This window comes from Lentzea sp. NPDC102401 (assembly GCF_044765805.1).
GTDB classification, from domain to species: Bacteria; Actinomycetota; Actinomycetes; order Mycobacteriales; family Pseudonocardiaceae; genus Lentzea; species Lentzea sokolovensis.
Genome location: NZ_JBIWKS010000018.1, coordinates 51,452 through 108,169 on the forward strand (window position 1 = coordinate 51,452; position 56,718 = coordinate 108,169).

54 protein-coding genes (2 of these 54 only partly in view) are annotated in these 56,718 nt (G+C 69.0%); 38 read left to right on the plus strand and 16 right to left on the minus strand.

What is annotated here, in order from left to right:
* Both ACIRG5_RS42600 and ACIRG5_RS42605 read right to left on the minus strand, forming a co-directional pair.
* Positions 1-42, minus strand: the 5' end (the start) of a protein-coding gene (locus tag ACIRG5_RS42600) for an NAD(P)-dependent oxidoreductase (RefSeq protein WP_402916158.1). 534 nt of this gene lie to the left of the window's left edge; only the first 42 of its 576 coding nucleotides appear in the window; it begins with the start codon at positions 40-42; the stop codon falls past the left edge of the window.
* Positions 39-962: an EamA family transporter gene (locus ACIRG5_RS42605; protein ID WP_402916376.1), complete on the minus strand. Its 924-nt coding sequence runs from the start codon at positions 960-962 to the stop codon at positions 39-41. The genes ACIRG5_RS42600 and ACIRG5_RS42605 overlap by 4 nt, the downstream gene beginning before the upstream one ends.
* A 37-nt stretch (positions 963-999) precedes the next feature.
* Here ACIRG5_RS42605 and ACIRG5_RS42610 point away from each other — a divergent pair, with 37 nt between their 5' ends.
* Positions 1,000-1,875: a LysR family transcriptional regulator gene (locus ACIRG5_RS42610; protein WP_402916160.1), complete on the plus strand. Its 876-nt coding sequence runs from the start codon at positions 1,000-1,002 to the stop codon at positions 1,873-1,875.
* On the opposite strand, the gene ACIRG5_RS42615 is transcribed toward ACIRG5_RS42610, so the two are convergent.
* Entirely contained in the window at positions 1,872-2,636 is a 765-nt protein-coding gene (locus ACIRG5_RS42615; protein WP_402916162.1) for an SDR family oxidoreductase, read from the minus strand. The two genes, ACIRG5_RS42610 and ACIRG5_RS42615, sit on opposite strands and share 4 nt — an antisense overlap.
* Positions 2,637-2,783: 147 nt before the next feature.
* Between ACIRG5_RS42615 and ACIRG5_RS42620 the strand changes: the two genes are divergently transcribed.
* The 5 genes from ACIRG5_RS42620 to ACIRG5_RS42640 all read left to right on the plus strand — a co-directional run bounded on the left by ACIRG5_RS42620 (position 2,784) and on the right by ACIRG5_RS42640 (position 8,289).
* Entirely contained in the window at positions 2,784-4,412 is a 1,629-nt protein-coding gene (locus ACIRG5_RS42620; RefSeq protein WP_402916164.1) for an ABC-F family ATP-binding cassette domain-containing protein, read from the plus strand.
* A 174-nt stretch (positions 4,413-4,586) separates the two neighbouring features.
* Positions 4,587-4,796: a helix-turn-helix domain-containing protein gene (locus ACIRG5_RS42625; protein WP_030473247.1), complete on the plus strand. Its 210-nt coding sequence runs from the start codon at positions 4,587-4,589 to the stop codon at positions 4,794-4,796.
* 58 nt (positions 4,797-4,854) lie between these two features.
* Positions 4,855-5,667: an enoyl-CoA hydratase/isomerase family protein gene (locus ACIRG5_RS42630; protein WP_402916166.1), complete on the plus strand. Its 813-nt coding sequence runs from the start codon at positions 4,855-4,857 to the stop codon at positions 5,665-5,667.
* A gap of 93 nt (positions 5,668-5,760) precedes the next feature.
* Positions 5,761-7,647, plus strand: a complete 1,887-nt coding sequence (locus ACIRG5_RS42635; protein ID WP_402916168.1) for an ABC transporter ATP-binding protein — start codon at positions 5,761-5,763, stop codon at positions 7,645-7,647.
* 420 nt (positions 7,648-8,067) lie between these two features.
* The gene (locus tag ACIRG5_RS42640) at positions 8,068-8,289 is read left to right on the plus strand and encodes a response regulator transcription factor (RefSeq protein WP_402916170.1); all 222 of its coding nucleotides are present in this window, start codon (positions 8,068-8,070) and stop codon (positions 8,287-8,289) included.
* Between the two features lie 241 nt (positions 8,290-8,530).
* Here ACIRG5_RS42640 and ACIRG5_RS42645 read toward each other — a convergent pair whose 3' ends face one another.
* Positions 8,531-10,087, minus strand: coding sequence for a penicillin-binding transpeptidase domain-containing protein (locus ACIRG5_RS42645; protein ID WP_402916172.1), 1,557 nt, complete (start codon positions 10,085-10,087; stop codon positions 8,531-8,533).
* Positions 10,088-10,168: 81 nt separating this feature from the next.
* Positions 10,169-10,909 (minus strand): SIS domain-containing protein, encoded by a 741-nt coding sequence (locus ACIRG5_RS42650; RefSeq protein WP_402916174.1) that lies wholly within the window; start codon positions 10,907-10,909, stop codon positions 10,169-10,171.
* Positions 10,910-11,012: 103 nt separating this feature from the next.
* Between ACIRG5_RS42650 and ACIRG5_RS42655 the strand changes: the two genes are divergently transcribed.
* Positions 11,013-11,195 (plus strand): hypothetical protein, encoded by a 183-nt coding sequence (locus tag ACIRG5_RS42655; RefSeq protein ID WP_360048952.1) that lies wholly within the window; start codon positions 11,013-11,015, stop codon positions 11,193-11,195.
* 34 nt (positions 11,196-11,229) lie between these two features.
* Here ACIRG5_RS42655 and ACIRG5_RS42660 read toward each other — a convergent pair whose 3' ends face one another.
* Positions 11,230-12,180, minus strand: coding sequence for an ArsR family transcriptional regulator (locus ACIRG5_RS42660; RefSeq protein ID WP_402916176.1), 951 nt, complete (start codon positions 12,178-12,180; stop codon positions 11,230-11,232).
* Positions 12,181-12,404: 224 nt separating this feature from the next.
* Here ACIRG5_RS42660 and ACIRG5_RS42665 point away from each other — a divergent pair, with 224 nt between their 5' ends.
* Positions 12,405-13,013, plus strand: a complete 609-nt coding sequence (locus ACIRG5_RS42665; protein ID WP_402916178.1) for a C39 family peptidase — start codon at positions 12,405-12,407, stop codon at positions 13,011-13,013.
* On the opposite strand, the gene ACIRG5_RS42670 is transcribed toward ACIRG5_RS42665, so the two are convergent.
* From ACIRG5_RS42670 to ACIRG5_RS42680, 3 genes are read right to left on the minus strand one after another with little or no spacing between them, the layout of a single operon-like run.
* Positions 12,988-13,563 (minus strand): NTP transferase domain-containing protein, encoded by a 576-nt coding sequence (locus ACIRG5_RS42670; RefSeq protein ID WP_402916180.1) that lies wholly within the window; start codon positions 13,561-13,563, stop codon positions 12,988-12,990. The two genes, ACIRG5_RS42665 and ACIRG5_RS42670, sit on opposite strands and share 26 nt — an antisense overlap.
* 28 nt (positions 13,564-13,591) lie before the next feature.
* Complete coding sequence (locus ACIRG5_RS42675; protein ID WP_402916182.1) at positions 13,592-14,248, minus strand: response regulator transcription factor; 657 nt, start codon at positions 14,246-14,248, stop codon at positions 13,592-13,594.
* Complete coding sequence (locus ACIRG5_RS42680) at positions 14,245-15,333, minus strand: sensor histidine kinase (RefSeq protein WP_402916183.1); 1,089 nt, start codon at positions 15,331-15,333, stop codon at positions 14,245-14,247. Before ACIRG5_RS42680 ends, ACIRG5_RS42675 begins: the two co-directional genes overlap by 4 nt.
* An 86-nt stretch (positions 15,334-15,419) precedes the next feature.
* On the opposite strand from ACIRG5_RS42680, the gene ACIRG5_RS42685 reads away from it, so the two are divergent.
* Positions 15,420-16,802 (plus strand): hypothetical protein, encoded by a 1,383-nt coding sequence (locus ACIRG5_RS42685; protein WP_402916185.1) that lies wholly within the window; start codon positions 15,420-15,422, stop codon positions 16,800-16,802.
* Here the strand turns inward: ACIRG5_RS42685 and ACIRG5_RS42690 are convergent.
* Positions 16,735-17,559 (minus strand): alpha/beta fold hydrolase, encoded by an 825-nt coding sequence (locus ACIRG5_RS42690; RefSeq protein WP_402916187.1) that lies wholly within the window; start codon positions 17,557-17,559, stop codon positions 16,735-16,737. The two genes, ACIRG5_RS42685 and ACIRG5_RS42690, sit on opposite strands and share 68 nt — an antisense overlap.
* 90 nt (positions 17,560-17,649) lie before the next feature.
* On the opposite strand from ACIRG5_RS42690, the gene ACIRG5_RS42695 reads away from it, so the two are divergent.
* Genes ACIRG5_RS42695 through ACIRG5_RS42705 form a run of 3 tightly spaced genes read left to right on the plus strand, consistent with a single transcriptional unit; the run spans position 17,650 to position 20,229 of the window.
* A complete protein-coding gene (locus tag ACIRG5_RS42695) occupies positions 17,650-18,321 on the plus strand; it encodes an alpha/beta hydrolase (RefSeq protein ID WP_402916189.1) in 672 nt (223 codons plus the stop codon).
* A complete protein-coding gene (locus tag ACIRG5_RS42700; protein ID WP_402916191.1) occupies positions 18,314-19,552 on the plus strand; it encodes an NAD(P)/FAD-dependent oxidoreductase in 1,239 nt (412 codons plus the stop codon). Before ACIRG5_RS42695 ends, ACIRG5_RS42700 begins: the two co-directional genes overlap by 8 nt.
* On the plus strand, positions 19,549-20,229 hold the full coding sequence (locus ACIRG5_RS42705) for a DUF1365 domain-containing protein (protein WP_402916193.1): 681 nt from the start codon (positions 19,549-19,551) through the stop codon (positions 20,227-20,229). The genes ACIRG5_RS42700 and ACIRG5_RS42705 overlap by 4 nt, the downstream gene beginning before the upstream one ends.
* Here ACIRG5_RS42705 and ACIRG5_RS42710 read toward each other — a convergent pair.
* A complete protein-coding gene (locus tag ACIRG5_RS42710) occupies positions 20,207-21,451 on the minus strand; it encodes an RNA-guided endonuclease InsQ/TnpB family protein (protein WP_402916195.1) in 1,245 nt (414 codons plus the stop codon). The genes ACIRG5_RS42705 and ACIRG5_RS42710 overlap by 23 nt on opposite strands.
* A gap of 74 nt (positions 21,452-21,525) precedes the next feature.
* Here ACIRG5_RS42710 and ACIRG5_RS42715 point away from each other — a divergent pair, with 74 nt between their 5' ends.
* Both ACIRG5_RS42715 and shbA read left to right on the plus strand, forming a co-directional pair.
* Positions 21,526-22,752: a class I SAM-dependent methyltransferase gene (locus ACIRG5_RS42715; protein ID WP_402916197.1), complete on the plus strand. Its 1,227-nt coding sequence runs from the start codon at positions 21,526-21,528 to the stop codon at positions 22,750-22,752.
* 147 nt (positions 22,753-22,899) lie between these two features.
* The gene (gene shbA, locus ACIRG5_RS42720) at positions 22,900-23,586 is read left to right on the plus strand and encodes an RNA polymerase sigma factor ShbA (protein ID WP_402916199.1); all 687 of its coding nucleotides are present in this window, start codon (positions 22,900-22,902) and stop codon (positions 23,584-23,586) included.
* On the opposite strand, the gene ACIRG5_RS42725 is transcribed toward shbA, so the two are convergent.
* Positions 23,549-24,235, minus strand: a complete 687-nt coding sequence (locus tag ACIRG5_RS42725; RefSeq protein ID WP_402916201.1) for an alpha/beta hydrolase — start codon at positions 24,233-24,235, stop codon at positions 23,549-23,551. The two genes, shbA and ACIRG5_RS42725, sit on opposite strands and share 38 nt — an antisense overlap.
* A 25-nt stretch (positions 24,236-24,260) precedes the next feature.
* Complete coding sequence (locus ACIRG5_RS42730; protein WP_402916203.1) at positions 24,261-25,478, minus strand: MFS transporter; 1,218 nt, start codon at positions 25,476-25,478, stop codon at positions 24,261-24,263.
* 51 nt (positions 25,479-25,529) lie between these two features.
* Here ACIRG5_RS42730 and ACIRG5_RS42735 point away from each other — a divergent pair, with 51 nt between their 5' ends.
* From ACIRG5_RS42735 to ACIRG5_RS42790, 12 genes are all read left to right on the plus strand, one after another.
* Positions 25,530-26,558, plus strand: coding sequence for a PfkB family carbohydrate kinase (locus ACIRG5_RS42735; RefSeq protein ID WP_319981402.1), 1,029 nt, complete (start codon positions 25,530-25,532; stop codon positions 26,556-26,558).
* A gap of 159 nt (positions 26,559-26,717) precedes the next feature.
* The gene (locus ACIRG5_RS42740; protein WP_402916205.1) at positions 26,718-28,775 is read left to right on the plus strand and encodes a transglycosylase domain-containing protein; all 2,058 of its coding nucleotides are present in this window, start codon (positions 26,718-26,720) and stop codon (positions 28,773-28,775) included.
* A 398-nt stretch (positions 28,776-29,173) separates the two neighbouring features.
* The gene (locus ACIRG5_RS42745; RefSeq protein ID WP_402916207.1) at positions 29,174-29,971 is read left to right on the plus strand and encodes a M23 family metallopeptidase; all 798 of its coding nucleotides are present in this window, start codon (positions 29,174-29,176) and stop codon (positions 29,969-29,971) included.
* A gap of 162 nt (positions 29,972-30,133) precedes the next feature.
* Positions 30,134-31,513 carry an AMP-binding protein gene (locus tag ACIRG5_RS42750; RefSeq protein ID WP_402916378.1) on the plus strand — a complete coding sequence of 460 codons (1,380 nt, stop codon included), beginning with the start codon at positions 30,134-30,136 and terminating at the stop codon, positions 31,511-31,513.
* On the plus strand, positions 31,510-32,235 hold the full coding sequence (locus ACIRG5_RS42755) for an SDR family NAD(P)-dependent oxidoreductase (protein ID WP_402916209.1): 726 nt from the start codon (positions 31,510-31,512) through the stop codon (positions 32,233-32,235). Before ACIRG5_RS42750 ends, ACIRG5_RS42755 begins: the two co-directional genes overlap by 4 nt.
* A 95-nt stretch (positions 32,236-32,330) precedes the next feature.
* Positions 32,331-33,842 carry a histidine ammonia-lyase gene (gene hutH / locus ACIRG5_RS42760; RefSeq protein ID WP_402916211.1) on the plus strand — a complete coding sequence of 504 codons (1,512 nt, stop codon included), beginning with the start codon at positions 32,331-32,333 and terminating at the stop codon, positions 33,840-33,842.
* Complete coding sequence (locus ACIRG5_RS42765) at positions 33,839-34,597, plus strand: L-tyrosine 3-hydroxylase (protein ID WP_402916213.1); 759 nt, start codon at positions 33,839-33,841, stop codon at positions 34,595-34,597. The genes hutH and ACIRG5_RS42765 overlap by 4 nt, the downstream gene beginning before the upstream one ends.
* Positions 34,598-34,610: 13 nt before the next feature.
* Positions 34,611-35,267 carry an O-methyltransferase gene (locus ACIRG5_RS42770; RefSeq protein ID WP_402916214.1) on the plus strand — a complete coding sequence of 219 codons (657 nt, stop codon included), beginning with the start codon at positions 34,611-34,613 and terminating at the stop codon, positions 35,265-35,267.
* A gap of 58 nt (positions 35,268-35,325) precedes the next feature.
* Positions 35,326-36,276 (plus strand): LLM class F420-dependent oxidoreductase, encoded by a 951-nt coding sequence (locus ACIRG5_RS42775; RefSeq protein ID WP_402916216.1) that lies wholly within the window; start codon positions 35,326-35,328, stop codon positions 36,274-36,276.
* A 2-nt stretch (positions 36,277-36,278) separates the two neighbouring features.
* Complete coding sequence (locus ACIRG5_RS42780) at positions 36,279-36,848, plus strand: TetR/AcrR family transcriptional regulator (RefSeq protein WP_402916217.1); 570 nt, start codon at positions 36,279-36,281, stop codon at positions 36,846-36,848.
* A gap of 41 nt (positions 36,849-36,889) precedes the next feature.
* Positions 36,890-38,173 (plus strand): glycosyltransferase, encoded by a 1,284-nt coding sequence (locus ACIRG5_RS42785; RefSeq protein ID WP_402916219.1) that lies wholly within the window; start codon positions 36,890-36,892, stop codon positions 38,171-38,173.
* 84 nt (positions 38,174-38,257) lie between these two features.
* A complete protein-coding gene (locus tag ACIRG5_RS42790; protein WP_402916221.1) occupies positions 38,258-38,749 on the plus strand; it encodes an MmpS family transport accessory protein in 492 nt (163 codons plus the stop codon).
* On the opposite strand, the gene ACIRG5_RS42795 is transcribed toward ACIRG5_RS42790, so the two are convergent.
* Positions 38,736-39,185: a peroxiredoxin gene (locus ACIRG5_RS42795; RefSeq protein ID WP_402916223.1), complete on the minus strand. Its 450-nt coding sequence runs from the start codon at positions 39,183-39,185 to the stop codon at positions 38,736-38,738. The genes ACIRG5_RS42790 and ACIRG5_RS42795 overlap by 14 nt on opposite strands.
* Before the next feature lie 31 nt (positions 39,186-39,216).
* Between ACIRG5_RS42795 and ACIRG5_RS42800 the strand changes: the two genes are divergently transcribed.
* The 7 genes from ACIRG5_RS42800 (at position 39,217) to treZ (ending at position 48,801) form a co-directional block, all read left to right on the plus strand.
* The gene (locus tag ACIRG5_RS42800) at positions 39,217-40,128 is read left to right on the plus strand and encodes a LacI family DNA-binding transcriptional regulator (RefSeq protein ID WP_319981446.1); all 912 of its coding nucleotides are present in this window, start codon (positions 39,217-39,219) and stop codon (positions 40,126-40,128) included.
* 13 nt (positions 40,129-40,141) lie between these two features.
* A complete protein-coding gene (locus ACIRG5_RS42805; RefSeq protein WP_402916225.1) occupies positions 40,142-40,567 on the plus strand; it encodes a RidA family protein in 426 nt (141 codons plus the stop codon).
* Positions 40,568-40,672: 105 nt separating this feature from the next.
* Positions 40,673-42,487, plus strand: coding sequence for a 4-alpha-glucanotransferase (locus ACIRG5_RS42810; RefSeq protein ID WP_402916227.1), 1,815 nt, complete (start codon positions 40,673-40,675; stop codon positions 42,485-42,487).
* 94 nt (positions 42,488-42,581) lie between these two features.
* Positions 42,582-42,884 carry a hypothetical protein gene (locus ACIRG5_RS42815; protein ID WP_319981386.1) on the plus strand — a complete coding sequence of 101 codons (303 nt, stop codon included), beginning with the start codon at positions 42,582-42,584 and terminating at the stop codon, positions 42,882-42,884.
* A 63-nt stretch (positions 42,885-42,947) separates the two neighbouring features.
* Complete coding sequence (glgX, locus tag ACIRG5_RS42820) at positions 42,948-45,053, plus strand: glycogen debranching protein GlgX (RefSeq protein ID WP_402916229.1); 2,106 nt, start codon at positions 42,948-42,950, stop codon at positions 45,051-45,053.
* Positions 45,053-47,131, plus strand: a complete 2,079-nt coding sequence (gene treY, locus ACIRG5_RS42825) for a malto-oligosyltrehalose synthase (RefSeq protein ID WP_402916231.1) — start codon at positions 45,053-45,055, stop codon at positions 47,129-47,131. Before glgX ends, treY begins: the two co-directional genes overlap by 1 nt.
* Positions 47,128-48,801: a malto-oligosyltrehalose trehalohydrolase gene (treZ, locus tag ACIRG5_RS42830; protein WP_402916233.1), complete on the plus strand. Its 1,674-nt coding sequence runs from the start codon at positions 47,128-47,130 to the stop codon at positions 48,799-48,801. The genes treY and treZ overlap by 4 nt, the downstream gene beginning before the upstream one ends.
* Here the strand turns inward: treZ and ACIRG5_RS42835 are convergent.
* Positions 48,720-49,064, minus strand: coding sequence for an ANTAR domain-containing protein (locus ACIRG5_RS42835; RefSeq protein WP_402916235.1), 345 nt, complete (start codon positions 49,062-49,064; stop codon positions 48,720-48,722). The two genes, treZ and ACIRG5_RS42835, sit on opposite strands and share 82 nt — an antisense overlap.
* Positions 49,065-49,250: 186 nt before the next feature.
* Between ACIRG5_RS42835 and ACIRG5_RS42840 the strand changes: the two genes are divergently transcribed.
* The 3 genes from ACIRG5_RS42840 to ACIRG5_RS42850 all read left to right on the plus strand — a co-directional run bounded on the left by ACIRG5_RS42840 (position 49,251) and on the right by ACIRG5_RS42850 (position 50,569).
* Entirely contained in the window at positions 49,251-49,430 is a 180-nt protein-coding gene (locus ACIRG5_RS42840) for a CsbD family protein (RefSeq protein WP_330274177.1), read from the plus strand.
* Positions 49,408-50,043 carry a UdgX family uracil-DNA binding protein gene (locus ACIRG5_RS42845; protein WP_402916237.1) on the plus strand — a complete coding sequence of 212 codons (636 nt, stop codon included), beginning with the start codon at positions 49,408-49,410 and terminating at the stop codon, positions 50,041-50,043. Before ACIRG5_RS42840 ends, ACIRG5_RS42845 begins: the two co-directional genes overlap by 23 nt.
* Positions 50,044-50,311: 268 nt before the next feature.
* Positions 50,312-50,569, plus strand: coding sequence for a helix-turn-helix domain-containing protein (locus tag ACIRG5_RS42850; protein ID WP_401041549.1), 258 nt, complete (start codon positions 50,312-50,314; stop codon positions 50,567-50,569).
* A gap of 328 nt (positions 50,570-50,897) precedes the next feature.
* Here ACIRG5_RS42850 and ACIRG5_RS42855 read toward each other — a convergent pair whose 3' ends face one another.
* Positions 50,898-52,076 (minus strand): cytochrome P450, encoded by a 1,179-nt coding sequence (locus ACIRG5_RS42855; RefSeq protein WP_402916240.1) that lies wholly within the window; start codon positions 52,074-52,076, stop codon positions 50,898-50,900.
* A gap of 164 nt (positions 52,077-52,240) precedes the next feature.
* On the opposite strand from ACIRG5_RS42855, the gene ACIRG5_RS42860 reads away from it, so the two are divergent.
* Positions 52,241-55,042, plus strand: a complete 2,802-nt coding sequence (locus ACIRG5_RS42860) for a glycosyl hydrolase family 95 catalytic domain-containing protein (protein ID WP_402916242.1) — start codon at positions 52,241-52,243, stop codon at positions 55,040-55,042.
* Positions 55,039-56,718, plus strand: partial view of an NPCBM/NEW2 domain-containing protein gene (locus ACIRG5_RS42865; protein WP_402916244.1) — the 5' portion only. The gene runs 309 nt beyond the window's last position; 1,680 of the gene's 1,989 nt are visible here — the first part of the coding sequence; the start codon lies at positions 55,039-55,041; its stop codon lies beyond the right edge, outside the window. The genes ACIRG5_RS42860 and ACIRG5_RS42865 overlap by 4 nt, the downstream gene beginning before the upstream one ends.

A 56,718-nucleotide genomic window follows, 5' to 3' on the forward strand; every position in this document is an offset into this window, starting at 1 on the left:
CGATCCGACCATGCCGGAGGCGCCGACGACCGCGATCTTCACTGGAGAACTCCTTTGCTGAGAACGGGTGCCGGTCGCTGGCCGGCCACGATCGCGGCGAGGGCGAGGGCGAAACCGGTGAGCTGCACCGGGTCGAGCGTCTGGCCGAGCACGACGACGCCGAGCAGCGCGGCGACCATCGGGGACAGCAGGCCGAGCATCGAGACGGACGTGACCGGCAGCGTGCCGATCGCGCGGAACCACAGGACGTAGGCGAGCAGGCCGCCGACACCGCCCAGCCACAGGTAGCCGAGCAGTGCGGTCAGGCCGATCGCGGGCGGCGGTCCCTCGAACAGGAACGTCACCGGCACCAGGAACAGCCCGCCCGCCGTGAGTTGCCAGCCCGCGAACGCCGTCGGGGTCGCCCCCGCGGGCCTGCCCCACTTCTTCGTCAGCGTCACGCCGAGCGCCATCGTCGCGGCGCCGCCCAGCCCGGCCAGCACGCCGACCAGGTCGAAGCCCGCCGCCGGTCCGAGCACCACGAGTCCGACACCCAGCATGCCGATCACGCCCCAGGCGAGGCGCCACGCGGACGCGTTCTCCTTGAGCACGCCGATCGCCAGCAACGCCACCACGAGCGGCTGTGCGGCGCCCAGGGTGGCCGCCACGCCGCCGGGCAGGCGTTCGGCCGCGATGAACAGGAACGGGAAGAACAGGCCGATGTTGAGCACGCCCAGAGCGGCCGCCTTCGCCCACCACGAACCGCGCGGCAGCGTCCTGGTCAGCGCCAGCGCGATCAGGCCGGCGGGAAGCGCGCGGAGCAGGCCGGCGAACAGCGGGTGTCCCACCGGCAGCAGTTCGGTCGTGACCACGTAGGTCGAGCCCCAGACCACCGGCGCGAACGCCGCCAGCGCGGTGCGGGAGAGGTCGCTGTTCTTCACGTCCTCCAGTGTTGGCCGGTGCGATCGATGAGTCCAACGCATGCTTTTCATCCGATCCATCGTGATTCAAGATGGATGGGTGGAGCTTCAGCAGATGCGGTACGTGGTGGCGGTCGCCGAGACGGGCAGCTTCACGCAGGCGGCCCGGCGGTGCCACGTCGTGCAGTCGGCGTTGAGCCATCAGGTCGCGCGCCTTGAACGGTCGCTGGGTGCGCGGCTGTTCGAGCGGACCAGTCGCAGCGTCCGGCTGACCCCGGCCGGTGCGGCGTTCCTGCCGTCCGCGCGGCAGTGCCTCGACTTCGCCGAACGGGCGGTGGCCGAGGTCGCCGCGGCGGTGGGGGAGGTGCGCGGACGGGTCGTCGTCGGCGTGATCCCGACCGTCGCGGCCGTAGACCTGCCGGCCGCGCTGAAGGTGTTCCGCGAGCGGTATCCGCAGGTGCGGGTCGCGTTGCGGATGCTGTCGAGCCTCGACATGGTCGAGCAGGTGCGGCAGGGAACGCTCGATCTGGCGTTCCTCGGGTTGCCGCTCGGCGTGCGGCCGGACGGCGTGCGAGGGCGTGAGCTGGCGCGCGACGAGCACGTGGCCGTGGTGGCACCTGAACATCCGCTGGCGCGTCAGGAGTCGACGAACCTGCGGGCGCTCGCCGAGGAGCTGTTCGCGGATTTTCCGGCGGGATCACCGGGACGCATGCAGTCGGATCAGGCCTTCTCGATCGCGGGACTGCATCGCGAGGTCGCGTTCGAGGTGACCACCGCCGAGTTGATGGCCGGGCTGATCCGGGAGGGGCTCGCGGTCGCCGTGCTGCCGTCGCGGTACACGCCCCAGCTCAGTGGTGTCGCGACGGTGCCGATCGTGGGCGGGCCGTCACGCGTCGAGCACCTCGTGTGGAGCGCGGCCGGGCTGACACCGGCCACGGCCGCGTTCCTCGACGTGCTGGGGGTGGAGCCCGATTAACCCGCCGTGCCGGTCGACAGCAGACCGCCGTCCACGCGCACGGTCTCACCGGTGATCCAGGAAGCCTTGTCGGAGCAGAGGAACGCCACGAGAGAGGCGACGTCCTCCGGCGTGCCGAGGCGCTTCATCGGGTACTGCTGCGAGGCTTCCTCCTCGCGCCCGACGTAGAGGGCCTCCGCGAACTTCGTCTTCACCACGGCGGGCGCGACGGCGTTCACGCGCACCTTCGGGCCGAGCTGCCACGCGAGTTCCTCGGTCAGGCGGATCAGCGCCGCCTTCGACGCGCCGTACGCGCCGATCACGCCCGTGGACCGGATGCCGCCGATCGACGCGACGTTCACGACCGCGCCGCCGTGCTCGCTCATCCACGCCTTCCATGCGAGCTGGATGAAACCGAGCGTGGCCACCACGTTGACGTCGAAGATCTTCCGGACGGCGTTCAGGTCGGCGTCCATCAGGAACCCGTACTGCGGGTTGATGCCGGTGTTGTTGACGAGCACGTCGAGGCTGCCGAACTCCTCGACCGTGCGCGTGACGACCTCTTCGCGGGACGCGTCGTCGCCGGCGTTGCCCTGGATCGTGAGGACCTTGCCGCCGGTGTCGGCCTCCAGCTGCTTCGCCGCCTCGGCCAGCTGGTCGGCCTTGCGGCCCGTGATCGTGACGGAGGCGCCGCGAGAGAGGAGCTCGCGTGCGATGCCGTAGCCGATGCCGCGGGACGCGCCGGTGACCAGCGCGGCCTTGCCCGAGAAGTCTTCGCTCATGGCCGCAATCTATGCGCCTGGCCACAGGTGGGAAATTCGATGGTCGTGATCCCGTAGAATGGGTTGCGTGATCCTCCTCGAGTAGGCCGAACCGGACGTGCCATCCCTTGTCATGCCCGGAGTTTTTGCAACTACTCGGAGTTTCTCTTGATCACCGCAACTGACATGGAGTTGCGCGCGGGCTCACGCATTCTCGTGAGCGGCGCCAACCTGCGCGTTCAGCCCGGCGACCGCATCGGCCTCGTGGGCCGCAACGGTGCCGGCAAGACCACCTCCCTGCGCGTTCTCGCCGGTGAGGGAGAGCCGTACGCCGGCGCCATCATGCGCAAGGGCGCGCTCGGCTACCTGCCGCAGGACCCGCGCGAGGGCGACCTGTCCGTCATCGCCAAGGACCGGGTGCTGTCCGCGCGCGGCCTCGACCAGCTGCTCCGCGACATGGAGAAGGCCCAGTCGAAGATGTCCGAGCTGGTCGACCCCGACGAGCTCGACAAGGCCGTCACCAAGTACGGCAGGCTCGAGGAGCGCTTCTCGTCGCTGGGCGGGTACGCCGCCGAGTCCGAGGCCGCCCGCATCTGCTCGAACCTCGGTCTGCCCGACCGCGTCCTCGCTCAGCCGCTCAGCACGCTCTCGGGTGGCCAGCGCCGCCGCGTCGAGCTGGCGCGCATCCTGTTCGCCGCCTCCGAGGCCGGTGTCGGCGCGAAGTCGAGCACGATCCTGCTGATCGACGAGCCCACGAACCACCTCGACGCCGACTCGATCACGTGGCTGCGCGGCTTCCTCAAGTCGCACGACGGCGGTCTCGTCGTGATCTCCCACGACGTCGAGCTGCTCGACGACGTCGTGAACAAGGTGTGGTTCCTCGACGCCATGCGCGGCGAGGTCGACATCTACAACCTGGGCTGGAAGAAGTACCTCGAAGCCCGTGCGACGGACGAGAAGCGTCGTCGTCGTGAGCGCGCCAACGCCGAGAAGAAGGCCGGCGCGTTGATGACGCAGGCCGCCAAGATGGGCGCGAAGGCCACGAAGGCCGTTGCGGCGCAGAACATGGCGAAGCGCGCCCAGAAGCTGCTCGACGGTCTCGACGACGTGCGCCAGAGCGACAAGGTCGCGCGGATCACCTTCCCGGCGCCCGCCCCGTGCGGCAAGACCCCTTTGATGGCAGAGGGTCTGAGCAAGTCCTACGGCTCGCTGGAGATCTTCACCGGCGTGGACCTCGCGATCGACAAGGGTTCCCGCGTCGTCGTGCTCGGCTTCAACGGCGCCGGCAAGACCACGCTGCTGCGGTTGCTGGGCGGCAGCGAGAAGGCGGACGCCGGTGGCGTCGTGCCCGGTCACGGCCTGAAGATCGGCTACTTCGCGCAGGAGCACGAGACGCTCGACCACAACGCGTCGGTGTGGGAGAACATCCGGCACATGGCGCCGGACGAGCAGGAACAGAAGCTGCGGTCGTTGCTCGGCACGTTCCTGTTCAGCGGCGAGCAGCTGGAGCAGCCCGCCGGCACGTTGTCCGGTGGAGAGAAGACGCGACTGGCGCTGGCCGGTCTGGTGTCGTCGGCGGCGAACGTGCTGCTGCTGGACGAGCCGACGAACAACCTCGACCCTGCCTCGCGCGAGCAGGTTCTCGACGCGTTGCGGCGGTACGAGGGCGCGGTCGTCCTGGTGACGCATGACCCCGGCGCGGTCGAGGCGCTGGAGCCTGAAAGGGTCATCCTGCTGCCCGACGGCACCGAGGATCACTGGTCCGAGGACTACCTGGACCTCGTTCAGCTGGCGTGATCTCCACGCGTCAAAGGACTACCGAGCGCGTTCTGTGATCAACTCAGTGTGATCGAATCGACCGTTCGGCGATCTCTTTGCTTGATCACCTGGCGTTCTGCCGGTTCCTGTTCGATCATTGCGACGACAGGGGCCGTAGAACGGCCCACCTGCTCGTACGGAAGGCGGGACAAGGTGGCTGACCTGAAGAAGGGTGCCCGGATCACCGGCGCCACACGGGACAAGCTGGCCGCTGACCTGAAGAAGAAGTACGAAAAGGGCGCGAGCATCCGGGCTTTGGCCGAGAGCACCGGACGTTCCTACGGCTTCGTGCACCGGGTTCTGTCGGAATCCGGGGTCACGCTGCGCGGTCGCGGTGGCGCCACCCGGACGAAGAAGAAGTAGTCCCGACTCAGACTGCTACTCTCCGGTAACTAGCTTCTAGTTCGCCGGAGGTAACGACATGCCAGTGCCTGCTATCGACGCTGGCTTGCTCGAGCGCGGTGGTGTGCGGCTCGCGATCTCCGGGCCGCGCGCGACCATCACGCTCGATCGCCCCGACGTGCTCAACGCGCAGACGCCGGCTACCTGGCAGGCGTTGCGGCACATCGGCGAACAGCTGGACCCGGACGTCCGAGTCGTGGTCGTCCGGGGCTCCGGCCGTGCCTTCTCGGCAGGGCTGGACCGGCGCATGTTCACCGGTGAGCCCGTCGACGGTGAGCCCGGTGGTCTTGGCGCGATCCTGGCGCTGTCTCCCGAGGAGGCGGACGCCCGCATCGCGTCGTACCAGGCCGGGTTCGCCTGGCTGCGCGATCCCGCACGCGTGACGATCGCCGCGGTGCAAGGGCATGCCATCGGCGCCGGTTTCCAGTTGGCGCTGGCGTGCGACTTCCGCGTGCTCGCCGAGGACGCGCAGTTCTGCATGGCCGAAACCGGGCTGGGTCTGGTGCCCGATCTCGGCGGCACGCTGCCGTTGGTGCGACTCGTGGGGTACTCGCGCGCGGCCGAGATGTGCGTGACCTCCCGCCGGGTCAAGGCGGAGGAGTCGCTGCGGATCGGCCTCGCGAACTCCGTCGTGCCCGCTGACGGGCTGGACGGCGCCGTCGACGAGCTGGTGGCCGCCGTGCTGAAGCCTCTCACCGGTGCGGTGACGGAGACGTTGGCGCTGATCGCGTCGGCGGCTTCCGGGATCGACGCGGAGTTGCAGCTCGCGGTGGAGCGCGCCGCCCAGCTGCGCCGGCTGCAGTCCTTCGCGGCCCTGTCCGCTCAAAGCTGAAACTTTCCGCGTTCCTAGTCGCGCGCGACGGAATTGTCAGACCGCTGTGCTGTTCTAGTCAGCGTGGACGGATACAGCTCTTGGCGATTCATGATGGGGGCGACCTCGGACGCCCCCTCCAAAGTGCGCCGGGGGACGTTCCGGCGCGTACTGGCCTTCGCCCGGCCTCATCGGGCGAAGCTGGTGGTGTTCCTGCTGCTGACGGTGGTCTCGTCGGTGCTGGCGGTGTCGACGCCGCTGCTGGCCGGCCGGGTGGTCGACGCGATCGTCGGCGGCTCCGCGCCGTCCGTCGTCGTGTGGCTGGCCGTGGCGATCGCGCTGATCGCCGTGGTCGACGCCGGTCTGGGCGTGGTCGAGCGCTGGCAGTCGACGCGCATCGGTGAAGGCCTGATCTACGACCTGCGTCGTGCCGTGTTCGGTCACGTGCAGAAGATGCCCGTCGCGTTCTTCACGCGCACGCGCACCGGCGCGCTCGTCTCGCGCCTGAACAACGACGTGATCGGCGCTCAGCGCGCCTTCACCTCCACGCTGTCCGGGTTCGTCACGAACATCATCCAGCTGCTGCTGTCGCTGGGTGTCATGTTCACGCTGTCGTGGCAGGTCACGGCGCTGGCCCTGGTCTTGTTACCCGTCTTCGTGCTGCCTGCCAAGCGGATGGGCCGCCGGATGGCGGACATGCAGCGGGAGGCGTCCACCCTGAACGCCTCGATGGTCACGCAGTCGACCGAGCGCTTCTCGGCGCCCGGAGCGACGCTGGTGAAGCTCTTCGGCCGCCCCGACCGCGAGGAGCAGGAGTTCAGCGAGAAGGCCGCGCAGGTCCGCGATATCGGCATCCGGACCGCGATGGCCACCCGCTGGTTCATGACCGGGCTGACGCTCGTGTCGGCCCTCGCGCAGGCGCTGGTCTACGGCCTGGGTGGCTACCTGGCGCTGACCGGGCACCTGGCGGCAGGCGCCGTCGTGTCGCTCGCCCTGCTGCTGACCCGCCTGTACGCACCGCTGACCGCGCTCGCGAACGCCCGCGTCGACCTGATGACCGCGCTGGTGTCGTTCGAGCGCGTCTTCGAGGTGCTGGACCTGGACCCGATGATCAAGGAACGCCCGGACGCCCGTTCGGTGCCCGACGGCCCCGTGTCGGTGGAGTTCTCCGACGTCCGCTTCGCCTATCCGTCCGCGGACAAGGTGTCGCTGGCCTCGCTGGAGTCCGTGGCCACTTTGGACACTCGCGGCGGCGAGGAAGTGCTGCACGGCATCAGCTTCAAGGCCGAAGCAGGCCAGCTGGTGGCCCTCGTCGGTTCGTCCGGTGCGGGCAAGTCCACGCTCGCCTCCCTGGTGCCCCGCCTCTACGACGTCGACTCCGGTGCCGTGCGTCTGTCCGGTGTGGACGTTCGCGACCTGACCTTCGACGCGCTGCGCTCCTCCGTCGGCGTCGTGACGCAGGACGGCCACCTGTTCCACGACACGATCAGGGCGAACCTGGAGTACGCGTCGCCCGGTGCCTCCGACGACGACCTGTGGGACTCGTTGCGCCGCGCCCGCCTGCTGGAGTTGGTGACGTCGCTGCCGGACCAGCTCGACACCGTGGTCGGCGAACGCGGCTACCGCCTGTCCGGCGGCGAGCGCCAACGCCTCACGATCGCGCGCCTGCTGCTCGCCAAGCCCCGCGTGGTCATCCTCGACGAGGCCACCGCACACCTGGACTCGGAGTCCGAGGCAGCCGTGCAGGAAGCGCTCACCGAGGCACTGCAGGGCCGGACCTCATTGGTGATCGCGCACCGCCTCTCCACGATCCGCGCGGCCGACCAGATCCTGGTGCTGGAACACGGCGAGATCGTCGAACGCGGCACGCACACCGAACTGATGACCGCCGAGGGCCGCTACGCGGACCTCTACAACACCCAGTTCGCCCAGCCCCCGGTCGTCGGTGTCCTGCCGACGCCGAAGTTCAGCGAGCGCCTCGGGGTGGCGCAGACGAACTGACCCGCGGCGGGCCGCGGCGCATCCTCTGGTCCGGGTGAACGGCTGATGCCCCGGCGATGCTCTTCGGCCTTGGTGAGAACCACCAGGGCGGAAGGGATCGGGATGAGCAATTCCGGGGACGGGCAGCCGGGCGCGGAGTGTTGAACAGCGCGGTCGGCGGGCCTCGGAATGGGCAGGTTGGCCGACGTGTGATGGCAACGCGGCGGGCGGGCCTCGGAATGGGCAGGTCGGTCGACGTGTGATGACATCGCGGTCGGCGGGCTTCGGCATGGGCAGGTCGGCCGACGTGCCATGGCAACGCGGCGGGCGGTTTCACCAGCCAGCGGGCGAGCCGTCGAGCGCTGTTTGCCGGGTGTGGACGCGGTGGCGTCGGGCGGGTTGACGGGGAGAGGCCTGCCGCTGCAGTGCCCGGTCCTGCTGATGGATCTGCTCATGCCGGGAACGGACGGCCTGACCGCCATCAGACAGCTCGCCGGAACCGCACACGTGCTGACCACGTACGACAACGACGTGATGTCCGCGATCGAGGCGGGCGCCACCGGCTACCTGATCAAGGACGCTCTGCGGAACGAGCTCGTGCGGGCGGTCCGGGCCACTGCGCGGGGCGGGGCGAGGCGGTGCTCGCCCCGGCGGCGTTGCTGATGAAGCGAGTGCGGCCGGAGTCCGCCGTGGTGCTCAGCCCGCGTGGGTTGGAGGTGTTGCGGTTCGTCGCCGGGTGGGGCGACGAACCGCGAGGCGGCCCGAGGACTCTTCGTCCCCCGAGACCACCGTCGAGTCACTCCGGCTCGCCGTCTACGCCGAGTTGGAGGTGAGCGACCGCGCGGCGGTCGTCACCGAGGCTTTCCACCGCCGCCCGATCGTGCCGCGCGAGCAGCGGTGGTCGTCACTTGAGGAAGGTCGCCGTCGCGTCCAGGGCGCTGGCCGACGAACCGGCGTTCTCCACGACCACCGCGAACGCCACGTTGTTCTGGTAGCCGACGAACCAGCCGTGCGCGGTGCCGCCGCCCGCCTCCGCCGTGCCGGTTTTGCCTGCCAGGCCGGGGATTCCGGCGAGCTGTTTGGCGGTGCCGGAGGTGACGACCTCGCGCATCATGGCGCGCAGTGGCTGCAGGACGGCTGCGGGTGGCGGTGCGGCCACGTCGTTCGGCTCGGAGGGCTTGCCGCGCATGAGGGTGGGTGCCGGGGTCTTGCCCGAGACGACGGTGGCGGCCACCAGGGCCATGCCGAACGGGCTGGCGATCACGTTGCCCTGGCCGAAGCTGTTCTCCACCTGCTGGTCGCCAGTGGCCGGCGGGACCTTGCCGGTGTTCGTGTCGGCGCCGGGGATGGTCCAGTCGGCGCCCAGGCCGAAGCGCTTCGCCATGGCGGGGAGGGCGTTCGCGTCCAGCTTGGAGCCCAGGTCGCCGAAGGTCGTGTTGCAGGACAGGGCGAACGCCGTGTGGAACGGCACGCTGTCGTGGCCGAAGCCCGCGTTGGTGATCGTGCGCGTGCCGATGGTGGCCTTGGCCGGGCAGGGGAGGGCGGTGCCGGACTGGACCAGGCCCGCGTTCATGGCCGCGGCGGCGGTCACGATCTTCATCGTCGAGCCGGGGGCGTAACGGCCCACGAACGGGTTGGTGCCGTTCAGCGACTTGTTCTGCGCCACGGCCAGGATCTCGCTGGTGGAAGCCTCGATCGCGACGATCGCCGCGCCCTGCGGGAGAGCGTCGACGGCTGCCTGCGCCGCCGCCTGGCGGGCCGGGTCGATGGTGACGGTGATCTTCTCGCCCCCTTCCGCCTTCTTGCCGTCCAGCGCGGTGAAGGCGCCGCCCGCGGTGATGCCCACCTCCCAGCCGTCGGTGCCCTTCACGTCGCCGGCCGTGGCCGTGATCGTCTTGTAGAGGCCGTCCGGGATCGTGCCCTGGACCAGCGGTTTGCCGTCACGGCCCAGCAGCGCGCCGTCCGCCAGTGCCTTGCGGTAGGTGAGCGAGGCGCCCTCGGTCAGCTGCGGGTGGATGAGCGCGGGGGTCCAGTGAACCTTCCAGGCGCCGTCCGCTCGCTTCAGGGAGATCTTGACGTCGTACTTCAGCGTCGCGGCGCTCGGCATCGTCCAGGTGACGGCCGCGGTGAGCTCGGCGGTGGTGGCGTCGGCCGGCGGCGGTTCGGACGTCGCCAGGGCTGCCTGGAACGCGGAGGTGCCCATGCCGGCCTTGGTCGCTTCCAGAGCGGGCGTCGCCACGGCGGGCGCGTCGGTGAAGACGGCGGCGCTGGCGGGACCGGAGAACGCCCTGGTCAGGAAGGACTGGGCCACCTGTGACGGTGTCTCCGCCGACTTGGCCGGTTCATCGGCGACCACCACTGTTCTGCTGCCCGACCAGAGCAACACGCCCGCCACGCCGACGATTGCCGTCGTGGCGAGCGCGCCGCCGATCAGGATCCATCTACGAGTTTTCGGCTCCACTGTTGAAGACCCCCCCAGGTCAGTGCTTTCCCCGGTGGGAGAATAACGGTGGCGCGCTGACAAAACCCTGAGGATTTCTACCTATCCGAGTTCCGGGACGCGGGTCTGGTAGTGGCGCAGCAGGTCCGCGTTGGCCGCGTCGCCGCCCTCCACGTTCGCGCTGCGCCACAGCGGCAGTTGCACGCCCGACGCGGCCGCCTTGTCGAACAGCCGGACCATCAGCAGGTTCCACAGGAACGTCGTGGCCAGCGTGGAGACGGCGGCGGTGACCGGCGCGGACTCCGGGTAGGTGGAGTCACCCGGCGGGACCAGGTTGTCGAGGACGACGGTGGACACCTCGGCCAGCGTCGCACCGGCCCGCCTGGGGGCCTGGGCGCTGGCGGCCACCGAGGTGACACCGACGACCGGACAGCCCCTGCTCGCGGCTTCCTGGGCCAGTTCGACCGGGTAGTGGTTCACACCCGAGGTCGAGAAGACGAACAGGACGTCGTGCGGGGCCAGTCCCGACTCGCGCAGCACCTCGCCCGCGAGGCCGGAGCGGCGCTCCGCCGACGTGCTGCTGATCGCGCCGTGCATCGGCAGCAGTTCGGGGTGGTAGATCGGGCGGACGCAGGCCAGGCCGCCTGCCCGGTAGAAGGTCTCGGCGACGGCCGCCAGTGAGTGTCCTGCGCCTGCGGTGAGGATGATTCCGTCGGCCTCGACGGCGGCCAGCACGAGCTCGGCCACGTCGTCGAGCGCGGCCGCGTTGTGCTGCTCGACGCGCGCGAGGTGCGTGCGCACGAGATTGCCGTAGTCGGATCCGGTCACGGTGTCGGTCGTCATGCCGGTCAGTACTACCGGATTGCAGATGACCTCACCAGTAACCCGGGCAGCACAAACCTCGATACGCGCGATGAAGGGTGTGGCGGCACTCGGCGGACAGGGGGTGGGTCGGATCACGCGGTACTTCTACTTCTGGGTGGTGCTGGTGGCCGTCTTCACGGCCGCGGCGGCCACGAACATCGCGCTGGCGATCACCTACTCCGAGCTGTGGCCGGTGTGGGTGGCGCTGGCGCTGCTCGTCGTGGCGGTCGGGTGTGCCAGGGCGGCGGTGCGGGCAAGGCCTTAGGCCCTGCTCTGACAACGGTGGACAAGCGCCTGGCTCAGGCAAGCAGTTCGACGCCCAGCGCCGACGCGGTGTGCAGCACCGAGTTGCGGTGGCGCTGGGCGACGGCCAGGCCCGCGTCGCGCAGGACCGAGGCGTGGGCACTGGCCGAGGCCGCCGAGATTCCGAGGCGGCGGGCCAGTTCCGTGGTGGTGCAGCCGCCGGCGATGACCTCCAGTGCGGCGGCACGGGTGCGGCCGAGCAACGCCTCCAGCGACCGTTTGCCGGTACTCGTCACGTGCAGGTCGCGTGCGATCGGATAGACGAGCACGGGCGTGCGGCTGGGGTCGCGGAGCATGATCGGCCGTTCCCAGCAGAAGTACGACGGCACGAGAATCAAGCCCTGGCCGCGTAAGTGGACGTCACGCTGTGCGAGGCGCGACTCGATCGACAACACCGACGGTGTCCACGAGATCGTCGGGTGCAGGGCCGCGAGCACGCCCACGCAGCCGCTGTCCAGAAAGGACCGTGCCCGCACCGCGCGGTCGACGTCGACGACAGCGCGGACCTCATCCCAGATCGGGGCGAGCGCGTGGCGGTGGTAGGCGCGCAACGCGTCGCCGAGTGAGTCCAAAGTGGCTGCGTCACCACTGGCCAGCCGGTGCGTGCGAGGGTCGAGACGTTGCTGGCAGCCCAACTGCTCCAGGTCCGCGCGCAACGACTCCGCGGGCGTCGACAGCACCGCGTCGATGCCCGCGTCCACGGCGCACGAGCCCGCGGTGGGCGTCAGGAAGTCGGGGGAGTAGCCGACCGGCGGCGCCAGCTGCATGAGCCAGCGCGTGTCGTCGGGCAACGTCGCCCGCACGGTCGCGCGCCACGTGCCGAACACGGGCGCGGCCGAACGCTGCCGCAGCACGTGCAGGCTCAGCAGGATCTCCCACATCGGGTCGGGACCGGTGGCGACACGCACCTTCGCCAGGTCCTCCGCCGTGAAGTGGACACGCAGCACGGCAAGCAGACTGGCACAGCGGTACGGGACCTGTACCGGATTCGAGACGACTCATCCGATTGGTGCAGATCGCCCACCTTGGGTGGGTCTGTGCGCCCGCGTGAGTACTCCTACCTGGCTTTTTAGGACTTGGCCGAATGTGGTGGCGGCCGTTCTCGCGTTGCCGCCAAGCTTTCGCCGAGCGCCGGATCAAGGGGACGGCGCCACACTGAGGGGTTGTTTCGATGAAGCTTGCGAAGATCACCGCGGCAGTGGCCGCGGCTGGCGTCGCCATGACGATTCTGACCGCGCCGGTCGCGCTCGCGGCGCCGGGCGAGAACGTCATCCCGGCCGCCGCCGAGCTCGGCATCCAGAGCGAAGGCGTGCTGCCGCACCAGTTCCAGGTGCAGAAGACCGGTTACTGGTGCTCCGCTGCCGCCGCCCGCATCGCCCTGACCGCGCGCGGCAAGTACGTCGAGCAGTCCACACTGGCCTCGTTCATGAAGGTCACGACCGACGGCCTGCCCAACATCAAGAACCTCGAGAACGCCCTCGACCACTACACCGGCTCGACCTACTACCAGGTCAAGCAGTGGTCGACGGACGCGCAGCTGCTGCAGAAGCTCAAGGCCGACGTCGTCTACAACGCCGACCGCGGCCACGCCGTCGTCATCAACGTGATCCGCCTCAACGGCCGCAACTACTCCGGCGGCCACTACGCCACGATCGTCGGCTACCGCGCCGGTGGCAACGAGTTCGCCGTGTCCGACCCGGCCTACGCGGGCGGCGGCCTGCACTGGCTGAGCGCGTCCAACGTGTCGTCGGGCATCAAGCTCCGCCGCTACGTCGCCTGAGATCTTCCGGTCGATCGATGTCCGCACCGTCCGCCACGTCGGCGCATTCGACGTGGCGGACGGTGTTCGCCTTGAGGTAGTCCCGTGCTCCCTGGTCGCCCGCCGCCGACGCCATGACGCCCGCGAAGTGGTCCGACCCGATCAGCACCGGGTGCCCGATTTCGCCCTCGTAGGTGGCGCGCGCCAGCACCGTCGGCTCGGCGAGCGCCATCAGTCGGTGCAGGGCCTCGACGGTGACTCCAGGGGTGTCCACGGGGAGCACCACGACGGCGTCCGCGATGCCGATCGCGTGCAGGCCGGTGCGCAGCGACGACCCCATGCCGGTGTCCCAATGAGGGTTGTCCACGACGGTCACGCCGTCCAAAGTGGCCTTAGCCCTGACCTCCGCCGCTTGTGCGCCGAGAACTACGACGACCGGGTCGCAGCCCGCGGCTCTGAGGAGCTCGGCGGCCGAGTCCACGAAGAGCTTGCCGTTCAACGGGACGAGAGCCTTGGGGGAACCGAACCGGCGACCGGCCCCCGCGGCGAGCAGAAGACCGGCCACGCGCATACCGCTGAATCTAATGACTGTCGGCGGATCACACGATTCGATAGCCGATTCCCGGTGTCGTCGCGATGATCGGCGGCTCGCCGAGCTTGCGGCGCAGCCGGCCCACCGTCACGGTGACGGTGTTGGTGAACGGGTCGGCGTGCTCGTCCCAGACCCGTTCGAGCAGGTCCTCGGCGCTCAGGAAGCCGGGGTGCGCCCGCAGCAGTGCCTCCAGCACGGCGAACTCCTTGACCGACAGGGTGAGTTGGCGGCCGTCGCGCACGGCTGTGCGGCGCACGGGGTCGAGTTCGATCCCGGCGGCGCGCACCGTCCGGGGCCGCGCGTCCGGCTTGCGGCGGGCCAGCGCCCGGATGCGCAGGACCAGTTCCGGGAAGTGGAACGGCTTGGCGAGGTAGTCGTCCGCGCCCAGGGTCAGGCCGCTGACCCGGTCGCCCGGCGCGCTCGCCGCGGTCAGCATCAGCACCATCGGCCGGTCGGCCCGCTCGGTGATCATCTGGCACAGCACGTCACCGTGCAGCCCCGGCAGGTCCCGGTCGAGGACCACCACGTCGTACGCGGTGACGTCGAGGTTCGCGGCGGCGACCAGCCCGTCGTGCGCGAGGTCGACGGGCATTCCCTGGTCGCGCAGCCCTTCCGCGATGACCTCGGCGAGGGCGCTGTCGTCCTCGACGACGAGGATCCTCACGGCAACGTCACCGACACCCGCAGACCACCTTCCGGCCTGGCGAACAGGGCGAGCCGTCCGCCGTGCGCGGCGGCGACGGCGGCCACGATGGACAGTCCCAGGCCGGAGGAGCCGATGCGCTCGCCCCCGAGCCGTTCGAACGGCCGAGCCAGCCGGTCGACCTCCCGCTGGTCGAAGACGGGTCCGCCGGACTCGACGACCAGCACCGCCTCCTCGCCCGCGAACCCGCTGATCCTCACCCACCCGCCGGCCTCGTTGTGCCGCACGGCGTTGTCGACGACGTTGCCCACCAGACGTGCCAGCAACGCCGGACTTCCTCGCGTCGCCGTGCCCGGTGCGACGTCCACCGTCACGGTCAGCCTTTTCGCCCCGACCTCGGAGGACAGCTCGAGCAACGCCCCTTCGGCGAGCTCGCCGAGGTCGACCGCGGCGGAGTCGGCGAGCGCGCCGTGCTGTGCCCTGGCCAGCACGAGGAACCCGTCGAGCAGGTGATCGACCCGGTCGAGCTGCACGCGCAGACGATCCGCGAGCGCCACCGTCGACGTCGCCGGGTCCGGTTTGGCGACAGCGACGTCCAGCGACGCCCGCATCGTCGTCAGCGGAGTTCGCAGCTCGTGGGAGGCGTTCGCGACGAAGCGGCGTTGCGCGGCGAACGACACCTCCAGCCGTTCGAGCAGTTCGTCGATGGTGTCGGCGAGACCCTTCACCTCGTCGGCCGGACCGGTGACGGCCAGCCGCCGGTCCAGGCTGTCGGCGGAGATGCGGCGCGTGGCGCTCGTGATGGTCCGCAACGGCCGCAGCACGCGCCGGGCCAGCACCCGGCCGACCAGCAGCGAGACGACCGCCATCACGACCAGTGCCAGCAGCGATCCGGCCAGCAGTTGCCGTGCCTGCTGCGTGTGCACCTCGGCCAGCTGCTCCTGCAACTGCCGGATCTGTTGCTGCGCCGAGTCGAGGCCGGACGGGTTCGCGACCTCGGTCACCTTGCCGCTGGACAGCAGGAAGGTGAGGCCCAGCAACCCGATGCCCGACGCGAGGAACACGACGGCGTACAGGATCGTGAACCGCACCCCGATCGTTCTCATGGCGTCAGCATGACCGGAACGACCTAACAACGGCATGACAAGGCCGCTTCGGACCGTGTTAGCCGCCGATCCGTAGACCCGGCACCATGTCGAGCACTGAACTCCTCCGGCGGGAGTGGACCGCGTTCCGCACACCGGGCCGCCTGATCGCCCTGGCCGTCGCCGCCCTCTCCGTCGCCGCGCTGGGCCTGCTGTTCGCCGGCGGCACCTCGTCCGGCGTCAGCGACACGTTCTGGTTCCGGCACCAGGACCTGGGCCGTGACGGCTCCATCACGGTCCGCATGACATCGATGACCGGCACGATCACCTACCCGCCGCCGGGCCACGACCAGATCGTCGCCGGGCTCGTGCCGTGGGCGAAGGCGGGGATCATCGTGAAGGACGGCCTGCGGCAGGGCTCGCGGTACGCGGCGCTCGCGATGACCGGCGACCACGGCGTGCGCTTCCAGCACGACTACGTGCACGACGTCGCCGGAAGCGCGGGCCAGGCTCCTCGCTGGCTGCGGCTGACCCGTTCCGGCGACACCATCACCGGGTCCGAGTCGGCGGACGGCGAGCAGTGGCACGTCGTCGGGACCGCGGAGCTCACCGGGTTGCCGGAGACCGTCCAGGTCGGACTCTTCGCCACCTCACCCGGAGACCTCACGCTCCGCGAGACCGCTCTCGGAGGCACGATCGAGGAGGTGCGGTTCACCCAGGCCGTCGGTGTCTTCGACAACGTCACCGTCCAGGGCGGCACCGGCTCGTGGGGCAGCGAGTCGGTCGGCGAGATGAACCACACGGACTGGGAGAAGCTCCACAACGCGTCCGGGGTGGTGGAGAAGGACGGCGTCGTCACCGTCAGCGGCACCGGTGACATCGGGCCGATCGGTGAGGGCGGTGTGCGCGGCGTCGAGAAGGCGTTGGCCGGCCTGGTGATCGCGCTGCTCATCGTGCTCGTCGTCGCGGCCCGCTACGGCGCTCGTGACGCGTCGTCCCGGCCGGTGACCGTGGTCAGGGCGGCCGTCGTCGGGGCGGCCACCTTCGTCACCGGTCTGCTCGCCGTCGCGCCGTTGCTGCCCGGTGTCCGGGTGGTCGTCGGTGTCGCCGCCGTGCTCGCGCTCTGCGCGATCCTCTCGTACGGGCTCGGCGTGTGGCTGCGGCGTGGCTGGGCGGCGATCCTCGTCGGACTGACGCTGGTCGCCGTGCCCTACGCCGTCACCGCGGTCCCGCTGCTGCCCGACGCCGTCGCGGACTGGCTGCTGCGGCTCACTCCCGCCGCGGCATTCGCCGTCACCCAGACCGCCGTGGAGTATCCGCAGGTCACAACCCACTACGCGCCATCCGCGGGCTACTTCCCGCTGCCGGGCTGGGCCGGGTTCGTGGTGCTCTGCGCGTACACGGCGCTCGTGCTGTGGCTCGCTAGCTCAGGTTCTCGAGGATCAGCGACGAGGCCGCTTCGGGAACCTCTTCCGGGATCCAGTGGCTGACGTCCTCGACCATCTCGAAGCGGTACGGGCCGGTGCACCACTTCTCGGTCTCGAAGGCGGCCACCGACCCGAACGCGACGTCCTCGGTGCTCCACACGTACATGGTCTTGACGCTGACCTTGTCCGCGGCGCCGTGCGGCTTGCCCGCCCGGTACCAGTTCAGTGCGGCGGTGAGAGCGCCCGGCTCCTGTAGGCGTTGGACGTACTCCTCGACGTGCGAGGGCCGGATCCGCCACTCGAACATCTGCTTGAGGGCCTGGGCGTTGTTGTCGAGCATGCGCTTCTCGGTGCTGCGCTCACGCCAGTCGCGCATGTACTGCGACCGCATCGCCTGCTCCTCGTCGGTCTGCAACGCGGTCTTCAAGGCACCGGGATGCGGTGTCGAGAAGACGGTGAGCGTGCGCAGCCGGTCCGGGTGCTCGATCGCGGTCCACCACGCCACGGCGCCGCCCCAGTCGTGGCCGACCAGGTCGAACGTGTCCCAGCCGAGCGAGTCCGCCATCGCGATCACGTCGCCGACCAGGTGCGTGACCGTGTACTCGCCGACCTGCTCCGGGCGCACGCCGGGGGAGTAGCCGCGCTGGTCGGGGGCGACCGCGCGGAAGCCGTTCACACCCAGCACCGCGACCTGGTGCTCCCATTCGATGGCGGCCTCGGGGAAGCCGTGCAGCAGCAGCACCGGGCGGCCGTCCTCGGGGCCGGACGCGATGGCGTCGAAGGAGCCTGCCTCGGTTTCGATGCTGATGTGGTCGATCACCGTTCGAACACTACTGGTGTGAGCTGGCTCTCAACGGCCGAGCCGAAGGGCGTGGCTTCCCGAACATCAAGTGTGCATCCGCATGTTGACGTGCTGAAACCGCCGGACGGTACGAATGCCGTTGTGCTCGTGCTGCACGGCGGACGCGAACACGGCACCGGACCCGTCCGGCGCCTCAACCTGGCGTACCTGCGCATGGTCCCGCTGGCCCGCGCGCTGCGAGCGCCGGGCGTCGAGGTCTGGAGCATGCGCTACCGGGTTCGCGGCTGGAACGCGCCGAGCCTCGATCCGGTGAAGGACGCGCAGTGGGCGCTCGCGAAGATCACCGAGCAGCACCCCGGCGTGCCGATCGTGCTCGTCGGGCACTCCATGGGCGGCCGGACCGCGCTGCGGGTCGCCGGACATCCGAGCGTGGTCGCCGTGTGCGCGCTCGCGCCGTGGCTGGTGCCCGGCGAGCCCTTCGAGCAGCTGAGGGGCAAGGCGCTGCTCATCGCGCACGGCGACCAGGAGCGGATGACGGACCCGGCGCAGTCGCTGCGGTTCGCCCGGCAGGCCAAGACCGTCACGGACCGGGTCGCGCGGTTCAGCGTCGTCGGCGACGGCCACGCGATGCTCAAGAGGGCGAGGGACTGGACCCGGCTGGTCGTAGCTTTCGTCCACGGTGAGCTCGGGCTCGAACCGGTGGCGCCCGACATCGCGAATGCCATGGAGGAGGCCTCGCCGCGAGGTCTCGACGTGCCGTTGGGAGGCTCGCGTGGCTGAGGTCGCCGTCATCGGAGCAGGGGTGGCCGGGCTCACCGCCGCCTACGTGCTGCAACGCAAGCACGACGTCACGCTGTTCGAGGCCGACGACAGGCTCGGCGGGCACGCGCACACGCACGACATCGGCGGTGTCGCCGTCGACTCCGGGTTCATCGTCCACAACGAACGGACGTACCCGAACCTGATCAGGCTCTTCCGCGAGCTGGACGTGTCCACTCAGGATTCCGAGATGTCCATGAGCGTCCGGTGCGACGGCTGCGGCCTGGAGTACGCGGGCGCCAGGAAACTGCCCGGGCTGTTCGCGCAGCCGAAGAACGCCGTCAACGGCCGTTACGTCCGGATGCTCGCCGAGGTCACCCGCTTCTACCGGCACGCCGAGCGCGTTCTCGCCCACGAGGAAGCGCACGACGTCACGCTCGGCGCGTTCCTGGTGATCGGCGGCTACTCGCGCTACTTCATCGACCACTTCATCATTCCGCTGGTCAGCGCGGTGTGGTCGTCCGGTGCGGCACTGAGCATGAAGTACCCGGCCTGGTACCTGTTCGAGTTCCTCGCCAACCACGGGATGCTCGCGATCGGCGGCACCCCGCAGTGGAAGACCGTCGTCGGCGGCTCGCGCACGTACGTCGATCGTGCCGTGAAGGGCCTCAACGCCGTCCACGTCGGCACGCCCGTCAGGGCCGTCACGCGCAACGGCGCAGGCGTGGAGATCCGCGACGAGAACAACGTGCTGCACACCGCGGACCACGTCGTCATCGCCACGCACCCGGACCAGGCACTGGGACTGCTGGCCGACCCGACGCGCGCGGAGAAGGAGGTGCTCGGCGCGTTCCAGTACTCGCGCAACGAGACCTGGCTGCACACCGACGCCTCGATCCTGCCGCGAGCGAAGGGCGCACGGGCGTCCTGGAACCTCTACAAGCGAGCCTGCCGGGAAGCCGACGGCCAGGTGCTCGTCAGCTACCACATGAACCGGCTGATGCGGCTCGACGAACCACGTGACTTCGTCGTCACGCTCAACCCGTACGACGTGAACCCGGACCGCGTGCTCGCGAAGATGGTCTACGAGCACCCGATCTACACGCCGGGATCCGTTGCGGCGCAACGACGTCTGCCCGAGATCAACACTGGCACGACCGCCTACGCCGGCGCGTACCACGGCTGGGGCTTCCACGAGGACGGCTGCGCGTCCGGAGTGCGCGCGGCCCAGCACCTCGGGGTGGCCTGGTGATCTACGACGTCCTCATCACCCACTCCCGGCGCGAGTTGATCGACCGGGCGTTCAGCCACCGCGCCTACATGTGGCTGGTCGATCTCGGCGAGATGCCGCGCTTACCGTGGTGGGCCAGGCCGTTCGCCAAGTTCGAGGCCCGCGACCATCTCGGTTCGCCGGACAGGACCATCCGGGAGAACCTGGACGAGTGGCTGGCAGGGCAGGGGATCGACCTCGGCGGCGGGCAGGTCCTGATGCTCGCCAACGCCCGCGTGTTCGGCTACGTCTTCAACCCGCTGTCCGTGTTCTGGTGCCACGACGCCTCCGGAGAGCTCGCGTGCGTCGTCGCGGAGGTGCACAACACCTACGGCGGACGTCATTGCTATCTGCTGCGCACCGACGCCAACGGCCGTGCGTCGGTGGACAAGGAGTTCTACGTCTCCCCGTTCCTGGAAGTCGACGGCCACTACGTGATGAAGCTGCCGAAACCAGGAAACCAGCTGTCCGTGACCATCGCGTTGCGGCAGAACGGGAAGACGACCTTCAGCGCGACGATGAGGGGCGAGCGCAGTTCGGGACTGCGCATGCTGTTCAAGCGTCCGCTGATGCCCCAGCGCGTGTCCGCGCTGATCCGCCGTCATGGCATTGCCCTCTACCTGAGGCGTATTCCGATCATCCCCAGGAGTGATGGTTGACTTCGTTCCTCGTCGACGAGAGGAGTTCCCGCGGCTCGCACCGCAGGGCTTTCTGCTTCGTCACCGACAGCCTCAACGGACTGTTCCGTTGAGGTCTCACGTCGGCTCCACAGACCGTCGCCGCCAGCCCGGCGGCCAGGATGTTGCATGCTGCGTTGACGTCTCGATCGTGCTTCGTGCCGCAGTCGCACGTCCACACACGCACGTGCAACGGCATGGCGGCGGCACGTGCGCCGCAGGCGGAGCACAGCTTGGACGACGGGAACCAGCGGTCGAGCACCACGACTTCGCGTCCGTACCAGCTCGCTTTGTACTCCAGCATCCGCCGGAACTGACGCCAGCCCGCGTCAGCGATGGCGCGCGCGAGACGCCGGTTGCCGACCATGTTGGACACAGCCAGATCCTCGATCACGAGCGTTTGATTCTCACGCACGAGCCGAGTGGTCACCTTGTGCAGATGGTCAGATCGCCGATCGGCGATTCGAGCGTGGATTCGCGCGACCTTCGTTCGGGCCTTCACCATGTTGTTGCTGCCCCGCTGCTTGCGGGACGACGCACGTTGAGCCTTGGCCAGCGCGAGCCGGTCTCGGCGTTCGGGTCGAAGGTTGAGGATCTTCTCGCCGGTCGACAGCACCAGCAGATGGTCGAGCCCCAGGTCGATTCCCACCGCCGAGTCTGCGGGCGACAGCGGTATCACTCCCGTGTCCTCGCACAGCAAGGACACGAACCAGCGTCCCGCCGGATCTCGCGACACGGTCACAGTCGAGGGCACGGCCCCCGCGGGCAGTGGCCGGGACCAGCGAACCTCCAGAGGTTCGGCCATCTTCGCCAGCGTCAGCACTCCGTCACGAAACCGGAATGCCGACCGGGTGTATTCGGCACTGGCGCGCGATCGCTTCCGAGACTTGAAACGCGGGTACCGGGCACGTTTTGCCCAGAAGTTGACGAACGCCGCCTGGAGGTGACGCAACGTCTGTTGCAGCGGCACAGACGACACGTCGTTCAGAAACGCCAACTCGTCGGTGTGCTTCCAGGTGGTCAGCATCGCCGAGGTGGTGTTGTAGCCCACCCGTTCCTGCCGCAGGTTCCACGCCTCGGTGCGTGCCTGCAAAGCCAGGTTGTAGACCATCCGGACACATCCGAAGGTGCGCGCCAGCTCTGCTGCCTGCACATCAGTCGGATAGAAGCGGTACTTGAACGCACGCTTCACCTGCCCACTCATTGTTCGCACTCTAACAATCCGCCGAGCTGTTCACTCCCCGAGCTCGGCGGCGGCGTCTTCACGGAGGACTTCAGATGAGCACGCTGTCCCTGCCCCGTCCCGGCCAGGGCGTCTGGCCCGGACTGTTCACGGCGCCGCGTTCGCCGATGAGGGCCCGCATCGCCGAGGCGCTGTTCCGCAAGGCCGTGCGGTCGCTGGACGTGACCGTCCAGTTCCCTGACGGCAGGACGTGGGGAGCGGGTGGTCCGGTGATGCGGATCGTGCGGCCCGGCGAGTTCTTCCACCGCCTCGGCGCCGACGCCAAGATCGGCTTCGGCGAGGCCTACATGGTGGGCGACTGGGTCTCCGACGAGCTCGCGGACGTGCTCTCGGTGTTCGCGGCGAAGCTCTCGACGTTGATCCCGCCGCGCCTGCAGCTGATGCGGCGGTGGGCGGAGCGGCGGCAGACCGAGGTCAACGACGTCGCCGGCTCGCGGCAGAACATCCACCGGCACTACGACCTGTCGAACGAGCTGTTCGCGCTGTTCCTCGACGAGACGATGACGTACTCGTCGGCGTTGTTCGAGGGCGGGAACGCCGACCTGCGCACGGCCCAGTTGCGCAAGATCGACGGCGTGCTCGACTACGCGGGCGTGCGTTCCGGCTCACGCGTGCTGGAGATCGGCACGGGCTGGGGCGCGCTCGCGATCCGGGCCGCCCAGAGGGGTGCCACGGTCACGTCGCTGACCATTTCGGCCGAACAGCGCAAGCTGGCACTGGACCGGGTGAGTGCCGCGGGCCTCCACGATCGGGTGACGGTCGAGCTGCGTGACTACCGAGAGGAACACGGCCGGTACGACGCCGTCGTCAGCGTCGAGATGATCGAGGCAGTCGGTGCCGAATACTGGCCCGACTACTTCTCGATGCTCGACCGCGTGCTCGCTCCTGGCGGCCGCGTCGGACTCCAGGCGATCACCATGCCGCACGACCGCATGATCGCGAGCAAGGCCAGCTACACCTGGATCCACAAGTACATCTTCCCCGGCGGGCTCATCCCGTCGGTGCGGTCGATCGAGGAGTCGGTGCGCGACCACACCCGGCTGCGGATCGTCGAGACGCGGTCGTTCGGCGAGGACTACGCCGAGACGCTTCGCCGGTGGCGCGAAACTTTCCTCACCCGTTGGGACGAGGTGCGGGAGCTGGGCTTCGACGACACGTTCCGCCGGATGTGGGAGTTCTACCTGGCCTACTCGGAGGCAGGTTTCCGCGTCGGGTACCTGGGAGTACAGCAATTCGGCATGTCCGAACGACTGGGCCATTAGGACCACGTTCTACCCCAGAAGGGTGCTGCGTGCCCCACCCGCATGGACTTCGTGGTCCTCTTGGATGCAGGCGGTATCAAACGGCTCGCTGCGGTCTCTTCTTCAGTGAAGCCCCTAGTGTCGCTGTAGTGGAGGAGGGTCGCCGGGATGGTCATACCCACAGCCGTGCGGACCGGTGGCGGTGCAGACGTCCTCGTTCCTGAGGAGTCCTGGAACCAGCCAACGGTGCCCATGCGCCGTCGGGTGCTCCAGGCACCGGTCTCCAGCCAGTGGCTCGCCGAAGCCGAGTTCGCCGACCTCGTCGATGCCGCTCTCGCCGGAGACAGACGGGCGGTCGAGCACCTGCTCGGCCGGATCCAGCCGCTGATCGTGCGCTACTGCCGCGCACGGGTCGGCGGCCGCGAGCGCACGCTGGTCTCGGCGGAGGACATAGCGCAGGAGGTCTGCGTGGCGGTGCTCGGCGCGTTGTCGAAGTACCGCTACGAGCCCGGTTCGTTCCTCGCGTTCGTCTACGGCATCGCGGCCCACAAGGTCGCCGACGCCCGTCGTCGCGCCGTGCGCAACCGCGCCGAGGTCGTGCCGGAACTGCCGGACTGCCCGTCGCTGGAACTGGGCCCGGAGCAGCACGCCGTCAACGGCGAGATGATGGCCCAGGTCACGCGCCTGCTGCACAAGCTGCCGGCCCGTCAGCGCGAGATCCTCGTGCTGCGGGTGGCCGTGGGCCTGTCCGCCGAGGAGGTCGCGCTGGCCGTCTCGTCGACTCCGGGTGCCGTGCGGGTCGCACAGCACCGTGCGCTCACCCGGATGCGGGAGATGGTCGCCGAGGAAGGCTGACCGCGTTCTCGATGATCGCGGCGAGCTCTTGCGGGCAGGACAGGAACGGGGAGTGTCCTGCATCAAGACGTTCGGTCGTGGTCGCGCGCCGGGACATCGCCTCCTGTGCCGGTGGCGGGATGGCGTTGTCCTTCGCGCAGAGGACGTAGGTGCTGGGCGTGGTGCGCCAGGCCGCCTCCGTGAGCTCGTCGGTGAAGGCCTTCCGGCTTTGCGGCAGGAGTCTGTCCGTCGGCGGGTCGTCGACGTCGTTGAAGAAGACGGTCTCCGGCGTCAGCGCGTGGACGACGTCTTCTTCTGTGCGCCACCACGGCGGCGCGGTGCCGCCGACCATGTTCAGCAGCGAGTCGCCCACGTCCGGCACGAACGCGGCCACGTAGATGAGGTGCCGGACCTCGGGCGTGGCCGCCTGGGTCGCCGGGATGCCGGCGTAAGAGTGGGCGATCACCGCCGTCGGGCCGTTGACGGCGTCCCTGATCGCCTGGGCGTCGTCGTGCATGCCGTGCCTGGGCGCGTCTTGCGGCGCCACGCTGGGCAGGTCGACCGTGTCGACCCGCCAGCCGCCGGCTTCGAGGAGGGTGCGCAGCGGGTTCCAGCACCAGGAGCCGTGCCAGGCGCCGTGCACGAGCAGCAGAGTGGGGCGTTCGGGCATGTCCTCAGTGGACGCTCTGGCCGTGTCAGTGGGAAGCATCGGCTTCCGCTGAGTGGAAGTTCGACGGCGTCTTGAGATCGGTGAACGCCGCCGCCACCGCCGTCACCAGGATCAACGCGCCGAACGCCAGCAACGCGACCGCGCCGCCGAACATGCCGGCGAGCAACCCGCCGAGCGCCGGCGCGAGCGGCGTCAGCACGCGGACGGCCAGCGTCGAGACCGCGTCCAGGCGGCCCATCATGTCCTCGGGGACCAGTGTCGAGTGCAGCGCGGACACCGACACGTTGACCAGCGGCGTGACGACCGCGGTGAGCGCCAGCGGCACGAACGGCCAGAACACGCCGAACGGGAGTGCCATCGCGACGGTGCAGGCGCCGAAGACGACCAGTACGGCGACCATGAGCTTGCCGGGCGCGAGCGTGACCCTGGGGGACAGCAGCGAGCCGATGACGCCGCCGACTCCGATGCCCGCGAGCACCAGGCCGGTGTCGAGGCCGGTGCCTCCGCGTTCGGCGACGAGGGCGAACACCGGCAGCATCGAGGCGCCGCCGAGCAGGTTCAGCACGAGGAAGATGATCGTGAGGTTGCGCAGGCCGGTCTGCTGCCACAGCCAGCGGGCCGCGTCCTTCATGTCGTGGTGCATGCGCCGGCGGGGCTTCTGCTCATCGCGAGCCGGGATCTTCGCGAACCAGGCGCAGACCGCGGCCACGGCGAACGTGATCGCGTCGGCCACGAACGGGACCGCGCGCCCGACGGCCATGAGCAGGGCTCCCAGCGGTGGTCCGGCCACCCGTGCCGCGTGGCTGCGGGCCTCCTCCTGGGCGTAGGCGGTGGTGAGCTGCTCCTGGGGCACGACGGCCTGGATCGCGGAGGTGCGGGCCGGGCCGGCGAACGCGGTGCAGACGCCGTCGACGACGGCCAGCGCGACGAACACGACGACGTAGGCGTGACCGGTGAGGATCGCGGCGGCCAGCAGAGCGGCCGCGAGCGCCTGCGCGGACTGGCTCCGGACCAGCGTCTTCCTGCGGTCCCAGCGGTCCACCCACACGCCCGCCGGCATCAGGGTGAGCAGCAGCGCCGCGGCCCGTGCGCCCGCGATCACGCCGGGCAGCAAGTACGAGCCGGTGAGCGCCACGACCAGCAGTGGCATCGCGAGCGTCGTGATCGTGGTGCCGAGCTGCGAGACGGCACCGCCGAGCCAGAGCAGCTGGAACTGGACGTTCTTCCTGAGCGGAACCCCCATGGCCGACGTTTCTACCGCATGCCCGCCGAATCCGGATGGCAAGGTTTACGCATGGCGGAACCGGACTACGACGTGCTCCTCACCGGCACGGTCTTCCTCGACATCATCTTCACCGGCCTGCCCCGTCCACCGGAGCCGGGCACCGAGGTGTGGGCCGAGGGCCTCGGGTCGTGTCCGGGCGGGATCGCGAACCTCGCGGTGGCGTTGCGCCGGCTCGAACTGAAGACCGCGCTGGCGGCGGCGTTCGGCGAGGACGCGTACGGCGACTTCTGCTGGGACGTGCTGGCCGACCAGGAGGGCGTCGACCTCTCCTACTGCCGTCGCTTCTACGGATGGCACTCGCCGGTGACGGTGAGCATGGCGATGGAACGCGACCGCAGCATGGTCACGCACGGCCACAAGTCGCCCGTTGTCGCGGACGACCTCTTCTCGCCGCCGCCGTCAACCAAGGCGTGCTTCGTGCACATCCAGGCCGAGGACGAGCAGTGGGTGCGCACGGCGAAGGAGAACGGCGCCAAGCTCTTCGCCGACATCGGCTGGGACCGCACCGGGGCGTGGTCGCCGGAACTCCTGCGCAGGCTTGACGGATATGACGTGTTCCTCCCGAACCACGTGGAGGCGCAGGGCTACACGCGCACCGACACCCCGGAGGCCGCCGCGCGCGAACTCGCCGAGCACGTGCCCGTGGTGGTCGTCACACGCGGGGGCGGGGGAGCGGTCGCCGTCGACAGCGCCACCGGCGAGTGCGTGGACGTGCCGGGGCTCAACGTCGCGCAACTCGACGCGACCGGTGCCGGCGACGTGTTTGGGGCCGGGTTCGTCATGGGCACTCTGGCCGGGTGGCCCCTCGAACACCGGGTGCGGTTCGCGAACCTATGTGCCGCGCTGTCCGTGCAACATTTCGGCGGCTCGCTGTCCGCTCCCGGCTGGGGGGACATCGCGGTCTGGTGGCGGACGGTGAGCAGGCGGCCAGACGAAGAACTGGCGCGCTACGGGTTCCTCGACGACGTCCTTCCCGACCACGCGGGCGTCGAGGTGCGCAGGGCAAGTCCGACGATCGGCCTCCGACTACTCCGGTAGGTTGGAAAACAGTCGATCAGCGGACGCAACCTCATGGGCCTTCCGCGCGACTTATACGTATAGAGAGTCTCTGGGGTTTTGCTCGGAAGGAGTTGCGGTTTGTTCGCCGCACGCGCGTCAGGCTTGGTCAAGTTGCTGGGGTTGTGCCTGACTGCGGGCGTGCTCCTCGCTGCGATGGTGTTCCCGTTCGTCGGAGGTCTCGGGCTCGCGTCCAACCGCGCGGCCGACACGGTCGACCAGACGTCGGGCGATCTCGCGAAGGGTGAGCTGCCGCTCGTCACCACCATCCAGGACATGGACGGCCAGCCGATCGCCTACCTGTACGACCAGTACCGCATCCCGTTGGAGACCAAGGACATCGCGGACACCATGAAGGGCGCGATCCTGGCCATTGAGGACAAACGGTTCTACGAGCACCAGGGCGTCGACTGGCAGGGCATCGCCCGTGCCGCCGCCAAGGCCGGTGTGGACGGTGGGGCGACGCAGGGCGCGTCGACGCTCACCCAGCAGTACGTGAAGAACTACATGGCGTTCGTGCTCGGCGCCGACAACGAGCAGGAGGCCTGGGAGAAGGCCACCGAGGCGACGGTCGGCCGCAAGATGCGCGAGGCGCGGGTCGCGTTGCAGCTCGAGCAGCAGATGAGCAAGGACGAGATCCTCACCGGCTACCTCAACATCGTGCCGCTGGGCAACCAGACCTACGGCGTCGGTGCCGCCGCCAAGGCGTACTTCAACACCACGGCCGACAAGCTGACGGTTCCGCAGGCCGCGCTGCTCGCCGCGATCGCGAACCGCCCGTCGTCGCTGAACCCCGGCGCGTCCCCGGAGAAGGCGCTGGAGCGCCGCAACATCGTCATCGACAAGATGCGCGAGAACGGTGCGTTCGGCGCGGACGAGACCGAGGCCAAGAAGAAGGCCGAGGAGTTCAAGGCCGCGCCGCTGGGCGTCGTCGAGGACCTGCAGATCCTGCCCAAGGGCTGCGTCGGCGCCGGTGACGGCCCGATCTACGGCTTCTTCTGCTCCTACCTGCTCGACTACCTGCGCGATGCCGGCATCACGGACAAGCAGCTGCAGCGCGGCGGCCTCACCATCAAGACGACGATGGACCCGAAGGCCACCAAGGCGGCGAAGGAAGCGGCCGAGAAGCAGGTTCCGAAGACCACGAACGGCATCTCGAACGTCATGTCCGTCGTCCAGCCCGGCAGCGACAAGCACCGCGTCCGCGCGCTGGTCGCGTCCCGCGACTTCGGCAACAACGCCGAGCTCGGCCAGGTCGCCCGTCCCGTGCCCGCCGAGGTCCTGCCGTTCGGCCCCGGCTCGGTGAACAAGGTCTTCACCGCCGCCGCGGCCCTGCAGCGCAACATCACCGGCATCGACCGCAAGATCAAGGTCCCGAAGACCTACTCGTCGAGGGTCTATCCGAACGGTGGCGCGCCCTACACGGTCAAGAACGCCGGCAACTACCCCGAAGAGATGACGCTGACCCAGGCGCTGGCCCAGTCGCCGAACACGGGCTTCGTGATCCTGCAGGAGCAGGCGGGCCTGAGCAACGTCGTGGACATGGCGTACAAGCTCGGCATGCGCGACACCCTGAGCGCCGTGAACCGGGGTGCCGAGCCGCTGAAGGCGGACGGCTCCAACGGCCCGTCGCAGGGTGACTGGACGAAGCAGAACAACGCGGGCTCCTACACCCTCGGTCCGGGCGCCACCAGCGTGCTCGAACTGGCCAACGTGGCCGCCACCATCGTCTCCAGCGGCACCTGGTGCCCGCCGACCCCGGTCGAGAAGGTCATCGACCGTTACGGCAAGGAGATCCCGCTCAAGGAGAAGCCCTGCGAGCAGGCGGTCGAGCCCGACCTGGCGAACTCGCTGGCCCAGGGCATGTCGCAGGACATCCACGGTGGTGGCACCGCGGCCGCCGCGGCGTCCGGCACCGGCTGGAACCGTCCGGCCATCGGCAAGACCGGCACCACCGAGGAGAGCAAGTCGGTCGCCTTCCTCGCCGCCACCCCGCAGTACGCGGGCGCGGTGATGACCTACGCCGACGGCAACAACCCGCAGGTGATCTGCGCGGACCCGATCCGGCTGTGCCCCGGTAGCCGCAACGGCATCTTCGGTGGCCAGTCCGCCGCGCCGACGTGGTTCAACGCCATGAAGGTCATCCACGAGGGGTTGCCGGTGGAACAGCTCAAGCCGGCGGCGGCCAAGTACAAGTAAGCAATCGTTCGGTCCCAGAGGGCCGTCGGACGCCAAGTGCGTCCGGCGGCCCTTTGTCGTGGACGGGGTGGACCCGCAAACCTTTCTCGATAAAGCGACTGACCAGTACAAACGTACTGAAGGGGATTGGTTCAGAACGTGGTGACCAAGCCTGGAATGTCTTGACTACCGAAAGTGACTGGTAGTGGGCCTAATCACCTGAACACCCACTTGGCTTGCTCGGGCCGGTGACGCGAGGTTACGTTCTGCGCCGCATGTCACGGTTCGATAACCGCAAGGACACGGAACGCCCCCCGAAGCGGTCCAGTCCACCACCGGGCCCCCGAAGCCCGCAGCCAGGCCCCCCGACGCCAGGCGAAGCGCGGTTGCCGAACTCCCCCGAGTGCATGGAGGCAGTTTTGGCACGGCATCGTGTGAAGGGTCCGCTGGTCGACGTCATCACCAGAGTGGACCTGGACCGCAAGAAGGCCGTTGCGGTGGTCGTCGCCGCCGGCGCCCTCGCCGGCGCCGGGTTCGCCCAAGCGGCGAGCACGGTGTCCCCGGTCGACCGCCTCATCACCCCCGTCGCGGCGACCAAGAACCTCGCCGCGGTGATGACCGCCCCGCCGGCGCAGCCGCAGCAGGGTCCACAGACGATTCACTCCGTCGACACCGGCTCCGAGGCGCGCAAGCTGCTGCAGGCCGAGCAGATCCAGGCGCAGTACCACGTCGCCGGAGCCCTCAGGTCCGCCGAGGGCGCGTATGCGAAGCGCCAGGAGGCCGCCAAGGCCGAACGGGCGCGGATCGCGGCCGAGGAGGAGGCCAAGCGCCCGAAGTGCGTGCGGCCCGCTCAGGGCTCGTTCACGTCCGGGTTCGGCGCCCGCTGGGGAACCAGCCACAACGGCGTCGACATCGCGAACGCCATCGGCACCCCGATCGTCTCCGTCATGGACGGCACGGTCATCGAGGCCGGGCCCGCGTCCGGGTTCGGGCTGTGGGTGCGCGTGCAGCACGAGGACGGCACCATCACCGTCTACGGGCACATGAACACCATCGACGTTCCGCAGGGCGCCAAGGTCAAGGCCGGGCAGCAGATCGCGACGATCGGCAACCGCGGGCAGTCGACCGGGCCGCACGTGCACTTCGAGGTGTGGGTCGGCGGCGGGCAGAAGATCAACCCCGTCGGCTGGCTGGCCGAGCGCGGTGTGAGTCTCTGACCAGACTTGGTGAGTCTCCGACCAACTCGCTCACACGATCACGAAAAGTGCCGATAGTGTCCGGCCACGTCGCCGTGCATCAGGTACGGCGGCGTGGACACCGGAGTCGCGCCAGTGATCTACCACAGCCCCCTGCCGGCAGTGGCCGTTCCTGAACGCACTGTGCCAGAACACGTTCTGGAACGCGCACGGCACAACGACAAAGTAGCGCTCGTGGACGCCGTCACGGGCGAGTCGCTCACCTACGCCGAGCTCGCCTATCAGGTCGAGAGAACGGCCAGAGGCCTTGTCAGGGCTGGGATCCGGCCCGGTGACACGGTCGCGATCGTCAGTCTCAACCGGCCGAGGTACGCCGTCGGCCTGCACGCGGTCATGGCCGCGGGCGCGACGGCCGCCCTGATCAACCCGATGCTCACACCGCCGGAGATCGCGCGGCTCGAAGACCTCGCGAACGTCACCACGACGCTCGACCTCGACAACCTTCCTGAGAGCGAAGAAGATTCGCTGCCACCGGGAAACCCCGGCGACCCGGCGGTCGTCCTCTTCTCCAGCGGCACAACGGGTCTCACCAAGGCCGTCGGCCTGAGTCACCGCGCGCTCGTCGCGAACCTGGAACAGCAGCGGCCGGGCTGGCGCATCGACGAGACCGACGTCCTCGCCGCGAACCTGCCGTTCTTCCACGTCTACGGCTTCGCGATCATCCTCAACTCCGGCCTGCTCGGTGGCGCCACCCTCGTCACCATGCCTCGCAGCGACGCCGGAACGTACTTGCGGCGCCTCGCGGAACATCGCGTCACACGGGCGTTTCTGGTGCCGCCGCTCGCCGCCGCCATCGCGGATCATCCAGAACCGGTACCCGAACTGAGCCTCAAGCTCGTTCTCTGCGGCGCCGCCCCGCTCGACGACACCATCCGCCAGGAAGCCGAACGCAAGCTCCAGGCGCCCCTCCGGCAGGGCTACGGACTCACCGAAGCCGGTGGGACACACCAGACATTCGACGATGACGTGGAATCCGACCCCACGAGCGTCGGTGTGCTCTGTCCCGGAACCGAGGCGCGCATCGTCGAGCCCGGCACCACAACGGACGCGGCGGAGGGCGAGATGCTCATCCGCGGCCCTCAGGTGATGGACGGCTACCTCGGCGACGAGCAGGCCACCCGCGACGCCTTCGTGGACGGCTGGCTGCGCACCGGGGATCTCGTGCGAGTCCACAACGGCCGGTTCCACGTCGTGGACCGCATCAAGGAAATGATCAAGTACAAGGGGTACCAGGTCGCGCCCGCCGAGTTGGAGGCGGTGTTGCGCCGGCATCCCGCCGTTCGGGACGCGGCCGTGATCGGTGCGCCCGATCGGGTTAACGGCGAGATCCCCAAAGCCTTCGTGGTGACGCAAGGCGACGTCACGGCGGACGAACTGATGGCCTTCGTGGCGGCGGAGGTGGCGTCTTACAAGAAGATCCGCCAGGTTGAGTTCGTGCGAGAGATACCGAAGTCCGTCTCAGGCAAGATCCTTCGTCGCCTGCTGAAGGACGCCTCGCAGTGAGGGTTCTCATCACCGGTGGTGCCAAGGAACTCGGCAGGGCGTTCAGCGACGTCCTTGGCGCGCAAGGACATCGGCTCGTCATCACCGGACGCGACGAGAAGGCGCTCGACACCGCTCATGCCGAACTGACGGCCAGGGGCGTCGACGTCGAGACGCACGTCGCGGACCTGGGCGATCCGCACGCGACACCGAAGCTCATCGAGAGCCTCGGCGGGATCGACGTGCTGGTCAACAACGGTGCACTGGGCGGACCGGTCGGTCCGACGTGGCAGGTCGACGAGAACGACTGGTGGCACACGTTCGAGGTGAACCTGCGCGGCACCGCGTTCGCCGCCAACGCCGCGATCCGCACGATGACGAGCGGGCGGATCATCAACGTGGTCAGCAACGCCGGTGTGCACCGATGGCCTTACGTCACCGCGTACTCCGTGTCCAAAGCGGCCGTGATCAAGCTGACCGAGAACCTCGCGATCGAGCTGAAGCACCGGCCCATCGCCGTGCTGAGCTTCGATCCCGGCATGGTCGACATCGGCCTGATGCGCCGTGGCGCCACCATGGACTCGCAGGATCCCCACCAGCAAAGGATCTCGACGTGGGCGAGGTCTCAGCGCGACACGGGCAGGTTCACTCCGCTGGAGCAGTCCGCCGATCTTTTGGGCCGAATCGTGCGCGGAGAGTTCGATCACCTCTCCGGCGGCTTGATCACGCCGAAGGACAGCTGAGAAATTTTCCTCGTTTAGTGCGTACATAAGGCCCTTCCTCGCAGGCAGGTCAACCGGGATCGTCGCGAGTGGCTCCCAAGTCATCTGGAGGCATCGTGCCTGTCGGAACATCTTCTGCTGTCCTGAATCTGGCCGCACACCTCGCACCGGCGCAGCTCGAACTCGCCCGCGATCCGTTGCACGTCGAACTGCCGGCTGACGTGCGCGCACGGATCGCGCGCTGCCATGAGTTCGTGCTCGAAGTCAGCTCGTCCGGGCGCGCCATCTACGGCGTCACAACGGGTTTCGGCCCGCTCGTCGAGTTCGAGGGCCGCGCGGACAGCGCCGGCCAGAGCGACAACACCATCCTCCACCACATCGTCGGCCACGGTGAACTGCTGCCGCCGGCCGTCGCCCGCGCGGCTGTGCTCACGCGACTGTTCTCTTTGGCGCAGGGGCGATCCGGAGTGTCCGAGCAGGTCGTGGACTCGCTGACTGCCATGCTGGACACCGGTTTCGCGCCGGCGGTACCACGTTTGGGGTCAGTCGGTGCGAGTGGGGACCTCCAGCCACTGGCCTATGTGGCCCATGCGTTGCGCGGTAACGGGAACGCGTTCTTCCAGGGGCAGCTCATGCCCGCCGAGGAAGCGCTCACACGTGCGGGACTCCGGAAACTCGTGCTCGGTGGCCGGGACGCCCTCGCGTTGGTCAACGGCATTTCGGTGACCGCCGCAGCTCTCGGACTCGCTGTCGCACAGTCGGTTCGCGCGCGGCGAACGGCGGAGTTGTTGTCCGCCTTGATGACCGACGTCCTCGGCTGTGGCGTCGAGTTCACGTCGGTTGGACTACTGGCGGCGTTCGGGCATCCGGACGTCGCTGAAACGGGTGCGGCCATTAGAAGTTGGCTCGAAGGGAGTAAGCCATCCGGGGAGCGTCCGCTGCAGGAGCCCTACAGCATCCGGTGCACGCCGCAGCTGATCGGCGCGGCCGGCACGAGCGTGCGGCACGCGGACAAGGTGGTGCGCCGCGACCTCAACGGCGTGAGCGACAACCCGTTGTTCTTCCCGGAGACGGGAGAGGTCGTGCACGGCGGCAACTTCTTCGGCCAGCCCAGCGCTTTCGCGGCCGACCAGCTCAACGTCGCGCTGGTGCAGCTGGGCAACCTGGCAGAACGCCAGCTCGACCTGCTGGTGGATCCCCACCGCACCAACGGGTTGCCGCCGATGCTCAGCCCACTTCCCGGTCAGCACCACGCGCTTCAGGGCGTGCAGCTGTGCACGACCGCCACCGTCGCCGCGATGCGCAGGGCCTCCGCGCCCGCCTCGGTGCAGAGCCTGCCGACGAACCTGCACAACCAGGACGTCGTCCCGTTCGGCACACAGGCCGCGTTCACCGCGCTCGACCAGACACGGCTGCTGCGGTATCTGCACGCGGGGCTCGCGATCGGGTTGCGTCAGGCCGTGCACGTCGGCGCCCGCCGTCCGCTGGCGCCGCGGCTCGCGGAGGTGTTCGACCGGATCGCGCAGGTGGTGCCGCCGATCGTGGAGGACCGGCCGCTGGACACCGCGCTGGGTGAGGTCGCGGATCTCCTCGACGCCGTCGTGTCCGAAGTGGACGGTGAACGATGAGCGCTCCCGCCTGCCTGCCCGCGTGGGGGCACACCTGGGTCGACCTCCCGGTCCTGCGGCTGCCGATGCCGGGCGCGCAACTGATTCCGTGCGCGGACCGGTGCTTTCAGATTCCGATCGTCATCAACGCCCCGGAAGACCCGGTGCAACGGGCCGTGCACCGGTGGTTTCTCGGCCATCACGGCGCATTTCTGGTGTGGAAGTTTCTGTCGGATTCACTCGATCGGTTGATACGCGAGCCTGATTCGGAACTAGTCCGCCTCACTGCGCTTGGATACGACGCGTACTCGGTGATGCTCGCCTATTCGGGCAGTTGTTCCCGTGAGGTGTACGAGGACGTCATCCGGCCGATGATGGTGACGTTCGACCCGGCGTTCAGCGGGCGGTGGGCACGTGACTACGAGCCACTGCCCGGCCTGCTGCGCAGGGCTCGTGCCGCACTGGGGCCCGTGGCGGCCGCGCCACTCTCCTCTGCGAGCAAGGCGAACCTGTTGGCACACAAGGAGGTCATGCGCAGACTCGTGCCCGGCGGCCCGTCGCTGCTGCGCGAGTCCGGCCGTACGAGCGTGCCCACCACCGACGCCGAACGCGCCCGGTTCGACGAGTTCTTCCTCGTCAGCAGGGAGTGCGTGTGCGTGAGCCGCTACCAGGCGCACCGCACGGCCATCTTGTCCGCGATCGGTCATGACCTCGCGAAACACCCGCTGAGCCCCGAGTACGGAGAGACACTCAGGACGTTCGCCACCCGACTATGAGAGAAGGCCGCGCGTGAACGACTTCAAGACCGTGGTCATGACCCCGCAGATCTATCGCTACGTGCGCGAGCAGGCCGGTCAGCCGAGCGCCGTGCAGGAGAAGCTGATCGCCCGCACGGCCGAGCTCGGCGACTCGGCGGAGATGCAGATCCCGCACGAGCAGGCGGTGCTGCTGTCGTTGCTGGTCAAGCTCACCGGCGCGCAGACGGTGGTCGAGGTCGGCACCTACACGGGGTACTCCACGCTGGCGTTCGCGCAGGCGCTTCCCCCGTCCGGCAAGGTCATCACCTGCGACCTCTCGACCGAGTGGACCACGATCGCCGAGGAGGCGTGGCAGGCGGCGGGCGTGCGCGACCGGATCGACCTGCGGATCGGCGCGGCCGCCGTGACGCTGGCCGAACTGCCGGAGGAGCCGGTCATCGACCTGGTGTTCATCGACGCGGACAAGGTCGGGTACGTCCACTACTGGGACCTGCTGGTGCCGCGGGTGCGGCAGGGCGGCCTGCTGCTCGCCGACAACACGCTCTACTACGGCGAGGCCGCCGACGAGCAGCCGGAGGGCAACGCCGCCGCGATCGACGCCTTCAACAGGTTCGTGCGCACCGACACGCGCGTGGAGTCGGTGCTGGTGCCGATCGCGGACGGTCTGACGATGGCCCGCAAGAAGTGAGGTTGTAAGCATACCGACCGGTCGGTAGGGTGGCCTCCAAGTCGACCGGGAGGCGTTCATGGCTCGTTGGGGAATCACGCTGCCGCTGATCGGTGTGCCGGTGCTGGAGCACCGCGCGCTGGTGTCCGAGCTCGCCGGGCTCGGCTACACGGACGTGTGGTCGGCCGAGACCACGGGCACCGACGCGTTCACGCCGCTCGCGCTCGCCGCGCAGTGGTCCTCCGAGCTGCGCTTCGGCACGGCGATCGCGCCGGTGTACACGCGCGGCCCGGCGACGCTGGCGATGACCGCGGCGACGCTGGCCGAGGTGACCGGTGGGCGGTTCGTGCTGGGCATCGGCTCGTCGTCGCCCGCGATCGTGCAGCGCTGGAACGCGATCCCGTTCGAGGAGCCGTTCAAGCGCACTCGCGACACGCTGCGGTTCCTGAAGGCCGCGCTGGCGGGGGAGAAGGTCAGCGCCGACTACGACACGTTCTCGGTGAAGGGCTTCAAGCTGGAGCGCCCGCCGGCGGAGAAGGTGCCGATCATGCTCGCGGCCCTGCGCCCGAACATGCTGCGCCTGGCCAGTCGCGAGGCCGACGGCGCGATCACCAACTGGCTCGCCGCCACCGACGTGCCGCAGGTGCGAACCGAGCTGGGCGAGGCCGAACTCGCGGCCCGGATCTTCGTCTGCCCGACCGAGGACGCCGACGCCGCGCGGGCGTTGGGACGCATGCTGATCAGCACCTATCTGACCGTGCCCGCCTACGCGGCGTTCCACGACTGGCTGGGTCGTGGCGAGGCGCTGCGCCCGATGCACGAGGCCTGGGCGGCGGGCGACCGCAAGGCCGCGTCGAAGTCGATCCCGGACGAGGTCGTGGACGCGCTGGTCGTGCACGGGTCGCTGGACCAGTGCCGTTCGCGCGTCGCCGAGTACCAGGCCGCGGGCGTCGACACCCCGATCATCGCCCTGCTCCCGACCGGTGGCGACCAGATCGAACAGGTACGCGCACTGGCACCGAAGGCTTAGCGATGCCCAGCGCGACCGAACAGAAGATCCTCGACACAGCCGTGCGGCTGTTCGCGTCGCAGGGCTACGACGCGACCTCGGTGCAGGAGATCGTCACGGCCGCCGAGGTCACGAAGGGCGCGCTCTACCACTACTTCCGTGCGAAGGACGACCTGCTCTTCGAGATCTACCGGCTGCTGATCACGTCCCAGTCCGCCGACATGGACCGGATCATCGGCCTCGGCCTGTCCGCGGCCGAGACGGTGCGCGAGATCCTGGCGTCGCTCGTCATCTCGACGGCCGAACGGGTCGACGAGACGGCGGTGTTCGTCCGCGAGCTGCACCGGCTCGGCGAGGACTCGATGACCGAGTTCCGCGCCGAACGCCGCCGCTACCACGAGACGTTCCTGGCGGTGATCGAGAAGGGGCAGGCGGACGGCGAGTTCAGCTCTCTGGTGCCCGCGGACACCGTCGTGCGGATCGCGCTGGGCGTCGTCAACCAGCTGCCCATGTGGTTCCGGCCCGACGGCCAGAAGACGCCCGGTCAGCTGGCAGGGGAGATCGCGGACTTCGTGCTGGCCGGATTGAGATGACGAATTAGGGCGCGTTAAGCGCGATCTGATCGACTGCTCCCGTGCCCCGTCTGAACCTGTTGTTCGCGACCATGCCCGTACCCGGCCACGTCGCGCCGTTGCTGCCCATCGCCCGTGCGCTGACCGAGCGCGGCCATCACGTGCGGTGGTGCACCGGCGAGGTGTTCGCGGCTCGGATCGCCGCCACCGGCGCGGAGTTCGTCGCGATGGACCCGTCGATCGACCACCAGGGCCGCAACGTCGACGAGCTGTTCCCCGAGCGCGCCAGGCTCAAGGGCATCGCGAAGCTGCGCTACGACATGACCGCGGTGTTCCTGGACCCGATCCCCGCGCAGGTCAGCGACCTGCAGCGCGTGCTGGCCGAACGGCCTGCCGACCTCGTTCTGCACGACGCCGCGTACCTCGGCGCGACCTTGGTCGACCAGCTCGGCGGGCCTCGCGCCGTCAGCGTCGGTGTGATGCCGATGATGCTGCCCGCGCCGGACGTGCCGCCGTTCGGACCCGGCCTGCGGTATCGGACCGGTGCGTTCGCCCGGATGCGGTACGCGGCCGTGCGAGGGTTGCTGGACAACGTGGCGTTCAAGCCCGTGTTCCGGCACCGCGACCGGATCCTCGCCGGTCTCGGCCTGCCCGCGGGCGAGAGCGGGCTCGCGACCGTGTCGCCGCACCTGCACCTGCAGAACGGCATCGCCGGCCTGGAGCACCCGCGCGCGTTCATGCCGCCGCAGGTGAAGTTCGTCGGCGCGCTGGTCGACCCGGCGCCGTCCGTCGACCTGCCGGACTGGTGGGAACGCATGATGACCGCCGGCCGCCCGATCGTGCACGTCACCCAGGGCACGGTCGCGGACATGGACCTGGCGCAGCTCGTGCTGCCCACGATCCACGCGTTGGCCGACGAGCCGGTCACCGTCGTCGCCAGCACCGGCGCGCACGACGTGGGCCCGCTGCCCGCCAACGCCTTCACCGCGCCGTTCCTGCCCTACGACCGGCTGCTGCCCGAAATCGCCGCGATGGTCACCAACGGCGGGTTCGGCGGTGTGCAACTCGCGCTCGCCCAGGGCGTCCCGCTGGTCGTGGCGGGCACGACCGAGGACAAGCCCGAGGTGGCCGCCCGCGTCGAACGGTCCGGCGCAGGCCTGAACCTGCGCACCTCGGCGCCGTCGGAGAAGGCGATCAGGGCCGCGGTGCGCGAGGTGCTGCACGGCGGGTCGTTCCGGGTGCGGGCCCGGGAACTGGCGGCGGAGTACCGGCAGCACGACGCCGGCTCGCTCAGCGCCGACCACGTCGAACGGCTGGCCCTGGCCGCCGCGGTGCAGACCGGCTGACACGGATCCTTTTCGCGCCCCGCTGCGTCCCAGCAGCGGTAACGGCGGGAGTCGCGAGATCGACTCCCTCATCAGGGGGTCTTCATGTCGCACCAACCGCCCGAATACGGCATCGCACCACCGTTGCACGAGCCACCCAGGTCGCCGAAGTGGCCCTGGGTGCTGTTGCTGATCACGGTGCTGGTGGTCGCGGGCACACTTGCGTTCGGCAGTCACGTGACGACCATGCTGGAGCGGACCTTCAGCTCCTCGACGGGCACGGGGGTTTCGCTGGAGCCCGTGGAGTCGCCCGCACCGGCGAAGCGGACCGTCGTGTTCGAGGTGACCGGCACCGGCAAGGCGTTCAACGTCACCGCGACCGTCGGCGCGACCATCCACAACGAGGCGAGCGTGACGCTGCCGTGGACGCGCACGGTCGAGGTGCCCGCCGACCCCGCGTCCGAGTCCGTGATGCTCGTGGTCGTCGCGGGCCCGGACGGCGCCGAAGTGCACGGCAAGTACACGATCGACGGCGCGACTGTCCGCGAGGGCAAGGCTTCCGGGCCCTACGGCGTGCTGACGATCACCGACTCCTGAGCGCCGCCAGCGCCTTGTCCGCGTGCGCGTTCATCGAGAACTCGCTCTTGACCACCTCGATGATCTCGCGGCCGGCCCCGATGACGAACGTGTGCCGCTTGACCGGGATCGGTCCGAACCGGCGCCGCACGCCGTACTGCTCCGCGACGTCGCCGCCGACGTCGGCGAGCAGCGGGTAGTCGAAGCCGTTCAGTTCGGCGAACTCCTTCTGCTTCGCGACGTCGTCCATCGAGATCCCGACGCGCTGGGCTCCTGCCTCTTTGAACTCCTGGGCCAGGTCGCGGAAGTGGCAGCTCTGCGCGGTGCACCCGGACGTCATCGCCGCGGGGTAGAAGAAGAGCACGACCGGGCCGTCCTCGAGCAGCGTCGACAGCTTGCGGTCGGTGCCGTCCTGGTCGGGCAGCGTGAAGTCGGGGGCGAGGTCGCCGGGCTTCATGGATCTCCAATACGCTCGGGCCGTGACCAGCATGTCCGATGTGGCCAAGGCCGCAGGGGTGTCCGCTGCGACCGTATCGCGCGCGCTGCGAGGCGAACCGGGCGTGTCCGAGGCGACCCGGCAGCACGTGAGCGACGTCGCGCGCCGGATGAAGTACGCGATCGCCCGCGACGCCTCCTCGCTGGCCGGTGGGCGCCGGTACGCGATCGCGGTGCTGACGTCCGAGGTCAGTCCCGTGCTGGCGGGCGCGGAGGGCGCGTTGCGGCAGGCCGGGTACGACGTGCTGCTCTACGTCCTGGGTGACGCGGACGCGCGCGCCAAGTTCTTCGACGAGTTGCCGCTGGGACGCCGGGTGGACGGTGTGCTGCTGCTGTCGATGTCGCTGTCCTCTTCGGAGCAGGTCGCGCTGGAGTCGTTGGAGGTCCCGCACGTCACGGTCGACGACACCGATCTCCGCCACGCGCTGCAGACCGCCGTCTCCCACCTCCAGTCTCTCGGGCATCGCGAGGTCGCCCTGGTGCTGGCCGACGGCGTGGACGAGTCGTACGACGAGATCCTGGTCGCCGCGGGCCTCGAGGTTCGTCCCGAGTGGACGGTGTGGTGCTCGCCGACCGTCGACGGCGGCGAGCAGGTGGTCGACGTGCTGCTCGACGGCGAACGCCTGCCGACCGCGGTGATCAGCTCGAACGGCGCCGCGGCGGTCGGGATCTTCCTGCGCATGCAGCGGGACGGGCGCGCGGTGCCCGACGAGGTGTCGATCGTGTCGCTGGACGGGCAGGAGCTCACCCGCGTGGTCGGGCTGACCGCGGTCGAGGGGGCGGCGAAGACCCAGGGGGAGCGGGCGGTCGCCGACCTGTTCACGCTGATCAGGGGTGGGGAGATCGAGCCGGCGGAGCACCTGGTGCGGCTGGTCGTGCGCAACTCCAGCGGACCCGCCGCCTGAGTAGGGTGACGTCATGCCCGCCCAGGAGCGTCTGACCGAACTGCCCGACCTGCCCACGACCCCCGGCTACGCCCACGCGGTGACGGTCACCGGCACGCTCGCGTTCGTCTCCGGTCAGGTCGCGGTCGACGCGCAGGGGTGCGCGGTCGGCGTGGACGACCTGGCGGCGCAGACGCGGCAGGCGCTGAGCAATCTTCATCACGTCATTCGGAGGTTTGGCGCGGACTGGTCGGATGTCGTCAAGTTCACGTGGTTCGTGCTTGATGCGTCGGAGGTTCAGACCATTCGTGATGTGCGGGACGAGATTCTGCGGCCCGCGCTGGGAGAACTGCCCAACCCCGCCAGCACGCTGGTTCAGGTGGCGGCGTTGTTCGGACCCGATTTCCTGGTCGAGGTCGAGGCTGTCGTGGCAATTCCAGGTGAAGCATCGGATGTCTAAGTAAATGCATCTCTGCGTGGGTGTCTCGACCGGCCTGCACCCATCGGGTGACCAGGGACCATTTGCTCTGGTAATGCGGACCGGGCTATGACATAGCTTGTACCTGTGGAGGAGTTGGTGGCGCGGCTGGCGGACGCTTGGGGCGTTGCCACACGGTACGAAAACGCGGACCAGCAAGAGGTCGCGGTCGATCGCGAGGTCGTCGTCAAGATCCTCGCCCAGTTCGGTGTCGACGCGTCCACTGAGGACTCCGTCGCCCGCGAACTCGCCGCGGTCGAACGCCGGCGGGCCGAGCAGAAGCTCCCGCCCACGATCGTCATCCGCGAGTACGAGACGTACGACCTGCGCGGCCCCGCGACCATCGAGCTGGAGGACGGCACCTCGTTCGCCGTCGAACGGCACGTGCCCGATTCGGTTCCGCTCGGCTGGCACCGCGTCGTCACCGGGGACCAGACCGTCACGCTCGCCGTCGCGCCCAGGACGCTGCCGGACGTCCCGCACACCTGGGGCTGGATGCTGCAGCTCTACGCCGCGCGCTCGAAGGACTCGTGGGGGATGGGCGACTTCGCCGACCTCGCCACCATCGCCCGCAGGAGCAGCCTGGAGCTGGACGCCGGCGTCGTGCTGGTCAACCCCGTGCAGGCGCCGTCGCCGACGCATCCCGTCGAACGCTCGCCGTACTCGCCGACCACCCGCCGCTTCGCGAACCCGCTCTACTTGCGCGTCACCGACACGGCCGAGTTCCTGCAGGCCTGCCCGCGCACCCGGCAGCTCATCCGCGACCTCAGGCCCCGCAACCACGAGCTGATCGACTACGACGAGATCTGGGACGCCAAGAAGCAGGCGCTGGAGCTGCTCTTCCCCGGCGGCGACGTCGAGATGGACGCCGAGCTGGAGAAGTTCGCCACGTACTGCGCGCTCGCCGAGGTCCACGGCAAGGACTGGCGCACGTGGCCCGCCGACCGTCCCGAGCCTCCCGCCGAACGGGTCGGGTTCTACGCCTGGCTCCAGCACCTCTGCACCCGCCAGCTCCAGGACGTCCGGCTCGCCGCGCACGAGGCCGGCATGGCCATCGGCGTCATCCACGACCTCCCGGTGGGCGTCGACCCCGGCGGCGCGGACACGTTCGCGGATCCCGACGTGTTCGCCATCGACGTCACGGTCGGCGCGCCACCCGACGCGTTCAGCGCCGACGGCCAGGGCTGGGGCCTGCCGCCGTGGCGCCCGGACAAGCTCGCCGAGACCGGCTACCGCCCGTTCCGGCAGGTGCTGCGCAGCGTCCTCAAGCACGCCGACGGCATCCGCATCGACCACGTCGCCGGCCTGTGGCGGCTCTGGTGGATCCCGCCGGGCGAGCCACCGTCCCGCGGCACTTACGTCTACTACGACTCCGACGCCATGCTCGGCGTGCTCGCGCTGGAGGCCTACCGGGCCGGCGCCGTCGTCGTCGGCGAGGACCTGGGCACCGTCGAGCCGGTCGTCACGAAGACGTTGCAGGAGAACGGCATGCTGACCAGCGCCGTCCTCTACTTCCAGCGCGACTACTACGCGGAGGATCACCCGCTGATCCCGCCGTCGCAGTGGAACCCGAACCAGATGGCCAGCATCTCCACGCACGACCTGCCGACCGCGGCGACGTTCTTCGCGGGCCCCGACGGCCCCGACTTCGACGAGCTGATGCGGCAGGAGGGCATCAAGTCCGCGGACAGGGTCGAAGGCGCCCACGAACTGCTCGCGCAGGCCCCCTGCGCGTTGGTCCTGACCTCACCTCAGGACGCTCTGCGGGAAACCCGGCAGCCCAACGTGCCGGGCACGATCGACGAGCACCCGAACTGGAGAATCCCCTTGCCGGTGGCATTGGACGAGTTCTTCCCACGAGTCCGGGAGATCACGCGCCCACTGCGCAACCGCGAAAGATGAAACTTTTGCGTAACGGCAGGTCATAGACCCGCGGAGTACTGTAGAGCCGTCACCGGACGGCGGAAGACGAACGTTCTTGGAGGTGGCGTACCAAATGAGCTCAGCCGTGGGCACGCGGACATCAACCGGCGTGCTTGAACTGGCCGTCGAACAGGTCCTCGCTTCGGTGAGACCCACCGCGCTCGGCGACCCGGTGGTCGGGGCACGGCGCGCGGAGGAATCCCTTCGCGACGCGCTGCGGGACGCGGGTCCCGTCGAGGACAACATCGCCCTCCAGCACGCGCTGGCGTGCGCCGAGGCCGCTTGTGAACACCTGAAGTACGCGGAGATCCAGGAAGCCCGCACGCTGCTCACGGCCGCACGTGGGCAGCTCGTTCTTGCACACGAAGGAGTGTGATGCCGGGTACGGGTTAGACGGATAGGGTCGACGGGTAGCTAATGCCTTGTGACGAGGAGCATCGTGCGACCCTGGCCTGGACGGCCCTACCCGCTTGGCGCCGGTTATGACGGCGTTGGCACGAACTTCGCCCTGTTCTCCGAAGTCGCGGAGTACGTCGAGCTCTGCCTCTTCGACGAGGACGGCACAGAGACCCGCGTGAGGCTGCCGGAGGTGGACGGTTTCGTCCACCACGGTTACCTGCTCGGCGTGGGCCCGGGGCAGCGGTACGGCTACCGCGTGCACGGGCCGCACGACCCGGCCCGAGGCCTGCGGTGCAACCCCAACAAGCTGCTGATCGACCCGTACGCCAAGGCCATCTCGAACGGCCTGGCGTGGGACGAGGCGCTGTACGGGTACAAGTTCGGATCGCCGGACGAGCGCAACGACGACGATTCCGCTCCCCACGTGCCGAAGTCCGTGGTGGTGAACCCGTTCTTCGACTGGACGAACGATCGGCTGCCCAGGACGCCGTACAACGAGAGCGTCATCTACGAGGCGCACGTTCGCGGTCTCACCATCGACCACCCGGAGATCCCGCCGCGGCTGCGGGGCACGTACGCGGGCCTCGCGCATCCGGTGATGATCGACCACCTGATCAAGCTCGGGGTCACGGCCGTCGAGCTGATGCCGGTGCACCAGTTCATCAGCGATCACACGCTGGCCGAGCGGCGGTTGAGCAACTACTGGGGCTACAACACGATCGGGTTCTTCGCGCCGCACGACGGTTACTCGGCGTTGCCGTTGAACCAGGTGCAGGAGTTCAAGGGCATGGTCCGCGCCCTGCACCAGGCGGGGATCGAGGTCATCCTCGACGTCGTCTACAACCACACGGCGGAGGGCAACCACCTCGGGCCGACGCTGTCGATGCGCGGTATCGACAACGAGTCGTACTACCGGCTGGTCGACGACGACCCGCAGTACTACACGGACTACACGGGCACCGGTAACTCGCTGAACGTGCGCTCGCCGCACACGTTGCAGCTCATCATGGACTCGCTGCGGTACTGGGTCACCGAGATGCACGTCGACGGCTTCCGGTTCGACCTCGCCGCGACGCTGGCGCGCGAGTTCTACGACGTGGACCGGCTGGCGACGTTCTTCGAGGTCGTGCAGCAGGACCCGGTGGTGTCGCAGGTCAAGCTGATCGCGGAGCCGTGGGACGTCGGGCCCGGTGGGTACCAGGTCGGCAACTTCCCTCCACTGTGGACGGAGTGGAACGGCAAGTTCCGCGACACGGTCCGCGACTTCTGGCGCGGTGAGCCGGCGACGATGGGCGAGTTCGCGTCGCGCATCACCGGCAGCAGCGACCTCTACCAGGACGACGGCCGGCGACCGTACGCGTCGATCAACTTCGTGACGGCGCACGACGGCTTCACGCTCAACGACCTGGTGTCGTACAACGACAAGCACAACGAGGCCAACGGCGAGGACAACCAGGACGGCGAGAGCCACAACCGATCCTGGAACTGCGGTGTCGAGGGGCCGACCGACGACGAGGAGGTCCTCACCCTCCGGCGGCGGCAGCGGCGGAACCTGATGGCGACGATGCTGTTGTCGCAGGGGGTGCCGATGATCGTGAACGGCGACGAGTTCGGGCGTACGCAGAACGGCAACAACAACGCGTACTGCCAGGACAACGAGGTCTCGTGGGTCGACTGGTCGTTGCTGGAGGCCAACTCCGAGCTGGCCGAGTTCACCTCGGCGCTCGCCGCGTTCCGCAAGGCGCACCCGGTGTTCCGGCGCAAGCGCTTCTTCGCGGGCAGGCCGATCCGCAAGGGCGAGGAACTGCGCGACATCGCGTGGTTCACGCCGGCCGGTGAGGAGATGACCGAGCAGAACTGGGAGGACGACCTCGGCAAATGCATCACCGTCTTCCTCAACGGTGAGGGCATTCCCGACCTCGACTCGCGCGGCATGCGGGTGGTCGACGACTCGTTCCTGATGGCGTTCAACGCGCACTACGAGGACATCCAGGTCACGTTGCCCGATCCCGAGTACGGTCCTGAGTGGAAGGTCGTCGTGGACACCACGACCGGGGAGGTCGGTGGCAACGAGAAGCCGATCGCCGCGTCCGGGCAGTTGTCGCTGACCGCGCGGTCGCTCGTCGTGCTGCAGCGGGTGGGCTGATGGGCGCGCCGTCCTCGACGTACCGCGTTCAGTTCACCCCGTCCTTCACCTTCGCCGACGCCGCAGCCGTCGCGGACTACCTGGCGCGCCTGGGGATCGGCGCGCTGTACGCGTCGCCGATGCTCGACGCGCGGGAGGGGTCGACGCACGGCTACGACGTCGTGGACCCCACCCGCGCCCGGCCCGAGCTGGGCGGTGACGAGGGACGGGTGGCGCTGCAGGACCGGCTGAAGGCGCTGGACCTCGGCCTGGTCGTCGACATCGTGCCGAACCACATGGTCGTGCCGAACCCGTGGTGGGAGGACGTTCTCGCCCACGGGCAGGAGTCGAGGTACGCGCGGTACTTCGACATCGACTGGTCGTCCGGCAAGGTGCTGCTGCCGGTCCTCGGCGAGGACGCCGAGGACGAGGTTCACGAGCACTACCTGAAAGCGAACTGGCGGCGCGGGAACACCGAGCTGAACTACCGCCGGTTCTTCGACATCACCGAACTTGCGGCGGTGCGCGTCGAAGACCCCGAGGTGTTCGAGGCGACGCATCGCGCGGTGTTGTCCTGGGGCGTCACGGGGTTGCGCGTCGACCACCCGGACGGGCTCGCCGACCCCGGCGGCTACTTCCGGCGGCTGCGCGAGCACTTCGACGGCTGGCTCGTGGTGGAGAAGATCCTCGGGCCGGACGAGTCGATGCCGCAGAGCTGGCCGGTCGACGGCACGACGGGCTACGACGCGTTGCGGGAGATCTGCGGCGTGTTCATCGCACCGACCGAGGCCTTCGACGGCGACTTCCACACCGTCGAGCACTCGTCGCGGCAGCAGGTCGCGGACTCGATCCTGGTGGCCGAGGTGCGCCGGATCGCCCGGCTCGTCGAGGGTGTCGGGTTCGAGGACGCCTGCGCGGCCGTCGCCGAGGTGATGGTCAACTTCCCGGTGTACCGCTCGTACCTGCCGGAAGGCCTGCACCACTGGGAGACCGCGGTCAGGCTGAGCAGGTCGCCCGCGGTGCGGGCGCTCGACGAGCAGGTCCGCGCCGACCCGCGCGGCGAGCTGGCGACCAGGATCCAGCAGACGTCCGGCATGGTCGTCGCGAAGGGCACCGAGGACACCGCGTTCTACCGGTACACGAACTTCGTGGCGCTGAACGAGGTCGGCGGTTCGCCGGACCGGTTCGGCCTGCCCGTCGAGGAGTTCCACCAGCGCGCGGCCCGGCGGGAGTCCGCGGAGCCGAACGCCATGACGGCGTTGTCCACGCACGACACCAAGCGGTCGGAAGACGTGCGCGCCAGGCTGGCCGTGCTGGCGGAGATCCCCGACGAGTACCTGGCGTTCGAGGCCGCGATGAGCGAGAAGCACGGCATCTCCGAGCCGACGCTGAACCGCCTGGCCTGGCAGTCGCTCGTCGGCGCGTGGCCGCTGACGGAGGAACGCCTGGGCCAGTACCTGGAGAAGGCGTCGCGCGAGGCCAAGATCAGGACGTCGTGGGTCGACCGGAACGCCGAGTTCGACGCCGAGGTGGCCGCGTGGCCCGCGAAGGCGCTGAACGAGCCAGAGGTCACCGCGTTCGCCGAACGGATCAAGGCACCCGGCTGGTCGAACTCGCTGGGGCAGAAGCTGGTCCAGCTCACCGCGCCGGGCGTGCCGGACGTGTACCAGGGCACCGAGCTGTGGGACTTCTCGCTGGTCGACCCGGACAACCGCAGGCCGGTCGACTACGACGTGCGCCGGGATCTGCTGGCGCGCATCGAGTCCGGCTGGCTGCCGGAGGTCGACGACTCGGGCGCGGCGAAGCTTCTCGTGGTGCAGAAGGCTTTGCACGTGCGCAAACGCGGTCTGCACGGCTACCGGCCGCTGCACGCCGAGGGCCCGGCGGCCGGGCACGTGCTGGCGTTCGAACGGTCCGGTGTGATCACGGTGGCCACCCGCCTGCCGGTCGGGCTGGAGCAGAAGGGCTGGCAGGACACGGTTCTGCCGCTGCCGGGTGCGAAGTGGACGGACGTCCTCACCGGACGGCCGGCGACGGAGGACCTGGCGTCGTTGCTCGACACCTATCCGGTGGCGTTGCTGGTGCAGGGGGATCAGTGAGCTTCTCCGTCTGGGCGCCGACGCCCGAGTCGGTGCACGTGCGTGTCGACGGCTTCGACCACGAGATGAAGCGCGACGGCGACTGGTGGCACTCTGACACTGACGGGACGGACTACGCGTTCGTCATCGAGGGCAAGGCGTACCCGGATCCCCGGTCGCTGTGGCAGCCCGACGGGGTGCACGAGGCCTCCCGTGTCTACGCCCACGATTTCGAGTGGACCGACGGCGCGTGGACCGGCCGGGCGCTGCCGGGCGGTGTGATCTACGAGCTGCACATCGGCACGTTCACGCCGGAGGGCACGTTCGACGCGGCCATCGGCAGGCTCGACCACCTGGTGGACCTCGGCATCTCGTTCGTGGAGGTCATGCCGGTCAACAGCTTCGACGGCGTCGAGGGCTGGGGTTACGACGGAGTGCTGTGGGGTGCTGTGCACGACCCCTACGGCGGTCCGGACGGGTTCAAGCGGTTCGTGGACGCCTGTCATGCCCGAGGCCTCGCCGTGCTGCTCGACGTGGTCTACAACCACCTCGGGCCGTCCGGCGCGTACCTCGACAAGTTCGGCCCGTACTTCGCGGGACGCAACGACTGGGGCCCAGGACTGAACCTGGACGGGCCGGGCTCCGACGAGGTGCGCCGGTACGTCATCGACAACGCGCTGCAGTGGTTGCGGGACTTCCACGTCGACGGGCTGCGGCTCGACGCCGTGCACGCCCTGGCGGACAGCCGCGCGACCCACGTCCTCGAAGAGCTGTCCGTCGAGGTGGACGCGTTGTCAGCGGCGGTGGGCCGTCCGCTCACGCTGATCGCCGAGTCCGACCTGAACGACGCCAGGCTCGTGACGGCGCGTGAAGGCGGTGGCTACGGTCTGCAGGCGCAGTGGTCCGACGACCTGCACCACTGCCTGCACGTCGCGCTGACCGGCGAGACTTTCGGCTACTACGAGGACTTCGCGGCACCAGGAGCCTTGAAGAACACGCTGGAGAAGGTGTTCTTCCACGCCGGCACGTGGTCGTCGTTCCGCGGGAAGCACCACGGCAAGCCGGTCGACACCGCGTTGATCCCCGGCTACCGGTTCCTCGCGTACACGCAGAACCACGACCAGATCGGCAACCGCGCCACCGGCGACCGGCTGACCGCCTCGGTGTCGACGGGCAAGTTGTTGTGTGCGGCGGCGATCGTGCTCACCTCGCCCTACACGCCCATGATCTTCATGGGGGAGGAGTGGGCGGCTTCCACGCCGTGGCAGTTCTTCGCGTCGTTCCCGGACCCGCAACTCGCGGAGGCCGTCCGCACGGGCCGGCGGCGCGAGTTCTCCCGGCACGGCTGGGGCGAGTCCGACGTGCCGGACCCCATGTCGCCGCAGACAGTCGAGAACTCGCGGTTGCGCTGGGACGAGGCCCGTGAAGGCGACCACGCCGTGGTCCTGGACACCTATCGCGCCCTGATCGCGTTGCGCCGCTCCCGCCCGGAGCTGGCCGATCCGCGACTGGACAGGTTCGTGGTGGAGCAGGACGGGGAGTGCCTGGTGTTGCACCGCGGCACGACCCGCGTGGCGGTGAACCTCGGCACGACCCCCGTCCCGCTACCTCAGGGAGACGTGCTGCTGACCTCCTCAGCGAACCCGTCGTTGCTTCCACCGGAGTCGTTCGCGGTCGTCGCGTCGACGTGATCCCACAGCATCTGGTCGGCCGGCTCGACGGGCCGGCCCAGGTGCGCGTGCACGAACGCCGTGACCAGCCGGTCCGCGGCGACGTGCAGCTTGATGTTGTGGTGCTGGGATATGTGCACCAGCAGCTGGAACGCCTGCTGGGGTGTGCAGGGTTTGCGCGCGGCGATCAGGCCTGTGGCCTGCCCAATGACTGTCCGGGACGCCAGGGCCTTGCGCAGCCCTGCCACCTCGGCCTCCAGGGCGGTGATTCTCGCGGACGACACCGCCTGCTCCTTTCACGTCGTCACGGTCACAGCGGCATGCCGGTGTGACGACGAGCTCTGGAGCTGCATTGCGAAGGGCGGGCACACCCAGGGCAAGCCGTCACATCGGCTTGCGGCTGGGTTCTCAACCGCGAGTGATCACCTTATCAACTGTTTCGATCGGTGCTCGCGGGGTAACCGGGAAGCATGGGTGCCGATGAGAAGTTCAGCAACAAGGCAGACGAACTCAAGGGCCGCGCCAAGGAAGCCGTCGGCGACGCCACAGACAACGAGCAGTGGCAGGCCGAGGGCCGCGCCGAGCGCGCCAAGGCCGACATCAAGCAGGCCGGCGAGAAGGTCAAGGATGCCTTCCGCTCGGACAAGTAAGAGCGCGGGCAAGACGGCGGACGCCGCCCAGTACGTCCCTGAGGGGGCTGACTGGGCGGCGTTGCAGTCTGCGGCCGCGAAGTGCCACGGCTGCGAGCTCTACAAGGACGCCTCACAGACCGTGTTCGGCGAGGGGCCGGTGCCGGCGCGGCTGATGATGGTGGGCGAGTGCCCCGGTGACCACGAGGACACCGAGGGCCACGTGTTCGTCGGGCCTGCCGGACGGTTGCTGGACAAGGCGTTCAAGGCCGCCAGGATCGATCGTTCGAAGACGTACCTGACGAACGCGGTGAAGCACTTCCGGTTCACCGAGCGCGGCAGGCGCAGGATCCATCAGCAGCCTTTGCGAGGTCAGGTCGTGGCCTGCTTCCCGTGGTTGCGGGAGGAGATCCGCGTGGTGAAGCCGCGGCTCGTGGTCGTGCTGGGGGCCGTCGCGGCGAAGGCGGTGCTGGGGCCTTCGTTCAAGCTGACCGAGCACCGCGGTGAGGTGCTGGAGCACGACGGGCTGCGGGTGGGCGTGAAGGTGCACCCGTCGGCGGTCGTGCGGGCCGAGAACTTCAGCGAGGCGTTCGACGCGTTCGTCGCGGATCTGCTGGCGCTGAAGAAGGCCTGAGAACGGGACAACCCCCGGACGACTCCTGCGCGAGCAGGCCGAGCGGGACCAGCGCTCGAAGTCCGGGGGTCGGGTGGCTGCCTGGGTTTACGACAAGGCGTCACCAAAAGGCGGTCCTATCGGACAGCCACCTCACGAGTCCTGTTGCTATACAACTTCGGACCACCTCCTCTCGTGTGTAAGACGAACCTATGTCGGGATCGGCCGGGCTCGCAACGGACTTTTCTCACGCCACCCGGCACGTCTGTTTCGCGTAGAATCCGCACCCATGGTGCGCATCCCACTGACGTCGCTGGAACGGGAGCGCGGCAGGCGGCTCGGGCAGATGCTGCGGGACGCCCGCGGCGAGGAGAGCATGGTCGAGATCGCGGCCCGCGCCGGCCTGTCCGCCGAGACCGTGCGCAAGATCGAGACCGGACGTGCCCCCACGCCGTCGTTCTTCACCATCGCCGCCCTCGCGGGTGCGCTCGGGATCTCACTCGATTCCATCAACGAACTGCTGACTCCGCAAAGTCGATCAGCCTAGATTCGCTCGGTCGTTCGTTGATTCGCTTGGTCGAGTTACCGCTGAAGTCCGAGATGACCGGCGATTGCCTGAACGAACCTCGACTTCGCTTCCTGACCCATGCTCCGGTGGAGCCACCGGCGGCGTCCGCGGCACCGGAAGCGCAGATCAGCAGGGGTGACGTGCTGAAGCGGGCGACGGTGTGGCTGACCGCGAACAACGGCAAGCCGCGACCGTGGGTAACGCGAATCCCAAGGACGGGTCGAACACGACCACCGCCCGCCGACGTTCGGACTGAAGAACACCAAGTACAAGCCCTACCGGCTGAAGAACGTCACCGGCTGATCGTTCACCACGTGACCGGCATGGCCAGCGGACCTCGCATGGCCATGCCGGTCCGCCAGGTCACGTCACCGGCCAGGCGCAGGTCCGGGAACCGTTCGAGCAGCGCTGTCAGCGCGACCTGCACGTCCATCCGCGCCAGTTGCGCGCCGATGCAGTGGTGCGGTCCGTGCCCGAACGCGAGGTGCCCCTTGGCGTTGCGCGTCACGTCGAACCGGTCGGGGTCGGGGAACTGGCGCGGGTCGCGGTTGGCCGCGTGCTTCGCGAGCAGCACGGGTTCGCCCGCGCGCACCGTGCCGCCGCTCAGTTCGACGTCCTCCAGCGCGTACCGGGGCAGGATGTCGGCGATCTCCTGCCCCGGGATCCACCGCAGCAGCTCCTCGACGGCGCCGGGCATCAGTTCCGGGTCGGCGCGCAGCAGGTCGGCCTGGTCCGGGTGCGTGAGCAGGGTGTGCACCGAGTTGGCGATGTGGCTCGCGGTCGAGTCGTAGCCCGCGCCGAGCAGCAACACCGTGATCTGCACCAGTTCTTCCGCGGTGAGCCGGTCGCCTTCCTCCTGCGCCACCACCAGCGCGCTGATCAGGTCGTCCTCCTGGTGCGCGCGGCGCTGGTCGGCGAGGCCCGCGAGGTAGCCCGCCAGTTCACCGAGCTTCGACAGCTTCTCCTCGTCGGTCATCGCCGTGATCGACATGAACGCCTCCGCGAGCGACTGGAAGTGGTCGCGGTCGGCGTACGGCACGCCGAGCAGGTCGCAGACCATCAGTCCTGGCAACGGAATCGCGAACGCGGTCAGGAGATCGGCGGGTGGACCCGCCTTCTCCATCTCGTCCAGCAGGTCGCCGGCCACGCGTTGCGCGGTGGCGCGCAGCTGTTCGACGCGGCGCACGGTGAACGCGTGGGCCAGCAGGCGGCGCAACCGGGTGTGGTCCGGCGGGTCGAGGTCGGTCAGGATCGCGCCGATGCGCGTCGGGCCCATCCGGGGCGTGTCCCGCACGGCCGCCTGCGCCAGGCTGAACCTCGGGTCGCTGAGGGCTAATCGGACGTCGTCGTATCTCGTGAGCAGCCAGCCTTCTTCCCCGTGGGGGAGCTTGACGCGGGCGAGCGGCTCTTCGTCACGCAGCCTGGTGTAGGTGGGGTGCAGGTCGAGCCCGTCCACCGGTCCGAACGGGTAGGAACGCGCGATCATGAGCATCCTCCAAGGGTCCGCGGCCGACCCAGCGTACTTCTGGTAAACGCTTACATCCGAGGCTTGATCGGTCTTGACCGTCTTCTTTGGCGCACCTAGGCTGCCGTCGGACGTACACATCCGATCTTTGGGCGCCGCCGCCAACGGACCTGAAGGGTGCTGGAGTGGAGCTGTCGCGGCGCGGGCTCATGGGCGGGGTGGTGGCGGGAGCGGCGCTCACGGCGTTGCCCGCCGGAGCGGAAGCGGAGACTTCCGGGTGCACGACGAGGATCGACTGGGAGAGGTTCCTCGGCGAGCAGGACCTGGTGTGGCAACGGATTCCGCGTGCCTGGTACGAGGGACCGTTTCTGGGCAACGGGTTTCTCGCTACCGCGGTCTACCGCGAGCCGGGCGCGAACGCCGTCCGGTTCACCGTCGACCACGCGAAGGTGCAGGACCACCGGCCGCAGTTCGGCAACGAGTGGGGCGTGGCGCGGCTGCCGGTCGGACGCCTGCTGCTGACACCGGTCGGCCAGATCACCGGGGTCGACCTGCGGCTCGACCTGTGGAACGCCGAACTGCGCGGCAAGATCGTCACTGACCGCGGTGAGCTGGCGATCAGGCTGTTCGTGCACGCCGAGAAGTCGTTGCTGCACCTGGAAGTTCGTCCCACGAGCGGTGAACGGGCGGTCAAGCTGGAGTTCCAGGCTCTTGACGCGTTGAGCCCGCGCACGATCCGCGAACCACCGCCTGCGACGTTCCCGCTGAATCCCAAACCGGTCAGCCGCACCGTGAACGGGCTGACGCTCGTCACCCAGGAGATGGTCGCGGGCGGTCAGACCGCCACGGCATATCGGACGCGTGAGCGGTACGGCCGTACGGATCTCCTTCTGTCCGTGGAACATTCGTTCCCGGACAGGACCGCGGAAGCCGCGGTCAGGACCGCGATCACCACCGCGCTGGCACCGGAAGTGCTGCGCCAACAGCACCAAAGGTGGTGGCATCGCTTCTACCGCAAGAGTTTCGTGTCAGTGCCGGACGCGTTGATGCAGAGCTTCTACTGGATCCAGCTGTACAAGCTCGCGTCGGGCGCGCGCAGGGAAGCGCCGATCATGCCGACGACCGGGCCGTGGCTGGAGCCGACGCCGTGGCCGTCGGTGTGGTTCAACCTCAACGCACAGCTCGAATACTGGCCGGTGCTCGCGTCGAACCACCTCGAACTCGACCCGATCCCGCGCACGATCTCGCAGCACCAGCAGATCCTCGTGGACGCGCTGCGGCCCGAGTTCCGGGCGGACTCGATGGGGTTGCGACGCAGCACCGACCCGACGTTTCAGGACGCGGGGTTCGTCGGCTCGCCGCTGCACCCCTCGCCGGACCCGGAGATCGGGAACCTGCCGTGGCTGCTGCACAACGCGTGGCTGCACTACCGCCACAGCATGGACGAACGGATCCTGCGCGACACCGTTTTCCCGGTGCTGCGCCGATCCACGAACTACTACCTGCACTTCCTGCGCAAGGGCGACGACGGCAGGCTGCACCTGCTGCCCACCTACTCACCCGAGTACGGCGTCGCGCCGGACTGCAACTACGACCTCGCGTTGCTGCGCTGGTCGTGCCGCACGCTCATCGAGTCCGCGAAGACGCTCAAGATCGAGGACCCGCTGGCCGCGCGCTGGCAGGAGGTGCTGGACCAGCTCGTCGAGTACCCGGTGGACGCGGGCGGGTTCATGATCGGCGCCGGGGTGCCGTTCGCGAAGTCGCACCGGCACTACTCGCACCTGCTGGCCGTCTACCCGCTGCACGAGGTCACCTGGGAGCAGCCGGAACGCCGCGACCTCATCGACCGCTCGCTGAAGCACTGGCTGAGCTTCGAGGGGTCGTTGCGGGGCTTCACCTTCACCGGCGCCGCGTCGATCGCCGCCCAGATGACCAGGGGAGACGACGCACTGGGCTACCTGCGCGAGTTCGTGGCCAGGTTCGCGCAGCCCAACACGACGTACTTCGAGGCGGGACCGGTGATCGAGACGCCACTGAGCGCCGCGAAGTCGTTGCAGGACATGCTGGTCCAGAGCTGGGGCGGGCTGATCCGGATCTTCCCCGCCGTGCCGTCCGGCTGGCGGGACGTCACGATCCACGACACCCGCACCGAGGGCGCGTTCCTGGTCAGTGCGGTGCGGAGGGGCGGCAGGACCCGGTTCGTGCGGGTGCTCAGTGAGGCCGGCCAGCCGTGCCGGGTGCGCACGGGCATCGACGGGCCGCTGATCGTGCGCGGCTGCTCGCGGTGGAGCGTCCGGGACGGCGTGGTCGAGCTGGGGTTGCAGAGGGGCCAGGAAGCTCTGATCCACGCGAAGGGGGAGCGCGACTTCACCATCGCGCCGGTGCGGATCACGTCGCCGGGCAGGCGCTGGGGGCTGCCCGCGTTGCCGCCCGGTGGCAGCGCGGTGCCGGTGGACATCAGCGCGTCGTTCGACAACGACGGGCTGTCCAACGAGTTCACCAGTCGTGACGGGGACTTCGACGGGCTGGGTGACACCTATCCGGCCGCGCAGCTGCCGCAGACCGGGTCCGTCACCGACGACGGCGTCCTGTTCGAGTTCCACAACGGCGACGAGGCCAGCAGGAACAACACCGTCGCCAATGGACAGACGCTCGCCGTTCCCGCGGGGAGGTACGGGAAGCTGCACCTGCTCGCGGCCGCCGACACCGGCAACGTCGAGGCGGACGGCGCGGTGGTGTACGCCGACGGCGCCGTTCCCACTCGGTTCCGTGTGACGGCCTGGCAGCAGCGACCGCAGTTCGGCGAGTCGGAACCCGTTGCGACGACGCTGATGCACACGCCGTCCGGTCCGGTGACCAGACAGGTGTCGATCTTCCACCAGTCCGTCGAACTGGACGCCGCCCGAGAGCTCTCCGCCGTCACCCTGCCCAGGACGAGCGGGCCACGCCTGCACGTCTTCGCGATCACCTTGGAGAAGCCGAAGTGAGATCATTGCTCACCGCGCTGGCGCTGGTCGCAGCGTCCGTGGTCGTCCCCGCACCACCCGCGTCGGCCGTGGATCCGACATTGGCGCTGACGCCGCCGATGGGGTTCAACAACTGGAACACCACCGGCTGCGACATCAACGAGCAGATGATCCGCGACATGGCGGACATCTTCGTGACGAAGGGGCTCAAGGACGCCGGCTACCAGTACGTCAACGTCGACGACTGCTGGGCCGACGCCACCCGCGACCCGGCGACCGGCCGGTTGCGCCACCATCCCGTTCGCTTTCCCAGCGGCATGAAGGCGTTGGCGGACTACATCCACGCGCGCGGCCTCAAGTTCGGCATCTACACCAGCGCTGGTGTTCAGACCTGCGCCAAGACCATGCCCGGTGCGCTGGACCACGAGGAGATCGACGCGCAAACGTTCGCGGACTGGGGTGTCGACTACCTGAAGTACGACAACTGCAACAACGAGGGCCGTCCTGCCCTGGAGCGCTACACGAAGATGCGGGACGCGCTGAGGAAGACCGGCCGCCCGATCGTCTACTCGATCTGCGAGTGGGGCCAGAACAAGCCGTGGGAGTGGGGCAAGGACGTCGGGCACCTGTGGCGCACCACCGGTGACATCAACGACACGTGGTCCAAGACCGTGGAGATCCTCAAGCTCAACGCGCCTCTGGACGCCTATGCCGGGCCGGGGCACTGGAACGACCCGGACATGCTGGAGGTCGGCAACGGCCGGCAGACCACCGTCGAGTACCAGAGCCACTTCGCGCTGTGGTCGATCATGGCGGCGCCGCTGTTGATCGGCGCGGACCTGCGCAAGATCTCGGCCGAGCACTTCGACATCCTGCGCAACGAGGAGATCATCGCGGTCAACCAGGACCGGCTGGGCGTGCAGGGAAAGGTGATCGGGCAGAAGGACGGGCACTGGGTGTTCGTGAAGCCCCTGGCCAACGGGGACAGGGCGGTGGCGCTGTTCAACGAGTCCGAGGTGAACGCGACGATCTCGACTTCGGCGCGTGCGGCGGGGTTGCCCGCGAGCGTCGGGTACACCGTGCGGGATCTGTGGCAGGGCAGGAACTTCCAGTCCGCCGGGCAGATCTCGGCCTCGTTGCCTCCGCACGGCACCGCGATCTTCCGGGTGAAGGCGTCGCAGGACTGGTACCGGCACGAGCCCGCGATCGACACGTCGCTGGACGTCGAGGCCACGGTTCCCGGCATTCCCGGCACGATCACGCCGGCCGGGGAGCCGTTCGTGGCTTCCGTGACGGCGACCAACCAGGCACCGGTTCCGCTGCTGAACGCTTCGACCTCCTTGGTGGCGCCTGCTGACTGGAAGGTCGAGAAGCTCTCGTCCGAACGGGCCGCGGTATTGCTGACCTCGCAGTCGGTGCAGAGCAGGTGGCGGGTCACACCTCCTGCCGGGGTCTTGGCTGGGACGCATGTGGTGCGTGGCTCGTTGGGCGCCACCTGGGTCGGGCACGGCAGGTTGTCGCGGCCCGCGGAGTCCGGGGTGCTCGTGCCCGGTGCCGGGCCGTCAGGGGAGGTGTGGGCCAGCGACGTCGGGTTCACCACCGAGCGCAGCGGGTACGGGCCGGTCGAGCGGGACCGGTCCAACGGCGGCTACGTCGGTGGTGACGGCAAGACGTTGACCATCAACGGGAGGACGTAC

Excerpts from the sequence above, each read along its gene's own strand:
- ACIRG5_RS42605 (WP_402916376.1), bottom strand. The coding sequence starts at position 962 with ATGCGTTGGACTCATCGATCGCACCGGCCAACACTGGAGGACGTGAAG.
- ACIRG5_RS42615 (WP_402916162.1), bottom strand. The coding sequence starts at position 2,636 with ATGAGCGAAGACTTCTCGGGCAAGGCCGCGCTGGTCACCGGCGCGTCC.
- ACIRG5_RS42630 (WP_402916166.1), top strand. The coding sequence starts at position 4,855 with ATGCCAGTGCCTGCTATCGACGCTGGCTTGCTCGAGCGCGGTGGTGTG.
- ACIRG5_RS42635 (WP_402916168.1), top strand. The coding sequence starts at position 5,761 with ATGGGGGCGACCTCGGACGCCCCCTCCAAAGTGCGCCGGGGGACGTTC.
- ACIRG5_RS42640 (WP_402916170.1), top strand. The coding sequence starts at position 8,068 with ATGGATCTGCTCATGCCGGGAACGGACGGCCTGACCGCCATCAGACAG.
- ACIRG5_RS42650 (WP_402916174.1), bottom strand. The coding sequence starts at position 10,909 with ATGACGACCGACACCGTGACCGGATCCGACTACGGCAATCTCGTGCGC.
- ACIRG5_RS42665 (WP_402916178.1), top strand. The coding sequence starts at position 12,405 with ATGAAGCTTGCGAAGATCACCGCGGCAGTGGCCGCGGCTGGCGTCGCC.
- ACIRG5_RS42670 (WP_402916180.1), bottom strand. The coding sequence starts at position 13,563 with ATGCGCGTGGCCGGTCTTCTGCTCGCCGCGGGGGCCGGTCGCCGGTTC.
- ACIRG5_RS42680 (WP_402916183.1), bottom strand. The coding sequence starts at position 15,333 with ATGAGAACGATCGGGGTGCGGTTCACGATCCTGTACGCCGTCGTGTTC.
- ACIRG5_RS42685 (WP_402916185.1), top strand. The coding sequence starts at position 15,420 with ATGTCGAGCACTGAACTCCTCCGGCGGGAGTGGACCGCGTTCCGCACA.
- ACIRG5_RS42710 (WP_402916195.1), bottom strand. The coding sequence starts at position 21,451 with ATGAGTGGGCAGGTGAAGCGTGCGTTCAAGTACCGCTTCTATCCGACT.
- ACIRG5_RS42715 (WP_402916197.1), top strand. The coding sequence starts at position 21,526 with ATGAGCACGCTGTCCCTGCCCCGTCCCGGCCAGGGCGTCTGGCCCGGA.
- shbA (WP_402916199.1), top strand. The coding sequence starts at position 22,900 with ATGGTCATACCCACAGCCGTGCGGACCGGTGGCGGTGCAGACGTCCTC.
- ACIRG5_RS42725 (WP_402916201.1), bottom strand. The coding sequence starts at position 24,235 with ATGCCCGAACGCCCCACTCTGCTGCTCGTGCACGGCGCCTGGCACGGC.
- ACIRG5_RS42730 (WP_402916203.1), bottom strand. The coding sequence starts at position 25,478 with ATGGGGGTTCCGCTCAGGAAGAACGTCCAGTTCCAGCTGCTCTGGCTC.
- ACIRG5_RS42735 (WP_319981402.1), top strand. The coding sequence starts at position 25,530 with ATGGCGGAACCGGACTACGACGTGCTCCTCACCGGCACGGTCTTCCTC.
- ACIRG5_RS42765 (WP_402916213.1), top strand. The coding sequence starts at position 33,839 with ATGAGCGCTCCCGCCTGCCTGCCCGCGTGGGGGCACACCTGGGTCGAC.
- ACIRG5_RS42775 (WP_402916216.1), top strand. The coding sequence starts at position 35,326 with ATGGCTCGTTGGGGAATCACGCTGCCGCTGATCGGTGTGCCGGTGCTG.
- ACIRG5_RS42780 (WP_402916217.1), top strand. The coding sequence starts at position 36,279 with ATGCCCAGCGCGACCGAACAGAAGATCCTCGACACAGCCGTGCGGCTG.
- ACIRG5_RS42790 (WP_402916221.1), top strand. The coding sequence starts at position 38,258 with ATGTCGCACCAACCGCCCGAATACGGCATCGCACCACCGTTGCACGAG.
- ACIRG5_RS42795 (WP_402916223.1), bottom strand. The coding sequence starts at position 39,185 with ATGAAGCCCGGCGACCTCGCCCCCGACTTCACGCTGCCCGACCAGGAC.
- ACIRG5_RS42800 (WP_319981446.1), top strand. The coding sequence starts at position 39,217 with ATGTCCGATGTGGCCAAGGCCGCAGGGGTGTCCGCTGCGACCGTATCG.
- ACIRG5_RS42805 (WP_402916225.1), top strand. The coding sequence starts at position 40,142 with ATGCCCGCCCAGGAGCGTCTGACCGAACTGCCCGACCTGCCCACGACC.
- ACIRG5_RS42815 (WP_319981386.1), top strand. The coding sequence starts at position 42,582 with ATGAGCTCAGCCGTGGGCACGCGGACATCAACCGGCGTGCTTGAACTG.
- treY (WP_402916231.1), top strand. The coding sequence starts at position 45,053 with ATGGGCGCGCCGTCCTCGACGTACCGCGTTCAGTTCACCCCGTCCTTC.
- ACIRG5_RS42840 (WP_330274177.1), top strand. The coding sequence starts at position 49,251 with ATGGGTGCCGATGAGAAGTTCAGCAACAAGGCAGACGAACTCAAGGGC.
- ACIRG5_RS42845 (WP_402916237.1), top strand. The coding sequence starts at position 49,408 with ATGCCTTCCGCTCGGACAAGTAAGAGCGCGGGCAAGACGGCGGACGCC.
- ACIRG5_RS42850 (WP_401041549.1), top strand. The coding sequence starts at position 50,312 with ATGGTGCGCATCCCACTGACGTCGCTGGAACGGGAGCGCGGCAGGCGG.
- ACIRG5_RS42855 (WP_402916240.1), bottom strand. The coding sequence starts at position 52,076 with ATGATCGCGCGTTCCTACCCGTTCGGACCGGTGGACGGGCTCGACCTG.